The organism is Micromonospora sp. WMMD1082 (assembly GCF_029626175.1).
In the GTDB taxonomy this organism is placed as follows: domain Bacteria; phylum Actinomycetota; class Actinomycetes; order Mycobacteriales; family Micromonosporaceae; genus Micromonospora.
This window is the reverse complement of the sequence record NZ_JARUBM010000002.1, coordinates 1,604,415-1,660,989: the sequence shown is the minus strand read 5'-3', so window position 1 is coordinate 1,660,989 and position 56,575 is coordinate 1,604,415. Positions and strand designations below refer to the sequence as shown.

Genomic DNA, 56,575 nt, shown 5'->3' with positions numbered 1-56,575 from the left:
TATCGTCGGCCGGCGCAGCGTCGTGCCGCGCCGTGCTGTCGTCCGGGCCGCCGGCCGGTGCGGCGTGGTGCCGCGCGGCGCTGCCGTTCGGGGCGCCGGCCGGTGTGGCGTGGTGCTTGGTGGTGCTGCCGTCCGTGGCGCCGGTTGGCGGGCCGCCCGCGCGTGTGGCGTGGTGCCGCACGGTGCTGCCGTCCGGGCCGTTGGCCGGTGTGGCGTGGTGTTTGGTGGTGCTGCTGTCCGAGCCGCCCGCCGGGGTGGTGCGGCGGGTCGCGGTGGCGAGCACGGCGACCGCGTGGGCGGCGATCAGGGTGAGGGCGACCAGGTGGGTCAGCCCGAGGGCGGTGGTGGCCGCGGCGTAGCCCACCCAGCGGCGCCGGCCCGGGTGTCGTAGCGCGTCGACCAGCAGCAGTGTGCTCAGCACGGCGAGTGCGGTCGCCAGGGCGTACGGCCGGGCCTCCTGGCCGTATCGGGAGGTGCCGGGGAGCACCGCGAACAGCAGCCCGGCGAGGGTGCCGACGCGGGCGTCCCACAGTCGCCGGCCGAGTACGGCGGTCAGGCCGGCGGCTGCGGTCGTCGCCAGCGCGGACGGCAGGCGCAGCGCGGTCGCCGAGTCGCCGGCCACCGCCACCCAGGCGTGCATGAGCAGGTAGTAGGGGCCGGTGGCGGCGTCGATGGTGCCGGCCAGCCGGAGCAGGCCGCCCAGCCCTCGGGTGGCGGCGCTCCAGGTTGCCAGCTCGTCGCGCCACGGCTGGGCGCCGTCCAGCCCGACCAGCGTCACCACCAGGGTGAGCCCCGCCGGCACCAGCCACACCGGCAGCGAGCGCAGGCGCATTCCGCTCAGCCGGACTCCCGTGCCGGCGGCTGGAACCGACCTATCGGACAAACCTCCCATGCCGCGAGCCTGCCACACGGTTGCGGTCCGGGTGGCGGCAGCGACCGCCCGTGATGTGGGATCGGGCACGTGCTCATTGGCCGCCTCCTGCGAGGTGTGGCAACATGACGTTCATGACTGCCGCCGTTGTCCGCCGCTTCGTGGCCCGGCGCCACGTCGATTACGGCCGCGTGCGCAGCGCCATCTGTCCGGCTCACTGACGAAGCCCGACCATCCCTGCCTCGGGCACGTAGCGCCGGCCGTACAGAGACATCGCCGTCCACGGCCCCACCGGGAGCCGGCCGCCGCGTCCATGCAGCCCAACCGAGGCACAGCAGACAACGGAGGACGCCGCGATGGCAGTCAGTGAGACCCCGGCCCGCCCCCCACGGGCGCCGCGCCGCCCCCGGGGCGAGGGCCAGTGGGCGCTGGGGTACCGGGAGCCGCTCAACCCCAACGAGCGGAGCAAGAAGGACGACAACCCGCTCAACGTGCGGGAGCGGATCGAGAACATCTACGCGCACCGGGGCTTCGCCTCCATCGACCCGCAGGATCTGCGTGGCCGGTTCCGCTGGTGGGGCCTCTACACCCAGCGGAAGGCGGGCATCGACGGCGGGCGCACCGCCGTGCTGGAGCCGCACGAGCTGGAAGACGAGTTCTTCATGCTGCGGGTACGCGTCGACGGCGGCCAGCTCGACCTGGCGCAGCTGCGTACGATCGCCGAGATCTCCCGGGAGTTCGCCCGGGACACCGCCGACATCACCGATCGGCAGAACATCCAGTACCACTGGATCCGGGTCGAGGACATGCCGGAGATCTGGCGGCGGCTGGAGTCGGTCGGGTTGCAGACCACCGAGGCTTGCGGCGACTGCCCTCGCATCGTGCTGGGCAGCCCGGTGGCCGGGGTGGCCGAGTCGGAGCGGATCGACGCCACGCCCGCGATCGACGAGATCGTCCGGCGGTACGTCGGCGACAAGCAGTATTCGAACCTGCCCCGCAAGTTCAAGTCGTCGATCTCCTGGCTGGTGGACACCCCGTACCAGGCGAACGACATCGCCTTCCTCGGCGTCGACCACCCCGAGCACGGCCCGGGCTTCGACCTGTGGGTCGGCGGCGGGTTGTCCACCAACCCGATGCTGGCCCAGCGGCTCGGCGTCTGGGTGCCGCTGGGCGAGGTGCCGGACGTCTGGGCGGGCGTGGTCGGCATCTTCCGCGACTACGGTTACCGCCGGCTGCGCCACCGCGCCCGGTTGAAGTTCCTGGTCGCCGACTGGGGCGTGACCAAGTTCCGCGAGGTGCTGGAGAAGGAGTACCTCGGCCGGACGCTGCTCGACGGGCCCGCTCCGGAGCTGCCGGACAAGCCGATCGACCACATCGGGGTGCACGCCCAGCGCGACGGCCGCCACTACGTCGGCGCGGCCCCGGTGGTCGGCCGGGTCTCCGGCAGCCAGCTGGCGCAGCTCGCGGACGTGGTCGAGGCGCACGGCAGCGGGCGGGTCCGGCTCACCCCGTACCAGAAGCTGCTGGTGTTGGACGTGCCGCCGGAGCGGACGGAGCCGCTGGTCACGGCGCTGCGCGGGATCGGCCTGGAGGCCCGCCCGTCGGCCTGGCGGCGCGGCACCATGGCCTGCACCGGCCTGGAGTACTGCAAGCTCGCCATCGTGGAGACCAAGGCGCTCGGCGAGGACCTGGTGGCCCGGCTGGAGCAGCGCCTGCGGGACTTCGACGCGGACATCTCCATCCACATCAACGGCTGCCCGAACGCCTGCGCCCGCACCCAGGTCGCCGACATCGGGCTCAAGGGCCAGCTGGTGACCGGCCCGGACGGCCGCCAGGTGGAGGGCTTCCAGGTGCACCTCGGCGGCGGGCTCGGCATGGCCGAGGGGCGCACCGCCGGCTTCGGCCGCAAGTTGCGCGGCCTGAAGACGACCGCCGAGGAGCTTCCCGAGTACGTCGAGCGGCTGGCCCGGCGGTACCTTGCCGGCCGCACCGAGGGTGAGACGTTCGCCAACTGGGTGATCCGCGCCGACGAGGAGGAACTGCGATGAGCGAGACTCGGGCGGCGCCGCTGTACTGCCCGTACTGCGGCGAGGAGGATCTGCGGCCGAGTGAGACCGGGCACGGCGCGTGGGAGTGCCACGCCTGCGCCCGGGTGTTCACGGTCCGGTTCACCGGCCTGCTCTCCCGGGCGGTGAAACGATGAGCGCCCTGGTCTCCGCGGTCGGCCTCGGCCTGGTCGGCGCCGGGGGCCCCGCTCCCGTCGAGCCGACCCGGCGTGACCCGGACGAGCTGCGGGAACTGGCCGAGCGGGCCGGCCGGGAGCTGGAGGGCGCGCCCGCACCGGAGATCGCGCGGTGGGCGGCGGAGACCTTCGGCTCCCGGTTCTGCGTGACCAGCTCGATGGCCGACGGGGTGCTCGCCCACCTGGTCTCCCGGGTGGCGCCGGGGGTGGACGTGGTCTTCCTCGACACCGGCCTGCACTTCCCCGAGACGCTGGCGGTCCGCGACGAGGTGGCCCGCACCCTGCCGGTGAACGTCCGGTCCATCCGGCCGCGCCTCACCGTGGGCCAGCAGGACGGCGAGTACGGGCCCCGGCTGTTCAACAAGTCGCCGGACGAGTGCTGCCAGCTGCGCAAGGTGGAGCCGCTGGAGCGGGCGCTGACCGGCTACGACGCGTGGGCCGCCGGCCTGCGCCGGGACGAGTCGCCGACCCGCGCCAACACGCCGGTGGTGACGTTCGACGCGCGCCGCGGCAGGGTGAAGGTCAACCCGATCGCGGCCTGGACGCAGGCGGACGTGGACGCGTACATCTCCCGGTGGAACGTGCCGGTCAACGAGCTGTTCCGGCGCGGCTACGGCTCGATCGGCTGCTGGCCGTGTACCCGCCGGACCAGGGCGGGCGAGGATCCGCGAGCCGGTCGCTGGGCGATGTTCGAGAAGACCGAGTGCGGGCTGCATCTCTGACCGAACGGGCGGGACCGCCCGGTGGCCTGGTCCGACCCGAGGGGTCGGGGCCGGGCGGAGATCCGGTGCTCCTGGTCGCGCACGGCAGCCGTGACCCGCGAGCGGCCGACGCGACCAGGGCGCTGGCCCGGGCGGTGTCGGCGGCCCGCCCCGGTACGCGGGTGCTGGCGAGCTGGCTCGACCACACCGAGCCCGGCCCGACGGAGGCGCTGCGCGGGCTGGCCGCTGCGGGGCACCCCCGGGCGGTCCTGGTGCCGCTGCTGCTCACCGCCGCGTACCACCGGCGGGTGGACATTCCGGCGGCGGTTGCCGCCGCCCGGGATTCCGGGCCGGCGATGGCGGTACGGGTCACCGATGTGCTCGGCCCGGCCGACGCCGGCGTGGATCCGGCGCTGCTGGCCGGGTTGCGACGGCGGCTGGCCGAGGCGGAGCCGGGCCGGTTCGACGCGGTGGTGCTGGCCGCCGCGGGAACCCGGGACGCCGGGGCACGGGGGTCCGTCGGTCGGGTGGCCGAGGCGCTTGGTGTCGCCCTGCACACCCCGACCCGGATCGCGTACGCCTCGGCGGCCCCACCGGGCGTCGGCGCGGCGGTGGCCCGGCTGCGGGCGCGCGGCGCGCGGCGGGTGGCCGTGGCGGCGTACTTCCTGGCTCCCGGGTTGTTCCACGACGCGGTGGCGGCGGCGGCGCGGGATGCCGGTGCGGTGGCGGTGGCGGCGCCGCTGACGGACGCGCCGGAACTGGTCGACCTGGTACTGCGCCGTGTCGACGCCGATGCCCGCGCCGCCGGCGGGCAGCAGAACGCCCCGGCGGGTTGAGTGCCGGGGCGTGTCGCTTGGTGCGTGTGTGTGATGGGTCAGGCGGTGTGAGCGCGCAGCACCCGGAGGCCGCCGCGACGCTTGACGGCGCGTCGCTCCTCCTCGCTCATCCCGCCCCAGACGCCAGCGTCCTGACCGGACTCCAGTGCCCACTGCAGGCACTGGTCGGTCACGGAGCAGCGCCGGCAGACGGCCTTGGCCTGCTCGACCTGCAGGAGAGCCGGACCGGACGTCCCGATCGGGAAGAACAGCTCCGGGTCCTCGTCGCGGCAGACAGCATGGTGACGCCAGTCCATGGCGGCAACACTCCTCATTCTGGGTGGGTGGCAGATGTTGCTTGTTGGTGCTTTTCCTATATGCATCCGCAATGCCGGTGATGACGGTTCGCGTTCGTCAATTCGGCAGTGCGTGAGCAGGCTGTTGGCCCGGGGACCTGCTGGAACAGCTCAACCTGCCGAGCGCATCCAGGCAATGTCCCGGTAACTCAAGTTTGCTTGTGAATACTTTCACGAACTCACACGATGTCAAGGGTGGCGCTCGGAAAAACTCCGGACGGTGAGCAAGCCCACAACCCATTTGTCCGGGTTGCGGATCACTCCGGCCACCCGTCGTATCACAGTCGAGGATCAATATAGTACAGTCCGCGGAACATTGCTGGCATTTCCGGCATCGGTCCCGGGTGTCGCAGCCGTCGCGCGTGGGGGTCGCGCCGACCAACTCCGCCCGGTGGGTACCGGAGACCTAACAGATTACTCTGAGTGCGGCCGGAACGGAGGTGAATCTGACTTTTTCCCGCTCGCCAAGATAGTCGCCGTCGAGCTGGAATGCCTGCGGACGGCTCGCGACCAGCATGAACTCGGCCACGTCGTGCAGCCGGAGAACCTGACGGCCTCGTGGATCAGGCGTCGGCGAGAAGAACTGCGTGACGGTGCGTGTCGTGCTGGCGACGCCTAGCTGGCGCAGGACCAGCACATCCAGCCCGAGATCGAACGACGCCTCCGGATTCGGGTTGACCTCACGGTCCCCGACGTAGGTCCACGGCGCGGTGTTCTGCACGATGACCGTGGCCAACTCGTCCTCGGTCGCCTCGCCCGGCCGCTCCAACCGGATCGCCGGGTGCCGCCGCTCGTTGCCGAGGAGAAACTGTGCGCTGAAGGCGCGGAAGTAGAGCGAGGAGGAGGAGACCCGCCCGCGGCGGCGCGCCTCCTCGACGCGGCGGATCACCGCCGCGTCGAGCCCGAAGCCGGCGCAGAAGGTGAAGTAACGGTCGTCGGCCCGCCCGAGGCCGATCGTCCGGTGCCGGCCCAGCCGCAGACCTTCCAGGATCATGCTGGCCCCCTCCGGCCACTCCCGGGGCAGGCCCAACGCCCGGGCGAAGACGTTGGTCGAGCCGCCCGGCACGGTGGCCAGGGCCGGCAGCCGCTCGGCGGTCGGCTCGGCGCCGCCGGCGGTGGCCGCGGTCATCAGCCCGTTGACCACCTCGTTGATCGTGCCGTCGCCACCGAGGGTGACCACCGCGTCGACGCCCTCCTCGGCCGCCTCCCGGGCCAGCGTGGTGGCGTGACCGCGCTGGCGGGTGTAGCGCACGGAAAGGTCGACCTCGCTGCGCAGCGCGCGGACCAGCACGTCCCGCGCGCGCTCGCTGGTGGTGGTGGCCTTCGGATTGACCAGCAGGACGGCCCGCATGGGCGGCACTGTACCCCGGAGCGTCACGGGTATCGTGACCGCGTGACCATCGACTCCGACCCGACCCCCGTCACGCTCCGTTGGGCGGTCCGGCTGCTACGGGGCCAGGCGGTCGCCGTCGGGCTGGTCGCCGCCTGGCTGATCGTCGCCGACCTCACCGCCACCGCCACCGACCTGGCGTCGGCGCTGCTGGTCACGGCCTTCGCCGCCGGTGTCGCGGTCGCCCTCTGGTTGCTGGGCGGCGCGCTGGTGCGGCGCCGGGCGGGCGCCCGGGCGCCGGCCATCGTGCTCCAACTCATGCTGCTGCCGATCGGTTGGTTCATGATCCAGGGCGGGCTGGGCTGGCTCGGCGTACCGCTGATCGCGCTCGGCGTCGGCGTCACCTGGTTGCTGGTGAGCCCGCCCACGACCCGGGCCCTCGGCTTCGAGTGAGCTGACCCGCCGGGCCGGTCACCGGCCGAGCTGACCCGCCGGGCCGGTCACCGAGGACGCGCTGACCCTCGGGGGCCGGTCACCAGCCGGCGGCCCGCCGGGTGAGCAGGGAGATGGTCGCCCGGCCGTCGACCGCGACGGCATCCGCCGACGTGGTCAGTGCGGTGAGCACCTTCCACGCGAACGACGACTCCCCTGGAAGTTTGGCGCCCGGCACGGTCGGTACGGTCACCTCGACCGTCAGCGCGTCCTCGGTGACCGAGAAGCGACAGTCGAGTTCGGCCTCCCGCGCGGCGATGGCGAGCAGCATGGCACACGCCTCGTCGACCGCGATGCGCAGATCCTCGATCTCGTCCAGGGCGAACTGGAGGCGGGCCGCGAGGCCGGCGGTGGCGGTCCGGAGAACGCTGAGATATCCACCGTCCGCAGGCACGGTGAGGTGCACGACGTCGTCGTCGGTCGTCGGCTGGCCGCTCAGTTGAGTCACCACTCATCCCCCCGGTCGGGGACTCTACCCGCTGGCGCCGCCGGACGGTCGGCGGCGGTCAGCGCGGCGGTCGGACGGCGCCGGGTGGCCCGGGGCGGACGTGGCCCGACGGGGCGGGGCGGGTCGGCGGTCGACGCGTCCCGGTGAGGACGCGTCGACCGCCGACGCAGGTGCCATTCGCGGGCGATGTCACGCCTGCTTGGTCTCCCAGAAGATCTTCGAGATCTCGTCGATCTTCTGCAGCAGCTCGTCGGCCTTGGCCGGATCGGTGGCCCCCTTGGCGCCGGCGGCGCCGGCCAGCTTGGTGGCCTCGTTGAACAGCTGGTGCAGGTTCGGGTACTTCTCGAAGTGCGGCGGCTTGAAGTAGTCGGTCCAGAGCACCCAGAGGTGGTGCTTGACCAGCTCGGCCCGCTGCTCCTTGATCAGGATGGCCCGGGTGCGGAACTCGGGATCGGTGTTGGCCTGGTACTTCTCGCAGATCATTTTCACCGACTCGGCCTCGATCCGGGCCTGCGCGGGGTCGTAGACACCGCAGGGCAGGTCACAGTGGGCGCTCGCGGTCACGCGGGGCGCAAGGATGCGTGGAAGTCGCATCAGGATCCTCCATGGGAAGTTTGCGATGATCCAAGACGACATTACTCCTGGACGGTGGTCCCCGAGGCCGCTGGAGGTGAAACCCATGCCCGCGCACCGGCTGCGATGGCCGCTGTCGGCCGTACTGGTGACCGGCCCGTCCATGGTGCCGACGCTGCGGCACGGCGACGCGGTGCTGGTGCGCCGGGGTGGTCGCGCGATCCGGACCGGTGACGTGGTGATCGCGGTCTTCCGCAGCCGCCCGGATCTGCTGGTGGTCAAGCGCGCGGTCCGCCCGGTCGACGGCGGGTGGTGGCTGTCCGGGGACAACGGCCTGGTCACGGACGACTCCCGGGCGTACGGCGTGGCCGACGTGCTGGGTCGGGTGGTGGCTCGCTACTGGCCTCGACCCGGTCGGGTGCCGTCCCACCCGTTATGACCCTGCTCACATACTGGACCCACCGGCGTGACTATGCTCGGAAGTGCCCGGGTGACCCCCCGCACCGCGCGCCGCCGCTCGCTCGCCTCACCGTGCGCCCGACCGGCTGGTCCAGCTGCTCGACAGATCCTGGAGTCACCATGCCTGCGTCCACCGTGGATCCTGCTGATCCCGTCTTCCGGCTGCACCGGGGCGGCAAGATGGCCGTCGCCTCGACGGTCCCGCTGAACAATCGGGACGACCTCTCCCTCGCGTACACCCCGGGTGTGGCCCGGGTCTGCGAGGCGATCGCGGCCGACCCGGCCCTCGCCGACGACTACACCTGGGCCTCGCACGCCGTCGCGGTCGTCACCGACGGCTCGGCCGTGCTCGGTCTCGGCAACATCGGCCCGCGCGCCGCGCTGCCGGTGATGGAGGGCAAGGCCGTGCTGTTCAAGCAGTTCGGCGGGATCGACGCGGTGCCGGTCTGCCTCGACACGCAGGACGTCGACGAGATCGTCGCGGTGGTCACCGCACTCGCGCCGTCGTTCGGCGGCATCAACCTGGAGGACATCAGCGCCCCCCGCTGCTTCGAGGTGGAGCGGCGGCTCGACGAGGCGCTGGACATCCCGGTCTTCCACGACGACCAGCACGGCACCGCGATCGTCGTGCTGGCCGCGCTGCGCAACGCCGCGACGCTACTCAACCGCAAGCTCGGTGACCTGCGGGTGGTGGTCAGCGGCGCGGGCGCGGCCGGGGTGGCGGTGACCAGGATGCTGGTGGCCGGCGGAGTGGAACCGGCGCAGGTGGTGGTCTGCGATTCCCGGGGGATCATCTGCGTGCAACGCACCGGGCTGACCGACACCAAGGCCGAACTGGCCGAGTTGACCAATGCCGACGGCCGGCAGGGCGACATCACCGAAGCGCTGCGCGGCGCCGACGTGCTGATCGGGGTCTCCGGCGGGCAGATCCCCGAGTCGGCGGTGGCCGGGATGGCCCCGGGCGGGATCGTGTTCGCGCTGGCCAACCCCACGCCGGAGGTGCATCCGGAGGTGGCCGCCCGGCACGTCGCGGTGGTCGCCACCGGCCGCAGCGACTACCCGAACCAGATCAACAATGTGCTGGCCTTCCCGGGCGTGTTCCGGGGCGCGTTGCAGGCCCGGGCCACGCGGGTCACCGACGCCATGAAGGTCGCGGCGGCGGACGCCATCGCCTCCGTGGTCGCCGAGGCGCTGACCCCCGAGGCCATCGTGCCCTCGCCGCTGGACCCCCGGGTGGCCCCCGCCGTCGCCGAGGCGGTCGCCGAGGCCGCCCGCCGCGACGGCGTCGCCCGCGCCTGAGGGGTAAGGAGGGGCCCCTCCTTACCCCTCAGGTAGCGCAAGGGCCCCTTCTTAACCCGCGCTCAGCTTGTTACGGTGCGGATCATGCGTGCCGCCTTCGCCTCCCGCTTCGACGACGCCGACCCGCTTGCCGCGCTCACCGTCGGTAAGCAGCCCGAGCCGAGCCCGCCCGACGAGGACTGGGTGACCCTGCGCGTCACGGCCAGCTCGCTCAACCACCACGATCTCTGGTCGCTGCGCGGCGTCGGGCTGCGCGCCGCGCAGCTGCCGATGATCCTGGGTTGCGACGCGGTCGGCGTGGACCCGGACGGCAACGAGGTGGTCATCTACCCGGTGGTGGCCACCCCCGGTGATCCGCGCGGCGTGTCCATCCTCTCCGAGCACTTCCCCGGCACGCTGGCCGAGCGGGTGGCCGTACCCCGGTCGAGCCTGCTGCCGCTACCGGCGGGCCTGGCGGCGACCGACGCGGCGTGCCTGCCGACGGCCTGGCTGACCGCGTGGCGGATGCTCACCGCCAAGGGCCGGGTCGACGAGGCCGACGCCGTCCTGGTCCAGGGTGCCGGGGGCGGCGTGGCCACCGCGGCGGTGGTGCTGGCCGCCGCCATGGGCAAGCGGGTGTACGCGACCAGCCGCGACGCCGCCAAGCGGGCCCGGATCGCCGAGCTGGGGGCGACCGCCGTCGAGTCCGGCGCGCGGCTGCCCGAGCGGGTCGACGTGGTGATCGAGACGGTCGGCGCGGCCACCTTCGACCACTCGCTGAAGTCGGCCGCCCCGGGTGCGCGGATCGTGGTCTGCGGCGCGACGGCCGGGCACGAGCCGAAGGTCAACCTGCGTCGGGTCTTCGCCATGCAGCTGGAGATCCTGGGCACCTCGATGGGTACGCCGGACGAGCTGACCGACCTGCTGGCGTTCTGCGCCGAGCGGGGGGTGCGCCCGGTGGTGGACAGCGTGGTGCCGTTCAGCCGGGTCGCCGACGCCTTCGCCCGCCTGCACTCCGGGCAGGTCTTCGGCAAGGTCGTCGTCGACCACACCGCGTGAGCTGGTGTGTCACAAGGGGCGCTTCCGCTACCGGAGGCGTTAGGAAGGGGCCCTTCCTTCGGTCACAGGTGGTTGTCGAGGGTGGCGACGTCGTCGCGGGCGGCCGCGGTGGGGATGCGCTCCTTGGCGTCGGCGTCGCCGTAGAGGGTCCACCGCAGGAACTCGGTGGTGGTGTCGGCGACGACCCGCAGCGCGGCCCCCTCACCGCGCAGCAGGGCCCGGCCGTGGTCACCGTCGGGCAGGCTCAGCATCGCCTTCGGCCAGGGCACCTTGTCGTACACGGCCTTGCCGGCGGCGTACCGCACGACCTCGTCGGCCTCGCCGTGCACGAACAGTTGCGGTGCGGCGGCGCCGGCGAACGCGGTGCCCACCCCGAGGGCGGTGCCGGCGAAGACGATCCCGGCGGCCAGCCGCTCGTCACGACCGGCGGTGAACAGCCCGAGGGTGGTCACGCCGCCCGCCGAGTGCCCGGCGGCGGCCACCCGGTCGGTGGCCAGCCGGCCGCGCAGCGGATCGCCGTCGCGGGCGTCGAGGGCGAGCACCCTGGTCAACGCGTACGACACGTCGGCCGGCTGGTTGAGTACGTCGAGCACGTTGCGGTCGCCCGCGCCCCGTGAGGTGTTCGGAAAGGTCGGCGCGGCCACCACGAAACCGGCGGCGGCCCAGCTGACCAGTAGCGCGTCGTAGTCGTCGGGGCGGCCACCCAGGCCGTGGCTGAACATGACCACCGGGAATCGTCCGGCCGCGGCCGTGGCCTCACGCGCGGGCTTTCCGCCGGCCCGGCCGTCCGCCGGGTACCAGACGGTCACCGGCAGCGGCCGGTCGCCGTCGCGGTTCAGCCGCAGCTGCCGTACGCCGACCGCGAAGGTCTGCTCGGGCGCGCTGCCGGCGGGAATCGCCGGGGCCGACGGAGAGGCCGGTGGCGCGGCGGCGGTGGCCGGCGGATCGGCCCGCTCCGCCGCCTCGCGGTCGGCGGAACACCCCACCAGCCCCCCGCCGAAGAGCACGCTGACGACCACCACGGAAACGACGCGACGCAACATGCCCCCGATTCTGCCTCGCACCCCGGCGGCCCGGGTGCGGGGATCAGGCGGCGGGGCGGGTTTCGAAGGTGGTGACGGTGGGCAGGAGGGCTCGGGTGGGTAGTCGGCGGGCGGCCTCGCGGTCCCCGTAGAGGGTCCAGCGCAGGAAGTCGGTGGTGGCACCGAGCACCTGGGCGAAGCCCGGCCGACCGGGAATCAGGTAGTCGCCGTGTCCCTGCCCCAGCAGACCCAGGAACGCGACCGGCCCGAGCGTACGACGGTAGGCGGCGCGACCGACGCTCACCGGCACCACCGAATCGGCGGTCCCGTGCACGAAGAGCATGGGTGCCGGCCCGGCGAGGCTGCCCGCCATCCCGCCACCGGCGATCACGATGCCGGCCCGCAGCAGCTTCGGATGCCCGGCGGTGAACATGCCGGCCGTGGTGAAGCCGCCCGCCGAGTTGCCGGCCGCCGCCACCCGCTGCACGTCCAGATGGCCGGCGAGCGGGTCGCCGGAGCGGCCGTCGAGCCGGACCAGGTGCCGGATCACCCGCCACCCGTCGGCCGGCTGGTGGCGTACGTCGGCCCGGGAGAACCGGGCCGCGCCGCGCCGGGTGTGCGGGTACGTCGGCGCGGCCACCACGAAGCCGGCGGCGGCCCATCGCGCGGTCAGCCCGGAGTGCAGTTCGGGCAGGCTGGACAGGCCGTGGCTGTAGAGGACCACGGGGAACCGGCCGTCGGCCACCCGGCTGCCCTGCGCCGGGTACCACACGGTGACCGGGAGAGGGCGCTCCGAGGTGGGATCGACGGTGAACGTCCGGACACCCACCGCGTACGGCACCTGCGGCGCCGGCCGGGCCGGCGCCGGCTGTGCGGCCGTGCCGCCGGCCGCCGCGCAGCCGGCCAGCCACGCCATCAGCAACGCCGTGAGCAGCGCCGTCGTCGGCGCGGCGAGCCGCCATCTGATCCCCACGGCCTCACGGTAGGCCCCCCGGTCACCCGCCCGGGTGCGGTTGTCGTGTCGTACGCCACGGCGGGCGCCCGGCGCGTACGGGCGTACGGGGCGGTCCGGCTGGTCCGGTTTCGCTAAGGTTCCCGGCATGGCTGAGAACTACACCGACCCGAGCGGCAACACCGAGGCGTTCCGCGCCTTCGCCAACCCGGATGCCCCGCCGGAGGCGGCGTCGCGTACCGGTCTGATCGTCGCCGTGGCCGTGGCCGCGCTGGTGCTGGTCGCCCTGGCCACCTGGCTCGCCTTCAGCTGAGCAAACCGGGCCGGCTGAGCTGCCCGGTTTGGTGTCAGCTGTCCGCCGTGACCACCGCCCGGGCAGCCCGGGCGATCTCCCGCTCCTCGTCGGTGCCGATGACACAGACGGCTACCTCCGCGCCGTCCGGCGAGATGAGCCGGTCGCCACTGCCCGCGTTGCGGCCCGGGTCGACGGCGATGCCGAGCCGGCCCAGCCCGGCCAGCGCCGCCGCGCGTACCGGTGCGGCGTGCTCGCCGACACCGGCGGTGAAGGTGACCGCGTCCACGTGGCCGAGCAGGGCGTAGTACGCCCCCACGTAACCGGTGATCCGCCGGCAGTAGACGTCGAAGGCGAGCGTTGCCGACTCGTCTCCCGCCTCCCGGCGGGAGAGCAGTTCGCGTACGTCGTTGGCCCCGGTCAGCCCGAGCAGGCCGCTGCGGTGGTTGAGCAGGTCGTCGATCTCGTCGACGCCCAGCCCGCCCTCGCGGCGCAAATGAAACACGATGGTCGGGTCGAGGTCGCCGCTGCGGGTACCCATCACCAGGCCCTCCAGCGGGGACATCCCCATCGAGGTGGCGACGCTGCGCCCACCGGCGACCGCGCACGCGCTGGCCCCGTTGCCCAGGTGCAGGGTGATCGTGTTCACCTCGGCGTACGGTCGGCCCAGCAGCTCCGCCGTCCGCCGGGAGACGTACGCGTGCGAGGTCCCGTGGAAGCCGTACCGCCGGATGCCGTAGCGCTGCGCGACCTCCCGGTCGATCGCGTAGGTGGCGGCGGAATCGGGCAGCGTGTGGTGGAACGCCGTGTCGAAGACGGCGACCTGCGGCACCCCCGGCAGCGCCTCACGGGCCACCGTGATGCCGGCGAGGTTCGCCGGGTTGTGCAGCGGCGCCAGCGGCACCAGCTCGGTGATGGCGGCCAGCACCGCGTCGTCCACCAGCGTCGGCGCGGTGAACCGCCGGCCGCCGTGCACCACCCGGTGACCCACGGCGGCGAGGCCGGTCAGGTCCAGCCCGGCCAGGATCTGCCGGATCGCGCCGGCGTGGTCGGGTGGCCCGCCGCCCGGCTCGCCGATCCGTTCGACGGTGCCTTTGTCGAGGATGTGGTCGCCGTCGTACAGCCGGTACTTGACCGACGACGACCCGCTGTTGAGCACCAGCACCTTGCTCACGGCGCCACCTCACCGAGGGCGGCGGCCTGGATGGCGGTGATCGCCACGGTGTTGACGATGTCCGGCACGGTGGCTCCCCGGGAGAGATCGTTGACCGGCCGGCGCAGGCCCTGCATCACCGGCCCGACGGCCACCGCTCCGGCCGAGCGCTGCACCGCCTTGTACGTGTTGTTGCCGGTGTTCAGGTCGGGGAAGATGAAGACCGTCGCCCGGCCGGCGACCGCACTGCCGGGCAGCTTGGTGGCTGCCACGGCCGGATCGATGGCCGCGTCGTACTGGATCGGGCCCTCGACGGCCAGTTCGGGCCGGCGCTGGCGGACCAGCGCGGTGGCCGCCGCGACCTTCTCCACGTCCGCGCCCGCGCCCGAACTTCCGGTGGAGTACGACAGCATCGCCACCCGGGGCTCGATGCCGAACCGGGCCGCCGTGTCGGCCGAGGAGATCGCGATGTCGGCCAGCTGGGCGGCGTCCGGGTCGCGGTTGACCGCGCAGTCGCCGTAGACCAGCACCCGGTCGGCGAGCAGCATGAAGAAGACGCTGGAGGCGACGGAGACCTCCGGCAGGTTCTTGATGATCTCGAACGCGGGCCGGATGGTCGCCGCGGTGGTGTGGGTGGCGCCGGAGACCATGCCGTCGGCGTGGCCCGCCCACACCATCATGGTGCCGAAGTAGTTCGGCTGCGCCACGATGTCGTGCGCCAGCTCGACGGTGACCCCCCGGTGGGCCCGCATCTTCGCGTACGCCTCGGCGAACTCGTCGCGCCACTGGCTGGTCGCCGGGTCCACCACCCGGGCCGCGCCGATGTCGACGCCCAGTTCCCGGGCGCGCCGGGCGACCTCGTCGGGGCGGCCGAGCAGGGTCAGGTCGGCCACGCCCCGGCGCAGCAGGATCTCCGTGGCGCGCAGGATGCGCCCCTCCGTCCCCTCCGGCAGCACCAGCTGCCGGCGCTGGGCGCGGGCGCGGTCGATGAGGTCGTACTCGAACATCAGCGGGGTGACCCGTGCGGAGCGGCTGACCCGCAGCCGGCTGGCCAGCTCGACGGTGTCGACGTGCGCCTCGAACGCGCCGAGCGCGGCCTCCACCTTGCGCGGGTTGCCGGCGCTGGGCCGGCCCTCGATCCGGCTCGACGCGGCGACCGTGTGGTAGCTGTCGCTGGTCACCGAGAGGACCGCGAGGCGGGCGTTCAACGCCTCCACCAGCCGCATCGCCCTGGGGTCGGGCGGCACGCCGAGGGTGAGCACCAGCCCGGCCAGCGACACCTGCCCGGACACGTGCGCGGCGCTCGTGGCCACCAGCAGGTCGTCCCGGTCACCCGGCATGATCACCAGGGCGCCCTCGGTCAGGTGCTCCAGCAGGGTCGGCACGTGCGCCGCGCCGACCACGTAGTCGAGCACGTCCCGGCCGAGCGCGGTGTCGTCGCCGGTGAGCAGGGTGGCGCCGAGCGCCGCCGCCACCTCGGCCACCGTCGGCGCGGAAACCGTCGGCACCTCCGGGATGGCGTACGCGGGCACCGGCAGGCGGGGCAGCGTCATCGCGCCGGGCACCCGGTTGGCCAGCACGGTGAGCACGGTCGCGCCGAGGTCCGCCAGGTCGTGGTACGCGCCGCGGGCGGCGGCGGCGATCGCCGCTGGCTGCTGCCCGAAGCCGTCGACCACCGGTACCACCACGCTGCCGAACTCCGTGGCCAGCCGGGCGTTGAAGGCCAGTTCGCGTGGACCGGCGGTGTCACCGGCGGCGGCGAAGTCGCTGCCGACCACGACCATCGCCGCGAACCGCCGTTCGACGTCCCGGTAGCGCTCGACGATCCGGGAGATCAGCTCCTCCCGGCGGCCGTCCGCGACCAGGGCGGTCGCCTCGGCGTACGTGGTGCCGTGCAGGTCCGCCACGGGCAGCCCCACCCGGTACCGCTCGCTGAGCAGGGTGAGGATCGGGTCCGGCCGGTCCTGCGCGACCAGCGGACGGAACACGCCGATCCCGCCGACCTGCCGGGACAACAACTCGGCGAGGCCGAGGGCGATGGTCGACTTCCCTCCGCCCGAGCCGACGCTGGTCAGATACACGCTCCGGGCCACGGCACCCACGCTACAAGATCCAGGTTCGTCGCGCCCGGCCCCCGGACCCGCCCGTCCGGGCCGTTGGGCCCGGTACGGTGATCAGTCGTCGTCTTCGTCGTCGAGGCGGGCCAGCCAGGTGGCGAAGCGTTCGATCGGGGTCTCGAACTCGGGGTTCAGGTCGACGAAGTCCCGCAGCCGCTCGCCGAGCCACGCCAGGCCGACCTGCTCGTCGCCGCGCCGCTCGACCAGTTCCTCGATGCCCCGGTCGGTGAAGTACATGCGCCTACTCGCTTCCTCACCGGCGTCCCCGGTGCAGCCGGCCGGCCCCGCCCCACCGGTCGGTGGGACGGGACCGGGATGGATCTCGTCAGGGGCGGGGGAGCGCCGCCTCGATCAGCGCGCGCTGCTCGACCTCGTGCATCTTCGCCGAGCCGACGGCCGGGGCGGCGGCGGCCGGGCGGGAGATCCGGCGCAGCCGGACCCCGTCGAGGTGCTCCAGCAGGTTGAGCGCGACGAACGACCAGGCGCCCTGGTTGGCCGGCTCCTCCTGCACCCAGGCGAAGTCCTCCGCGTTCGGGTACTGCGCGAGCGCGGCGCGGATCTCCTCCACCGGCATCGGGTAGAGCTGCTCCAGCCGGATGATCGCGGTGTCGGTGACGCCGCGCTCCTGCCGGGCCTGGTACAGGTCGTAGTAGACCTTGCCCGAGCAGAGCAGCACCCGCTTGACCTGGTCGGCGGCCGGGGCAGCCTGGTCGGCCAGCACCGGGGCGAAGGTGCCGGTGGTGAAGTCCTCCACCGAGGAGACGCAGAGCTTGTGCCGCAGCAGCGACTTCGGCGTGAACACCACCAGCGGCTTGCGCTTCGGCGAGAGGGCCTGGCGACGCAGCAGGTGGAAGTAGTTCGCCGGGGTGGTCGGGACGGCCACCCGCATGTTGTCCTCCGCGCAGAGCTGGAGGAACCGCTCCGGGCGCCCGGAGGTGTGGTCCGGTCCCTGCCCCTCGTGGCCGTGCGGCAGCAGCAGGGTGATCGCGGAGCGCTGACCCCACTTCACCTCGCCGGAGGAGATGAACTCGTCGATCACCGACTGGGCGCCGTTGACGAAGTCACCGAACTGCGCCTCCCAGCAGACCAGCGCGTCGAGGTTCTCCACCGAGTAGCCGTACTCGAAGCCCATCGCCGCGTACTCCGACAGCAGCGAGTCGTGCACGAAGAACCGGGACCGCTCGCCGTCGCCGGTCAGCGACTGCAACGGCAGGTAGTCGTCGCCGGTCTCCGCGTCGACCACCGAGGCGTGCCGCTGCACGAAGGTGCCGCGCCGCGAGTCCTGCCCGGCGAGGCGGACGGTGACCCCGTCGTGCAGCAGCGCGCCGAAGGCGATGATCTCGCCGAAGCCCCAGTCGATGGTGCCCTCGACGGCCATCCGGGCCCGCCGGTCGAGCAGCTGCTGGATCCGCTTGTGCGGGGTGAAGCCCTCGGGCAGGTTGACGTGTGCCTCGCCGATGGCCTTGACGACCGAGGCCTCGGTCGCCGTCTCCACCTGCGGCTCCGGCTCGTCCTGGCGGGACGGCCGGCTCAGCTGGCGGGGCGTGCTGGCCGCGTCGCGGGTGGCCTTGAAGACCCGTTCCAGCTGGGCCTGGTAGTCGCGCAGCAGCTCCTCGGCGTCCTCCACGGTGATGTCGCCCCGCCCGATCAGCTCCTCGGTGTAGAGCTTGCGGACCGAGCGCTTCGAATCGATGATCCGGTACATCTGGGGGTTGGACATCGACGGGTCGTCGCCCTCGTTGTGCCCGCGCCGCCGGTAGCAGACCAGGTCGATCACGACGTCCTTGTTGAACGCCTGGCGGTACTCGAAGGCCAGCCGGGCGACCCGGACCACGGCCTCCGGGTCGTCGCCGTTGACGTGGAAGATCGGGGCCTGGATCATCCGGGCCACGTCGGTGCTGTAGAGGCTGGACCGGGAGTACTCCGGTGCGGTGGTGAAGCCGACCTGGTTGTTGACCACCACGTGCACCGTCCCGCCGGTGCGGTAGCCGCGCAGCTGGGAGAGGTTCAGCGTCTCGGCGACCACGCCCTGACCGGCGAAGGCCGCGTCGCCGTGCACCGCCAGCGGCAGCACGGTGTAGCCCTCCAGCTTGAGGTCGATGCGGTCCTGCTTGGCCCGCACGATGCCCTCCAGCACCGGGTCGACGGCCTCCAGGTGGGACGGGTTCGCCACCACCGAGACCTTGACCGCGTGGTCGCCGTCGGGGGTGGTGAACTTGCCGTTCTGGCCGAGGTGGTACTTCACGTCGCCCGAGCCCTGGGTGGAACGCGGGTCCAGGTGCCCCTCGAACTCCGAGAAGATCTTCTCGTACGGCTTGCCGACGATGTTGGCCAGCACGTTGAGCCGGCCCCGGTGGGCCATGCCGATGACGACCTCGTCCAGCCCGCCCTCGGCGGAGGCTTCCAGCACCTCACCGAGCAGCGGGATCAGCGACTCGCCGCCCTCCAGCGAGAAGCGCTTCTGGCCGACGTACTTGGTCTGCAGGAAGGTTTCGAACGCCTCGGCCGCGTTGAGCCGGTTGAGCACGTGCTTCTGCTCGCCGGCCGGCGGCTTCTCGTACTTGCGCTCGACCCGCTCCTGGATCCAGCGCCGCTCCTCCGGGTCCTGGATGTGCATGTACTCGATGCCGACCCGCCGGCAGTACGAGTCGCGTAGCACGCCGAGGATGTCGCGCAGCTTCATCCGCTGCCGGCCGGCGAAGCCGTTGACCGGGAAGGTGCGGTCCAGGTCCCACAGGGTCAGCCCGTGCTGGAGGACGTCCAGGTCCGGGTGTTTGCGGATCTTGAACTCCAGCGGGTCGGTGTCGGCCATCAGGTGGCCCCGGACCCGGTAGGCGTGGATCAGCTCGTGCACCCGCGCGGTCTTGTTGATCTGACCCTCGCTGTCGACCGCGACATCGCGCATCCAGCGCACCGGCTCGTACGGGATGCGCAGCGCGGTGAAGATCTGGTCGTAGAAGCCGTGCTCGCCGAGCATCAGCTCGTGCATGGCCTTGAGGAACTCACCGGACTGCGCGCCCTGGATGATCCGGTGGTCGTACGTGCTGGTCAGGGTGATGACCTTGCTGACCGCCAGTTCGGCCAGGGTGGCCTCGCTCATGCCCTGGTACGGCGCCGGATACTCCATGGCGCCGACCCCGATGATCGCGCTCTGGCCCTGCATGAGCCGCGGCATGGAGTGCACCGTGCCGATGCCGCCGGGGTTGGTCAGCGAGATCGTGGTGCCGGCGTAGTCCTCCATGGTCAGCTCGTTGCGGCGGGCCCGCCGGACGACGTCCTCGTACGCCTGCCAGAACTGCCGGAAGTCCATCTTCTCGCAGCCCTTGATGGAGGGGACCACCAGGTTGCGGCTGCCGTCGGGCTTGGTCAGGTCGATGGCGATGCCGAGGTTGACGTGCTCCGGGCGGACCATCGCCGGCTTGCCGTCGACCTCGGCGAAGGAGTTGTTCATCTCGGGGTGCGCGACCAGGGCCCGCACCAGGGCGTAGCCGACCAGGTGGGTGAAGCTGACCTTGCCACCGCGACCCCGGGCGAGGTGGTTGTTGATCACGATGCGGTTGTCGACCAGGAGCTTGGCCGGCACGGCGCGGACGCTGGTCGCGGTCGGCACGGCCAGCGAGGCGCCCATGTTCTGGACGATCCGGGCGGCGACCCCGCGCAGCGGCGTGGTCTGCGGCCCGGTGGCGGTCGGCGCGGTCTGGGTGGTCTGGCTCTTCGCCGGCTCGGCCTTGGCGGCGGCCGGCTCGCTCTTCGTGGCGGTGGGCTCGGCCTTGGCGGCAGGCTTGGCCTTGGCCTTGGCCGGTGCCGGGCGGCGTTCGCCCTTGCCTGCCGGCTCGCTCTTGCCTGCCGGCTCGGCCTTGGTGGCCGGTTCGCTCTGGGCGGCGGGCGCGCTCTTCGCCGCCGGCTCGGCCTTGGCCGGGGTGGCGTCCTTCGATTCGGTGTCGGCGGTGGTGGCCGGCCGGCCGTCACCGTTGCCGGCGCGGCCGGTGCTCTGGCCGGGTCGGTAGTCGGCGAAGAAGTCGTGCCAGGCCGGGTCGACGCTGGTGGGGTCGGCGAGGTAGCGCTGGTACATCTCCTCGACGATCCACTCGTTCGGGCCGAAACCCGCCAGTGGGTTCTCCTGCGAAGTCTGCTGGGTCGACACGGCCGGTAATCGCCTCTTTCACGCGGGTGTGGTGTGTCACGCGGCGCCCGGTGACGCCGGGACGGGCGCACAGGACGGTTCCCAGGCTACGCGGTACGGATCCTCGGGGCATTTCCGTACCCGACGCGTGGTCGGATTCACAGAAGATGACAGAAGTTCGGTAAGCGCTGCGTATCCCCTTGATCGCTGCTATGGCCGACCGGCCCGGATCGGCGCCGGGCCCGGCCGGCGACGGCGGCCCCGACGGGCCCGGCCCGCCGGTCGTCGACCGGTGAACCGGGCCCGTCAAGGCGTGGCGCCGACCTGTGGTCAGCCGACCTGCGGTCAGGAGATGTCGCGGCGCCGGGTGATCAGGATGCCGACCACGCCGCTGACCACGGCGTAGGCCACCAGCACCAGCGCGCCGACCCACCAGGCGGGCAGCATCTCGTTCTCCCCCGGAGTGATCATGATCTGGGACGCGGCGGCCGGCCAGATCACCTGCCACTTGATCACTGCCATGTTGTCCAGCACGTTCGCCAGCAGCAGGAAGAGCAGGCCCACCACCTGCGTACCGATCAGGTAGAGCACGGAGGCGGTGATCACCGCGCCCAGCTGGTTGGTGATCAACGTGCCGATGCCCACGCCGAGCACCGTCCAGATGGCGTACGCCATCAGGTTGAGCAGCAGCGCCCGCTGGACCTCCCACTCGCCGAGCTGGGTGCCGTAGTCGTTCAGCGCCAGGAACGTCGCACCGGCGGCGAGGTCGATCAGCGTGGTGACCAGCCAGAACGCGAAGCCCAGCAGGCTGGCCGCGATGAGCTTGCTGACGATCACCGAGGTGCGCCGCGGGGTGGCCAGGAACGTCGTGGTCGCCGTCTGGTGGAAGAACTCGTTGGTGACCATGAGGATGCCGATGAGCATCACGAACATCAGGCCGAGGTACTGCCCGGAGGTGTAGAGGTTGGCCGCCTGCGCCGGCGCGGAGGCAGCGTCGCCGGTGACGCCGAACTCCTCCCCGCCGCCGCTGAGCGTCTCGGTGGCCAGCCAGGCGTTGAAGGCGAAGGCCAGGGCGATCGACAGGAACGCACCGATGGCCAGCCACCACCAGGTGCTGGTCGTACGGATCTTCAGCAGTTCGGAGCGGACGAGGTTGCTCATCGGATGCCCGCCTTTCCGGCCGTCAGCTCCAGGAACACGCGTTCGAGGTCGGGTCGTTCAGTGGTCAGCTCGTGCAGTTCCACCCCGGCGGTCAGCGCCGCCCGGCCGACCGTCGGGGCGTCCACCCCGGCGATCAGGAGGGCGCCCTGCCCGTCGTCCTCCACCGTGGCCGGCCCGTCGGCCAGCGCGGCCGTCAGCGCGTCGGCCTGCGGGGTGCGGACCCGGACGCGTACGCCCTGCGCCATCGATCCGATCACCTGGTCGACCGGGCCCTGCCGGACCAGCTGCCCGGCCGCGATGATCACCACGTCGTCGGCCAGCAGCTGCATCTCCGAGAGCAGGTGGCTGGAGACCAGCACGGTGCGCCCCTCGGCGGCCAGTCCCTTGAGGAACCCGCGCATCCAGCGGATGCCCTCCGGGTCCAGCCCGTTGGCCGGCTCGTCGAGGATGAGCACCCGCGGGTCGCCGAGCATCGCGGCGGCGATACCGAGCCGCTGCTTCATGCCCAGCGAGTAGCCCTTGAACTTGCGCTTGGCCGCCGGGGTCAGCCCGACCAGGGCCAGTGCCTCGTCGGCCCGCTGCCGGGGCAGCCCGGCGGCCGCGCAGATCACCCGCAGGTGACTGATGCCGGTACGGCCCTTGTGTGCGCTGGACGCCTCCAGTACCGCGCCCACATGTCGCAGCGGGTCGGCCAGGTCGGGATACCGGTGGCCACCGATGGTCGCCGTTCCGGCGGTCGGGGTGACCAGGTTCAGCAGCATGCGCAGCGTGGTGGTCTTACCCGCGCCGTTCGGGCCGAGGAAGCCGGTGACCCGACCCGGTGCGATCGTGAACGACAGGTCACTCACCGCGAGCACGTTGCGGTACTGCTTGGTCAGGCCGGAAACCACGATCTGGGCGTCGCTGTTGGGGCTTGGCTGCCCGTCGGTCATCGTTCTCCTCCCGTGTTGGCGCCGGAATGCGCCGTGGCACAGCGTGACGTTACTGGTCAAACAATTCAATCGGGCTCGCTCTGTAGATCGTGATCCGTCTCAGGCAGGAGCCGTCTCCTCCCCAGGTACGAGCCGATCGACGCCCGTGCCTACACGGCGATCCAGGTGGCCCGGGCGTGGCCGAGCAGGTTGCCGTCCGGGGCGTACAGGCTGGTGCGCACGAGCGCCTTGCGGCCCTCGGTGCCGATCGCCGCCCCGGTGACCACGCACTCGTCGCCCGGGCGGGGCAGCGCCTCGACCCGGGCCGTGATCCGGCCGAGCACGTACGGCCGGCCGGCGCCGATCACCGCCCAGCCGCCCGGGCAGTCCAGGGCGGCCCAGACCGTGGCGGGGGTGACCCCCTGCGGCGTCCGCACCGGCGCGGCCGTCCGGCCGTCCGGCAGCGGCCCCGGGAAGATCCGCAGGCCGTCGGCGCGATCCGGGCCGCAGACATAGCAGCCGGGAAACGGGTGGTCGATCAGCCCGGGGTACGCCGCCGAGGCGGACCGGGCGGTCGCCAGGTCGACCGGCGGCACCACCTCGTTGTCCCACTCCTGCGCCGGGCGCAGCTGCGCGACCACCTCGCCGGCCGGATCGTGTACCTCCCCGGCCACCAGCGTCAGCGGGGTGTCCAGCGGCGGCGGTCGCCGCAGGGTCACCTCGACCGGAGCGTCCGCGCCGTACGCGGCGGCGAAGACACCGGCGCTCCACCCGCCGTTGCCCGAGCCGGACGGTCCGTTGAAGCGCGCCTCGATGATCATCCGGGTTCCCTCCGCCGCGCCCGCCGGCCTCGTCGCCGGGGACGCCGGCAGCCTCGCACGGTCGCCGCCCGCGCCTTTCCGGCGGGGGTCGGCCACGGGTCGCCGACCGGCGTTCACCGGATCGACACCGCTGGTCACCGGGGCTGGCAACCCACCGGGGGCTACACAGGGAGCATGGCCGTTCTGCCCGCCGCGGACGTAGCACTGACGACCAGCGGCTACACCCTCTCCATCGCCGACGACCCGCGTCAGGTCGAGGCTGCGCAGCGCCTGCGTCATCAGGTGTTCGCCGACGAACTGGGCGCCACCGTGTCCCCGGACGCGGCCGGCCTCGACCGTGACGCCTTCGACCCGTACTGCGACCACCTGGTGGTGCGCCAGGAGCGCACCGGCGAGGTGGTCGGGACGTACCGGCTGCTCCCGCCGGGGCGGACCAGCCGCCGCTACGCCGAGAGCGAGTTCGACCTGACCGCGCTCGATCCACTGCGTACGCAGCTGGTCGAGGCGGGTCGGTCCTGCGTACACCCCGACCACCGCACCGGTGCGGTGATCAACCTGATGTGGGCCGGTATCGCCCGCTACCTGCACCTGCGAGGGCTGCGCTGGCTCGGTGGATGCGCCTCCGTGCCGGTGGCCGACGGTGGCCTCGCCGCCGCCGAGGTCTGGGCCCAGGCACGGGCGAAGCACCTGTCGCCGCCGCCGCTGCGGGTGCGCCCACTGCGGCCCTGGTTCGCCGAGCCCGGCGTCCCCACCGAGACCGTCGCGGGGTCGGCGAAGCTGGTTCCGCCGCTGCTGCGCGGGTACCTCCGCCTCGGCGCCTGGGTCTGCGGCGAGCCGACGTACGACCCCGACTTCGGCGTGGCCGACTACTACGTGCTGCTCTCCATGGACCGGATCAACCCCCGCTACCTGCGACACTTCCTCGGCGGCCAGCCGTGACCACGCTGGCGCACCCGCTCTGGCGGCCGAGTTCCGGCTGCGGCCCCGGCTGCCTGCCCCGCCCCGGCGAGGCCCCGGTGGTGCCGGCGGTCCGGCAACTGGGCCGCGCCGCCGGCCTGCTCGGCATGCTCGGGCTCGGGATCGGGCTGGCGGCGCTGCTCCCGGTGCTGCCCGCCCGGGAGCGGCAGGTGGCGCTGCGCGGCTGGGCGCGGGCCACGGCGCGGGCCTGCGGCGTACGCCTGGAGGTGCGCGGTCGGCTGCCCCGGCGGCGCGCCCTGCTGGTCGCCAACCACGTCTCCTGGTGGGACATCCTGGCGGTGCTGGCGGTGGCACCGGCCCGGCTGGTGGCCAAGCACGAGGTGGGCCGGTGGCCGCTGGTCGGGCTGCTCGCCCGCGCGGCCGGCACCGTCTTCGTGGACCGTTCCCGCCCCCGCGAGCTGCCCGCGACGGTGGGCCGGGTCGCCGAGGCGCTGCGGGCCGGCCGGTCGGTCGCGGTGTTCCCGGAGGGGACCACCTGGTGCGGTGCGGGGGCCTCCTGCCGTCCGCCCACCGGGTTCCGGCCGGCGATGTTCCAGGCCGCGATCGACACCGGAGCCCCCGTTGTGCCGCTGCGGATCGGCTACCGGTGCGGGGTGACCGGCGACACCACCACCGCCCCGGCCTTCGTCGGCGACGAGACCCTGCTGCGCTCGGTACGGCGGATGCTCGCCGTCCCGGAGTTGACGGTCAGCATCGACATCGCCGCGCCGCTGCACCCGGGCCGCTCCGCCGACCGGCGGTCGCTGGCCCGGGTGGCCGAGTCGGCGGTCCATCTCGTACCGTCGTCGCCGGTGGAGAAGGCGGTGCCGGCGGTCGGGGAGGTGGCGCCGGAAGGGCCGGTGCGGGTGCCGGCGCGGGTCGGGGTCAGACCGGTCGTGCGTCCCGTCCCGTCCGGGCCGGGAGCCGGGCCGTCGCGGGCCGGTACGGGCGCCGACGCCCCGAGCACGCCCGCCGAGACGCCGGACCGGGGACTGCCGCTGGCGGCCTGATCCGCGCACCCGGGATGCACACAGGGTTTTTTCAGGACACGCCCAGCGTGGGCGCAGCGTCTGCGCGGATGATGGGCGGCATGGCCGCTACCCAGACCGAGGCGCGACTGCTCGTCGTCGAGGACGATCCGAACATCCTCGAACTGCTCTCCGCGAGTCTGCGCTTCGCGGGCTTCGACGTGGCCACCGCCACCAGCGGTAGCGCCGCGCTCAGCGCGGCCCGGGATCATCGCCCCGATCTCGTGGTGCTCGACGTGATGCTGCCGGATCTCGACGGGTTCGAGGTGATCCGGATGATGCGGGAGGGCGGCACGCGTACGCCGGTGGTGTTCCTCACCGCCCGGGACGCCACCGACGACAAGATCCGTGGGCTCACCCTCGGCGGCGACGACTACGTCACCAAGCCGTTCAGCCTGGAGGAGCTGACCGCCCGGATCCGGGCGGTGCTGCGCCGCACCAGCGCCGGCGAGCAGGCTCCCGCCCGGCTCACCTTCGCCGACCTGGAGCTGGACGAGGAGACCCACGAGGTGTATCGGGCCGGTCAGCGGGTGCAGCTCTCGCCGACCGAGTTCAAGCTGCTGCGCTACCTGATGCTCAACGCCAACCGGGTGCTGTCCAAGGCGCAGATCCTCGACCACGTGTGGAACTACGACTTCCGGGGCGACGACAACATCGTCGAGTCGTATATCTCGTACCTGCGGCGCAAGGTCGACACGACCGAGCCCCGGCTGATCCACACGCTGCGCGGCGTCGGCTACGTGCTGCGCAAGCCGGCGGCGTGAACGCGCTCCAGCAGGGCAAGCTCCGACTCCGCTCGGTCCCGCTGCGGGTCAAGCTCGTCGCGGCCGTCCTCGCCCTGGTCGCCGCCGCGCTGCTGGTGATCGCGTCGCTGACCACCTACTTCCTCCACAACTACCTGGTCGACCAGCTCGACACGGAGCTGAAGGGCTCGACGCTCAACATCGAGAGCGCCCTGATCACCGCCCAGCAGGGGCGGCTCGGCATTCCCACCGACTATCTCGTCGTGGTGACCAACCGCAGCACCGGCCTCGTCGAGGGGTACGGGTTCGACAGCCGGCGGTTCGCCGCCGCGGACCTGCCGCCCTGGCCCGACGACGCCGCGGGCTTCGAGGAGAAGGCCGGGGAACCGTTCACCACCCGGGCGCGGGGCAGCGAGGTGCGCTGGCGGATGCTCTACACCGAGCTGCCCAACGGGCAGTGGGCGGCGATCGGGCAGCACCTGACCGACGTGGACCGGGCCGTCAAGCGGCTGATCTGGATCGACCTGCTGGTCGGCGGGGCGGTGCTGATCCTGCTCGCCTCGATCGGCGCGGCGATCGTCCGGGCCAGCCTCAAGCCGCTGGTGGAGATCGAACGTACCGCCGCGGCCATCGCCGGTGGCGACCTCAGCCGACGGGTACCCGACCCGGAGGACGGCCAACCCTGTCCGACCTCGGAACTGGGCCGGCTCTCCCGGGCCCTCAACGCGATGCTCAGCCAGATCGAGATGGCTTTCACCGCCCGCGCGGCCTCGGAGTCGGCGGCCCGGTCCGCGGAGGCCGCCGCCCGGGAGGCCGCCGAGGGGGCCCGCGCCTCCGAGGCCCGCGCCCGCCGCTCCGAGGAGCGGATGCGGCAGTTCGTGGCGGACGCCTCGCACGAGCTGCGTACCCCGCTGACCACCATCCGGGGCTTCGCCGAGCTGTACCGCCAGGGCGCCGCCCGGGAGCCCGAGCGGACCTCCGACCTGCTGCGCCGGATCGAGGACGAGGCGGCCCGGATGGGGCTGCTGGTGGAGGACCTGCTCCTGCTGGCCCGGCTGGACCGCGAACGGCCGCTGTCACTCGCCCCGGTGGAGCTGCCGGTGCTGGCCGCGGACGCCGTGGCGGCGGCCCGGGCGACGGCACCGGACCGGCGCATCGAGCTGGAGATCGAGCCCGGTTCCGGCCCGTTGGTGGTACGCGGCGACGACGCCCGCCTGCGACAGGTGATCGGCAACCTGATGACCAACGCGGTGCGGCACACCCCGCCGGAGGCGGGGGTGACGTTGCGGCTGCGCGCCGAACCGGGCAACCTGGCGGTGATCGAGGTGGCCGACACCGGCCCGGGGCTCACCGGCGAGCAGGCGGAACGGGTCTTCGAACGCTTCTACCGGGCGGACGCCTCGCGTACCCGCCGGTCCGGCGGCACCACCGGCACCGGCCTCGGGCTGGCCATCGTCGCCGCGCTGGTGACGGTGCACCAGGGCACGGTCGAGGTGACCGGTACGCCGGGCGGGGGCGCCACCTTCCGGGTCCGCCTGCCGCTCGCCCCGGCCACCGACATCGAGCGTGAGTGATTTTCAGCCAATGCTCAGGCCAGCCCAAGCCGGAACGCAGAGCGATGGGAGAGGGTAGGAACATGACCGAGTACGAGTCCGACCCGCGCCGGCCGGCCCCCACCGACGCCGAGCCGTCGCCACCCGAGCTGTCCCGCGCCGAGTACCCGCGGTCCGACTCCCCGGCCGGCGCGCCCTCCGGCACCGACGCCACGGCCGAGTCGCCGACCGTCCCGGTCCGGGCCGTCGACCCGCCCTCCGGGGGCGCCAGCGGCCCGGACGAGCCGACCCTGCCCGCCCCGCCCGGCGTCGGCCCGCCCGCGACGGCGCAGCCGGTCTCCGGGCAGCCCGGCTGGGCGCCGGCCGGCGCTCACCAGCACCGGCCCCCGTACCAGCACCCGTACCAGCCCGGCCAGCCGAGCCATCCCGGCCACGCCGGCCCGGGCGTGCCCGGCGCGCGCTATCCCGGCGCGCCCTGGTATCCGAGCCAGCCCGGCTGGAGCGGCGCGCACCCCACCTCGCCCGGTGCCGGGCAGCCCGGCTACCCGGGGCAGGCCGGCGGAATGCCCGGCGGCTATCCGGGGCAGCCGGGGCCGTGGGCGCCCACCCCGTCCAGCGGGCCGCGTCCCGGCCGGATCGCCAAGCTGGCCGGCGCCGGCGTCGCGGTGTTCGCGCTGATGCTCGGCAGTGGTGTCGCCGGTGGGGCGCTCGCCCTCGCGCTGAGCGACGGCGGCGGGGTCACCCGCACCTACAACGCCGCCCCCGTGATCGACGGTGCCGACCTGCCGCGCATCGCCGCGTCGGTGCAGGACAGCGTCGTCTCCATCAGCACCGGCAGCGGTGAGGGCTCGGGTGTGGTGCTCAGCGCCGACGGCTACGTGCTGACCAACAACCACGTGGTCGCCGGGGGCGGTGACACCGTCCGGGTGATCTTCGCGAACGGCACCAGCGCCCAGGCCCAGGTCGTCGGCACCGACCCGAAGACCGACCTCGCGGTGCTGAAGGCGGACGGCGTGAGCGACCTCCAGCCGGCCACCTTCGGCGACAGCGACGCGATGCAGGTCGGCGACCAGGTGCTCGCGCTGGGCAGCCCGCTCGGCCTGCAGGGTTCGGTCACCGCGGGCATCCTCAGCGCCCGGGACCGCACCATCCAGGCCGGCGGCGGGCAGCAACTCCCCGGCCAGGCGGTCAGCTCGATCTCGGGGCTGTTGCAGACCGACGCCCCGATCAACCCCGGCAACTCCGGCGGGGCGCTGGTCAACACCCGGGGCGAGGTGATCGGCATCAACACCGCGATCGCCACCGCGGGGCAGGGCAACACCGGCAACATCGGGGTGGGCTTCGCCATCCCGAGCAACAAGGCGAAGGACGTCGCGGAGAAGCTCCAGCGCGGCGAGAAGATCAGCCACCCGTCGCTCGGGGTGAGCGTGAACGCCGCGCCCGACGGCGGTGCGCTGATCGGCGCGGTGACCCCGGGCAGCGCCGCCGAGCGGGCCGGGCTGCAACAGGGCGATGTGATCACCCGGTTCGGCGACAAGGTGATCAATGACTCCAGCGACCTGGTCGCCGCCGTGCAGGCGGGCAAGGTCGGCGATCAGGTCGAGGTGACGTACCAACGAAACGGGGCCGAGACGACGGCAACCGTGACGCTCGCCGAGGCGTCCTAACCGGCAAGAACCTGCTTCCTCCCTCCGGGGCGGCGGGCGGTACGGCCAAGGGGGTTGGCCGCGCCGTCCGCCGCCCCCTCCCGTCCCGGTCCGGGTTCACCCGGACCGGGTGAACCCGGCTCACCCCGCCGGCCGGCAGCCTCTCCGGTGAGACCTCGTGAGGCGTATGGGGGGTGCCATGACCACGGCTACCGCGGCCCGGACCGATGACCGGATCCAGCGCGACGTGCTCGACGAACTCGCCTGGGACGCGCAGGTGCGCGAGACCGACATCGGGGTGAGCGTGCACGACGGGGTGGTGACCCTCACCGGCAGCGTGGACGGCGCCGCCCACGGGTGGGCGGCGGTTCGCAGCGCCCAGCGGGTACGCGGGGTGCGGGCCGTCGCCGACGAGATCGAGGTACGTCCGCCTGGGCCGGTCGACATCACCGACGGCGACCTGGCGATCGCGGCCAGCCGGGCGCTGGAGTGGAACAGCTTCGTGCCGGCCGAGCGGCTGGATCTCACGGTCTCCGACGGCTGGTTGATGCTGCGCGGCGAGGTGGAGTTCGGCTGGCAGCGGCGTACCGCCGAGCGGGAGCTGCGCCGGCTGCGGGGCGTACGCGGCGTCACCAACCTGGTCGAGGTCCGGCCCGCCACCCGCCCGGACACCGACCGGATCCGCTGCGACGTGCAGCGTGCCCTGCTCCGGGGCATCGGCACCGAACGGGTGACCGTGCAGGTGCGGGACGACACGGTGACCCTGAGCGGGGTGGTGCGTTCCTGGTCGGAACGGGAGGAGGCGGAACGGGTCGCCTGGTCGGCCGAGGGCGTGTGCACGGTACGGGACGAGCTGGTGGTGGGCGACGGCTGAGCCGGCGGCCACTGTCCGGTTTGCCGGCGCGGGGACCGGGAAGGCACGTCGATCCCCGCCACATCGCAGCACGGATCGGGGCCGACGCCACCGGAGAGCGACGGGGGAGGGCACGTGGCCGACAACGTTGCGGGGGAGCAGCGGTTGCGGATCGCCATGTTGGTGCCGCCCTGGCTGTCGGTGCCGCCGCCGGGTTACGGCGGTCTGGAGCAGGTGGTGGCCGGCCTGGTCGACGCCCTGGTCGCCCGAGGTCACGCGGTGACGCTGATGGGTGCCGGCACGGACCACGGCACCGCCGCCGACTACCTCGCCACGCTCGACGAACTCCAGTACGACCGCCTCGGCGAGGCGCTGCCCGAACTGGCCCACCTGGCGCGGGTGAATCACCTGATCAGCCCGGCCGACTTCGACATCGTGCACGACCACACCACGATCGGTCCGCTGGTGGCGGGGCGGCGGACGGTGCCCACGGTGGCGACGGTGCACGGCAACCCGGTGGGCGAGTACGGCACGGTGCTCAGCAACACCGACCGGGGTGTCGGCCTGGTGGCGATCTCGCGTACCCAACGGGCGCTGAACCCCCACCTGCCCTGGGTCGGCACGGTGCACAACGCGATGGGACTCGACGACTTCCCGCGCAAGGACGTCCCCGGTCACGGGCCGGTGCTGTGGCTCGCCCGGTTCAGCCCCGACAAGGGGCCGGAGCTGGCCATCCGTGCCTGCCGGGCGGCCGGACTGCCGCTGGTGCTGGCCGGCAAGTGCAACGAGCCCGCCGAGCGGCGCTACTACGACGAGGTGATCCGGCCGATGCTCGGACCGGACGTCACGGTGGTGCTCGACGCCGACCGGGACGCCGTGCTGCGGCTGCTGGTCGAGGCGAGCTGCCTGATCATGCCGATCCAGTGGGAGGAACCGTTCGGCATCGTGATGCTGGAGGCGATGGCGACGGGGACCCCCGTGGTGGCGCTGAATCGGGGAGCGGTGCCGGAACTGGTCCGGCCCGGGGTGACCGGGCTGATCTGCGAGCGGCCGGAGGAGCTGCCGGCGGCGCTGCGTGCGGCGCCCGGCCTCGACCCGGCGGACTGCGTGGAGCACGTGGCGCGGACCTTCTCCACCGAGCGGATGGCCGCCGGCTACGAGGAGGTGTACCGCCGGTTCGTCGTCGCCGCGACCCCGCGGACGGCGGTGCGCGAACCGGCCCGGGTCACGCCGGCCTGACCGGGGCGCGGGTCAGACCTGTGCGGCACCGAGCGCGGAGATCGCCGCGTCCAGCTGTTGGGCGTACGCCGGGCTCAATCCGCCCTCGCGCAGCCGGACGGAGACCTTCTCGCGCAGCCGGGCGACGCCCGGTCCCAACTCGCTCTCGCCACCGGTCACCGCCCGGGTGAGGTTGCGCAGCTCGTTGCGCAGGTCGGTGCCGACGTCGTCGCGGATGCCGCCGTCGGTGAGCCCGGCGCCGATCACCGCTTCCAGCCGGTTCGCCGCCGCGACCAGGCTGTCCCCACCGGCAGGCGGGGTCGGTACGGCCGTCGCCGGCGGCGGCGTGGGTGACGCGCTCGGCGGCGGGACGGGTGGCCGCTCACTCGCGGTGCTTCCCGGGCGGGCCGGCCCGGGTGTCGCGGTCGGCCCGCCGGTGGGTAGCACGGCGGGCGGCTCGGTCGCGTCCGGCCAGAGGGCCGGTACCACGAGCGCGGCCGCGATCAGTACGGCCACGGTCGTGATGACGAGCACCGGGCGCGGCAGCCGCCGGCGCCGGCCACCGTCGGGACCGGGCGTCAGCACGGCGTCCCCACGTGCGGCGCCTCCCAGCCCACCCACGCCGCCGCCGGTCCCGCCCATGGCGCCGCCGGCTCCGGCCGTGGCGCCGTCGGTTCCGGCCGTGGCGCCGCCGGCTCCGTCTACGGTGCTGTCGGTCCCGGCCGTGGTGCCGCCGGCAGCAGCCGGGCCGAGGGCGGCGGCGAGGGTGGGTGCCAGTGCGGGGAGGGTGACGGTGGGGGCGAGCATCGTGCTCGCCTGCGGGTCGGCGGGCAGCATCTGGTCACGCAGCACGGTGGCCACCTGGCGGGCGGTGGGGCGGTCGGCCGGGTCACGCGACAGGCAGCGCAGGCAGATCTGGGCCACCGGCGACGGCAACCCCGGCACACCCGCGAGGGTGGGCGATGCGCCGTCGGCCAGTGCGGCGCTGAGTTCGTCCCAGGTGTCCGCCGGGTACGGCACCCGGCCGGTCAGCGTCTCGTGCAGCAGCACACCGAGCGAGTAGACGTCGGTGGCCGGCTGGGCCGGCGCGCCGTCGAGCCGCTCCGGTGCCACGTACGCGGGGGTGCCGAAGGTGGCGCCGTCCTCGTCCTCGTCGGGCGCGCCGATCCGGGTGGCGATGCCGAAGTCGAGCAGCTTCGCGCCGACCTGGGTCATCATCACGTTGGCCGTGGTGATGTCCCGATGCACGATGCCTAGCCGGTGCGCGGCGGCGAGCGCGTCGGCGACCTGGGCGCCGATCTCCACCGCCTGCGGCCACGGCAGCGGCCCCTCGGTGAGCCGGAACTCCAGTTCCTCACCGGAGAGCAGCTCCATCACCACGAAGGAGGTGATGGCGCCGTCCGGCGACACCGTCTCACCGTAGTCGTGCACCGAGGTGACGTTCGGGTGGACGAGCTGCGCGGCCGCCCGGGCCTCCTCGCGGACCATGTCGCGGAACCGGGCGTCGGCGGCAAGCGACGGGGCCAGCACCTTCAGCGCGACCATCCGGTCGAGCACCTCGTCGTGGGCCCGCCAGATGACCGACATGCCGCCCGCGCCGATCTGGTCGATCAGCCGGTACCGGGTGGCCAGCAACCGGCCGGGCTGCAGTGCTGGCTTCACGGATCGCACCTGCCTCATAGCTGGGAGCGGTATCAGGTTGCGTGAATGTTGCCGCCCTGTCAACGAGCTTCCGGAAGGCCGGAGGCCGGGCCGGGCGCTGCGCGTACCCGGCGGTCGGCGCGGGCGGTTGCCGCACGGCCCGCCGTGCGAGGAGTTCGTTGCGGCGCGGGCGTGCCAGGATGAACGGCATGGCACGGGGACCGGTGGCTTTCGTACTCGGGGGCGGCGGTGTCCTGGGCGCGGTCGAGGTGGGCATGTTGCGGGCCCTGTTCCGGGCCGGCATCCGGCCGGACATCGTGCTCGGCACGTCGATCGGCGCGGTCAACGGCGCCCTGGTCGCCGCCGACCCGTCCGAGGCGGTCACCAACCGGCTGGTGCGGCTCTGGGCCTCCCCGGAGGCCAGCGAGGTGTACGGCGACTCGGTGGCCCGGCAACTGCGCCGCTTCGCCGCCCGTACCCACCTGCACTCGCCCCGGCCGCTGCGCAAGCTGCTGGAGAGTGAGCTGGGCACGGAGACCACCTTCGCCGACCTGAAGATCCCGTTCCGCTGCTGCGCGGCGAACATCGAGCGGGCCGCCGAGCACTGGTTCGTCAGCGGGCCGGTGGTGCCGGCCGTGCTCGCGTCCGCCTCCGTGCCGGGGCTGTTGCCGCCGGCCCGGATCGGCGACCAGCACTACGTCGACGGCGGGATCGTCAACTCCATCCCGATCGGCGAGGCGGTCGCCGCCGGTGCCGGCCGGATCTTCGTACTCCAGGTGGGCCGGATCGAACGTGCCCTGGCCCCGCCCCGGCGGCCCTGGGAGATCGCCCAGGTCGCGTTCGAGATCGCCCGCCGGCACCGGTTCGCCCGGGAGATGGCCGCCCTGCCCGACGGGGTGGAGGTGCACGTGCTGCCGACCGGCGGGCTGGAGCCGCGCGACGACACCCCGTGGGCGTACCGGGACATGGCGGCGGTGGGCCGACGGATCAGCCGCGCGTACTCGGCCTCCCGGCACTACCTGGCGAACCTGGAGCGCTGATGCCCCTACCGCCGCGGTGGCTCCGCCGACTGGTGCTGGCGCCCGGCGTGGTGCTGCTGGCCACGCTGCTGGTGACCACCGTGCCGCTGTGGGCGTTGCTGGCCCTGGCGGTGTCCCCGTTCGTGCCGGGTCGGTTGCGCCCGCTGCGGCTGCTCTGGCTCGGCTGCTTCTACCTGGTCTGGGACGCGGCGGCGCTGCTCTGCCTCTTCGGGCTCTGGATCGCCTCCGGGTTCGGCTGGCGGGTCGGCTCGCCGACCTTCCAACGTGCCCACTACGTGCTGGCGGGCTGGTTCCTGCGGGTGCTGTTCTGGCAGGCGCGGTGGACGCTGCACCTGAGCATCGACGTGGTCGGTACCGACCCGGACACCGCCCTGCCCGGTCGGCCCGAGCTGGTGCTGTGCCGGCACGCCGGGCCGGGCGACTCGTTCATCCTGATCCACGCCCTGGTGAACTGGTTCCGGCGGGAGCCGCGGATCGTCCTCAAGGACACCCTCCAGTGGGATCCGGCGATCGACGTGCTGCTCAACCGGCTGCCGAGCCGGTTCATCGCGCCGGGCCGGGACGGTCGGGGCCCGCTCACCGACCAGGTCGGGCACCTCGCCACCGGCCTGGACGACGACGACGCCTTCGTGATCTTTCCCGAGGGCGGCAACTTCACCCCGAAGCGGCGGCTGCGGGCGATCGCCCGGCTGTGGGACCGTGGCCACGAGCGGATGGCGCTGAAGGCGGAGGCGATGCGGCACGTGCTCGCCCCGCAGCCCGGCGGGGTGTTGGCGGCGCTGGACGCGGCGCCGGACGCCGGGGTGATCTTCGTGGCCCACACCGGCCTGGACCGGATGCTCACCGTCGCCGACGTGTGGCGGGAACTGCCGATGGACAAGCGCCTCGTGATGCGTTTCTGGTCTGTGCCGCCGGAGGAGATCCCGGCCGACCGGCAGCAGCGCGTCGACTGGCTCTACGACTGGTGGAGTCGGATAGACGGGTGGATCGCGACCAATCACGACGACGCCACGTAGGGTGCGCACGTGGAGCAGATCAGCGTGGTGACGACGGTGGTCGACGCGCGTTCGGTCGCCGATCTGCTGGCCGCCGCCGCGGTGGCCGGGCGGCTCGCGGCCTGCGCTCAGGTGGGCGGCCAGGTGGAGAGCACGTACTGGTGGCGGTCGGGGGTGGAGACCAGCACCGAGTGGTCGGTGCAGTTCAAGACCGCGCCGGACCGGGTCGACGCGCTGCTGGATCAGCTGCGTGCCAGCCATCCGTACGAGGTGCCGGAGATCCTGGTCAGCCGGGTGGACTGCGGCCATCCCGGGTACGCCGCCTGGGTCTTCGAGCACACCCGACCCTGAGTACGCGCACTCTGGTGCCGGCGGTGCGCGACCGTCGAGGATGATCGCGTGGACAACGCCTACCCCTGCCCGGCCTGCGGTGCGCCGGCGAATCTCGGCTCCGGCTGCACCGGCTGCGGGCGCCCGCCGCATCCGGGCGCGGCGGAGGTGATCCGGCTCGACCGGGAGATCGTCACGCTGGGCGGCGAGGTGGAGCGGGCCCGAGCGGCGTACGAGGGGTTGGCCGGGCGGCTGGCGGTGCTCCGTCGGCGGCGGGGCGAGCTGGCCGCGTCCGTCCGGGCGGAGTTCCCGGCACCGGCCGTCGCCGGAGGGCCGGGGGCACCGGCCCTCGCTGCGGCCGGGCAGTCGGTTGCACCGGTGGCTGGGCAATCGGCCGCACCGGTGGCCGGGCCGTTGGCCGCACCGGTGGCCGTTTCCGGATGGCAACCGGTCGAGCCGGTGCCGGCCGCTCCGGGCGGGGCGGAGACCTCGACCCGTACCGTGCAGGGTCTGCTCTTCGTCCTCGGCGGGCTGCTGCTGGGCACGGCGGCCACGGTCTTCACGGCGGTGGCCTGGGCGTCGGTCGGGGTGGCCGGCCGGGCGCTGATCCTGCTCGCGTTCACCGCGCTGCTGCTGGCCGTGCCGCTCGTCGCGCGGTGGCGTGGGCTGCGCGGCACCGCCGAGACCTTCGCCGCCGTCGGGCTGCTGCTGGTGCTGCTCGACGGGTACGCGGCCTGGGCCGTGGACCTGTTCGGGGTGACCGCCTGGCCGGGCAGCCGGTACGCCGGGCTGGTCGCGGCGGTCGGCGCGGCGGTCGCGGTCGGTTACGCCCGGCTCAGCCGGCTGGCCGTGCCGTGGTTCGCCGCGCTGCTCGCCGGGCAGCCGGTGCTGCCGCTGCTCGCCGCCGAGGCCCGGCCGGAGCCGGCCGGTTGGGCGGTCGTCTTCGTCGGTGTGGCGCTGGTCGACCTGGCGGTGGTGGCCGCGCTGCGGCGCGGTCGCGGGGATGTCGCGGGCGAGGGGGCCGCGACGACTCCGGCGGTGCGGCTCGCCGGCCAGGCGGTGGCCTGGGTCGGCTTCGCCGGTGCGCTGCTGCTCGCCGCGGGCTGCGCGCTGGTGCCGCTGCTGGTCGGTCGGGCGGGCGGCGTGCCGCTGCTGGCCGGTGCGCCGATGCTGCTGGTGGCGCTGACCGTGCTCGGCGCGGCGCTGCTGGCCGGCGGGGGGCCGGCGCGGGCGGTGGCGGCCGGAGCGGTGGTACCGGTGCTGGCCGCTGCGGTGATCCGGCCGGCGGTGGAGCTGCGCGCCTCGGTGTGGCTGCTGGTGGCGGCGCTGGTGGCGGTGGCGCTGGCCGGTGCGGTGCGGTTGCTTCCGCCCGATTGGCGGGGCGGGCCGCGAGTCGGGGCGTTGCTGGTGGCCGGCGGCGGGGGGTCGCTGACGGCGCTGGCGGGGCTGCTGCTGGCCGGTGCCGCCGTGGGCCGGTCGTTGCCGCCGTGGCGCGGTGCCGACGCGGGGCCGGTGTTCGCCTGGGGGTGGCAACTGCCGGTGGCGGCGGCGCTGACCGCTGCGGCGGTGGCCTGGCTGCTGCCTCGGGCCACCCGGCCGGCGGTCGCGGCGGCCGGCCTGGCCGCCACCGCGCTCGCCGTGCCGGCGGCCTGGGCCGCGCCGTGGCCGGCCGTGGTCGCCGTCGACCTGGCGGTGGGGTCGGTGCTGCTGGCCGCAGCAGTGGCCCGCCCGGCGGTACGGGGGTCGACGGCGCTGATCGCGGCGCTGTCCGGTGCCGCGCTGCTCGGGCACGGGCTGCTGGTCGGGCTGGCCGGCCCGGCCGGCGCCGGCGCGGGCTGCGCGGTGATCCTGGCCGCCGGCCTCACGGTGGCGGTGGCCGGCCGGCATGGCGGGCCGGTGCAGCGCGGGGTGGCCGGCGGCGGACTGGTCGCGGCGGTGCTCGTGGTGCCGGCGGGGGCGGCGATCGCGCTGATCGGCGCCGGTGCACCGCCGTGGTGGCAGGCCCGCGCCGCGCTGGCCGCCGTCGCACTACCGGCCGTCGCGCTGCTCGCGCTGCGTCGACACTGGCCCGACCTGACCGGGTACGCCTCGACCGGGCTCGCCGTGGCCGCCGTGGTGACCGGTCTGGCGCCGCTGGCCGTACCGGCCGCCGAGCCGGTGACCGTCTACGCGGCGGTGGCGGCGCTGCTGACCGCGCTGGCCGGGTTCCGGGCCCGACCGTCGGCGGCGTTGCCGGTGGCCGGGCTGGGCCTGGCCGGCGTGGCGGTGCTGGCGGCCGTCCCGGTGGTCGTGACGGCCCTGATGACGCCGTACGGTCCGCCGGCCGCCCCGTGGTCCGGTGCCCCGGCGGCACCACCACTACCGGGCGCGCTGCCGGTCGGCGTGGCACTGGCGACGTTGGCGCTGGCGGCGGCGCTGGCCGCCTGGCCCGTCGCCCGGTCCGCGGGCACCGCGCCGAGCCCACTCGGCGACTCCGCCGGCCGGGATCGCTGGTGGCGGGCCGGCGGGTGGCGGGTGGTGGCGGCGGTGCTGCCGTTCGTGGGAGCCGCCGGTCCGGTGCTGCTGGTCGCCGCGGCCGCGCCCTGGCCGGTGGTGCCGGCGTCGGCGCTGCTCGGCGGCGTGGCCCTGCTGCTGGCCGGCGCACTGTTGACCTCGGGTACGGCGTTCGTCGGTGCCGCCGTGCCGGTCGGGTCGGTGTTGGCCGTTGCCGGGCTGCTCAACCTCCAGGCCACCCGGGCCGGCACCCTGGCCGGGCTGGGCCTGCTGGTGGTGGCCGCGACCGTCGCCGGGGTGGCCGCACGCCATCGGTTCGTACGCCTGGCCGGTTGGCTGGTCGCGGTCGTGGCGGCGACCGGGTTCGCGGTCGCCGCCCCGCTGGCCGGCGGGCTGCCGTTGCGGATGGCGGCGTTCGCCGTGCTCGGCGTGGCGGCCGTCGCCCTCACGCTCGCCGCGACACTGCCGGCCTCGGCGGTGCGTCGGGCGCTGGATGCTGCCGCGCAGGCGGTGGCGCTGCTCGCGCTGCTGCTCACCGTCGGTGCACCCCGGCACGCCGCGACGGTCTGCGTGCTCTGGGGCGCAGCGGTCGGGATGCGGCTGCTGCGTCGCGGCGAGTCGACCGGTCGGCGGTGGGTCTTCGCCGGCATCGCCGGTGGCAGTGAACTGCTTGCGGTCTGGCTGCTGCTGGTCTCCGGTGGGGTGGCGGTGCTGGAGGCGTACACCCTGCCGCTGGCGGCGGTGGCGCTCGCGGCGGGGTTGGTGGCGTTGCGTACCCGGCCGGGGTTGACCAGCTGGCTGGCGCTCGGCCCCGGCCTGGCGGCCGTGCTGCTGCCCAGCCTGGCCGCCGTGCTGTTCGGCCCCGACCCGCAGCCGTGGCGGCGGTTGCTGCTCGGCGCGGCCGCGCTCGCCGCGACGCTGCTCGGTGCGGTCCGGCGCTGGCAGGCGCCGGTGGTGCTCGGCGGGGTCACCCTGACCCTGCTCGCCCTGCACGAGCTGGTGCGGAGCTGGGATCTGCTGCCCCGGTGGGCCTACCTGGCCGCCGCCGGGTTGACCCTGATCGGCCTGGCGGCCACCTACGAACGCCGCCGCCGCGACCTCCACCGCCTCCGCTCCACCGTAAGCCGCATGACCTGAAGACCGATCCTGCTGGATCTTGGTACGAAACCGCCCCGTGCAGGGTGGTTCCGTACCAAGATCGCCCAGCGGTGGCCGGCGGGGGGACAGGTTAGGGTCTGGGCATGGCAGACGTGCTCACCGCCGGGGCGGTGCGAGAGGAGTTGGGTGGGCTGGCGGGCTGGTCGGGAGACCCCGCCGGGATCACCCGCACCGTGGAGCTGGCGAGTTTTCCGGACGCCATCGCGGTGGTCGACCGGGTCGCCGTGACGGCCGAGGAGCTGGACCATCACCCCGACATCGACATCCGGTGGCGGACGGTGACCTTCTGCTGCGTGACCCACTCGGCCGGCGGTGTCACGGTGCGTGATGTGGAGCTGGCCCGGCGGATCGACGAGATCGTGGAGAGTGCGCGATGAGGTTCGAGATCAGCAAGGTGCTGGACGCCATCGAGGGGCGCGTCTGCACCGACCCGCAGCTGGCCCGTGCGGTGCTCGACCTGGCCGAGGTCATCCGCTACCAGGATCTCGACGGCGGGCGTCCGGCCAGCTCGCTGCGCCTCGGCATGGTCATCGACGCGCTGGCCCGCAGCCTGGAGGAGGACAGCGTCCCGGTCTACGCGGTGGTGCACCGGGGGATGCTCTCCGACGCCGACCTCACCTCCAACGAGCGGATGGTGGTCCGCCGCTGGGCCGACGACGGCCTGGTCGAGGTGCTCGACAACCCGGGTGACCGGATGCTGGAGGTGGCCGACCTGCTCGGCCTGCCGGTGCTCAGCCGGGTCCGCTTCGACGGCCTGCGCGGGCGGTTCCCCTGGCTGGTGGAGCAGCCGGGCCGGGTCCTCGCCCCGGTGCCGGGTGCCGGCGGTCCCGTCTTCATCGCCCACGTCGGCGGTGGCCACACCCCGGTGGCCGGGCCGCCGTCGCCGGCCGGCGCCAAGCTGCTCGCCCGGGAGTGGCGGTGCCCGGAGTCGGGCTGCACCCTCTTCGGCGGTGCCGGGGGCGGCGGCGCCTTCGCCGACCTGGCCCGGGTGGACCGCGAGCCGACGGGTCAGCCGCCACCGGCGCTGCGCAAGGGCGTGCCGACCTGCCCCCGGCACGGCGCCCGACTGCGCGACGCCGGGCCCCGGCCCCGCAGCGAGGTCCTCGCGGTACGCGTCGGTGGCCTGATCCGCCGTCGCTTCGTCCTCACCGAGGAGCAGCCGGCGATGATCGGTCGGGCACCGGACGGCTCCGGTGGGATCATGCTCGGCCAGTGGCTCAACGACGAGGCCCGGCGGTGGATCAGCCGCAGCCACCTGCGGTTGGAGCTGCGGGGCGGCGATGTCGTCGCCACCGACGTCAGCACCAACGGCTCGGGCGTGCGTCCGGGCGGCTCGATGGCGGAGTCCGACCGCATCTCGTTGGCCCCGCAGCAGTCCCGGGTGCTCGGTACCGGTGACATGGTGGAGCTGTACCCGGGGGTCCAGGTCGGCCGCCCGAGCGAGTTCCCGGCGGGCGCGCCGTACAACCCGGACTCGGTGATGGCCGAGGCGCCGACCATGGCGATGCGCCTGCCGCGCTGAGGTCCCCCGCACGACGGCGGGCGCCGGGGCCGTGGTCCCGACGCCCGCCGAGGCGGTACGACTGCTCAGCCGGCCAGCACGGCGGCCACCTGCGCCACCGCGTGGTCGATCTCCGCTTCGGTGATCACCAGCGGCGGGGCGAGGCGGATGGTCGAGCCGTGCGTGTCCTTGGCCAGCACACCCCGCTCCATCAGCCGTTCGCAGGCCTCCCGGCCGCTCATCAGTGCCGGGTCGATGTCCAGGCCGACCCAGAGCCCTCGGCCGCGTACGGCGACCAGGCCCTTGCCGAGCAGCGCGCGGAGGCCGGCGTGCAGCCGCTCGCCCAGCTCGGCCGAGCGGCGCTGGAACTCGCCGGTCGCCAGCAGCCGGACCACCTCGGTCGCCACCGCGCAGGCGAGGGGGTTGCCGCCGAAGGTGGAGCCGTGCTGGCCCGGCTTGAGCACGCCGAGCACATCGGCGTCGGCGGCCACCGCGGAGACCGGCACGATGCCACCGCCGAGCGCCTTGCCCAGCAGGTACATGTCCGGCACGACGCCGTCCAGCTCGCAGGCGAAGGTGGTGCCGGTACGGCCCAGGCCGGACTGGATCTCGTCGGCGATGAAGAGCACGTTGCGCTCGGTGCAGAGCTGCCGTACGCCGGGCAGGTAGCCCTCCGGCGGCACCACCACGCCCTGCTCGCCCTGGATCGGCTCCAGCAGCACCGCGACGGTGTGCTCGTCGATCGCGGCGGTCAGCGCGGCCAGGTCGCCGTACGGGACGATCCGGAAGCCCGGCGTGTACGGCCCGAAGTCGGCCCGCGCGTCCTCGTCGGTGGAGAAGCTGACGATGGTGGTCGTACGCCCGTGGAAGTTGCCCTCCGCGACCACGATGTTGGCCTGCCCGGCCGGCACCCCCTTGACCTGGTAGCCCCACTTGCGGGCCACCTTGATGCCGGTCTCCACGGCCTCGGCGCCGGTGTTCATCGGCAGCACCAGGTCCTTGCCGCAGAGCGCCGCCAGTTCCCGGCAGAAGTCGGCGAACTGGTCGTGGATGAACGCCCGGCTGGTCAACGTCAACCTGTCCAGCTGGGCGTGCGCGGCGGCGATCAGCGTCGGGTGCCGGTGGCCGAAGTTCAGCGCCGAGTAGCCCGCGAGACAGTCGAGGTAGCGCCGGCCGTCCACGTCGGTCACCCAGGCGCCCTCGGCGGAGGAGATCACCACCGGCAGCGGGTGGTAGTTGTGCGCGGTGTGGCGCTCCGCGTCCTGCACCGCAGCGGGAGTCCGCAGCATGTCCTCGATCACTGGCTTGCCTTTCCCTGACGGAGTCGCAACGTGCAGCACTTCGGGCCACCGCCGGCCTTGCGCAGCTCGGACAGGTCGACACCGATGGTCTCGTAGCCCCGGTCGCGCAGCGTGGCGGCCAGGCCGGTGGCCTGCGCGGGCAGCACCACGTGCCGCCCGTCGCTGACCGCGTTGAGGCCGAGCACCTCGGCGTCGGCCATGGTGGCGTGCACCGCGTCGGGGAAGAGCCGGCGCAGCACGGCCTGGCTGCCGGGCGAGAACGCCTCCGGCAGGTACGCCACGGTCCGCTCGTCGAGCACGGTCAGCGCGGTGTCCAGGTGGTAGAAGCGCGGATCGACCAGCTGCATGGTGATCACCGGGTAGCCGAAGACCTCCTGGAGCTGGGCGTGCGAGGCATGTGCGGTGCGGAAGCCGGTCCCGGCGAGCAGGTGGTCACCGGCGAGCAGGATGTCGCCCTCGCCCTCGTTGACGTGCTTCGGGTCGTACATCTCGAAGCCGGCCGTCTCGAACCAGGCGCGGTAGGCGGGCGCCTCGTCGGCGCGCTGCGGATCCCGGAACTGCACGGCCATCGCCCGGCCGTCGATCACGGTGCCGCCGTTCGCGGCGAAGACCATGTCGGGCAGGCCCGGCAGCGGGGCGATCTCCTCGACGGTGTGGCCCAGGTCCAGGTAGACCTGGCGCAGCCCCTCCCACTGCCGGACGGCGAGGTCGGCGTCGACCGGAGCGGTCGGGTCCATCCACGGATTGATCGCGTAGTCGACGGCGAAGTACGTCGGCCGGCACATCAGGAAGCGCTGGCGGGTGGCGTCCATCGTCATTGTCCTGCTCCCAGGTTCGGGCGCGCCCGGCCACCGACGGCCCACGGGCTGGCGCCGTAGCCCAACGTTATGCGGGCCGAAGGAGCAGGATCCACCGCGAAGCCTTGCATATACCGGCTGATCGTTGCGTCTAGCGCCGTGCTGACGATGATTCGTTGCATCTCGCCCTGGGTCTTGCGGCTGAGACGTGCCCAGGGAGGCCCAGTCACTGGAGTGGCTGAGCCTCCTCGGCTCCTACCATCTCGCCCAACTGCAATCGCAATCGGTGATTCAGCCGCTCAAGGCCCTGAATCACGCGAGCGTCATACGATTCGATGCCGGCCAACTCACCGAAAGCGTCGAACGCCTCAGCCAAGTGACGCACTGGCTGAGCGTTGAGGCGGCCGAGCATCACCTCGGCCTGAGCCGACATCACGACTCGGAGAAGGGCAAAAAGCTCGCCCTTGGTCAGTCTGTCCATGACGCCACGTTCCCTTCGGCACCGACGAGCGCTTCCCGGTCATTGTGGCCAGGTCGGCTGTCGGGCAGGGTCGATGGGTGGCGGGTAGTGGGACATGCGTCAGGGGCGGCGGACCGCCGCCCCTGACGAAATGCGCCCGGCTGGTGAACCACCAGAACTGGTCGGGCTACGGCCGGTCGCTCACCGGCCGGGCGCCGATGCACCACCGGCGGGCCGGACAGTGCCCGCTACAGGCGATCGACAAACTGTGAGTCGAGCCACTCGCGGAAGCGGGCCACCAGGTCGCCGTCGGTGCTCGGCCAGTCGTACTGCCCGGTCATCGCCAGTACGCCGAGGACCACCGCGCCGAGACCGAAGGCGATGCCCAGCAGCGCGTCGGACTTGCCGGCGATGTGCCGGCGCCGGGTGGCGATCAGTCCGAGTACGGCGAGCACCGCCCCGGCCGCGCCCACCCCGATGCCGTACCCGGCGAGGATCCCTGTGAGCACAAACAGCACGCCGGCGACGCCGACGATCAGGCCGAGGGTGGCCAACATGCTGGCCCGGGGCCGCGGCCCGACCGGCGCGCGGGTCTCGTCCGGAGCCGGCACCCGGTCCCGGTCGAGGGTGGCGTCCCGGTCAGTGCGGTCCGGATCCGTGTGGTCCCGATCCGTGCGGTCCCGGTCGGTGTGGTCCCGATCCGTGCGGTGCCGGTCGGTGACGGTTGTGTCCCGGTCAACGTCCGGGTCGCGGTCGGCTTCCGGGTCGCGGTCGGTGATGCGGTCGCGGTCGCGCGTCGGGCGCGGGCCGGGCGCGACGGCAGCCCGAGCGGCGGCGCGCTCGGCGGCGGCCTGGTCGGTGGCGGCGCGCTCTGTGGTGGTCCGGTCGGTGGCACGCTCGGTGGCAGCCCGCTCGGCGGCGGCACGCTCGATATCGGTGCGCTCGGTCTCAGCCTGCTCGGCTGCCGGGCGCTCGTTGGCGGGGCGCTCGGTGGCCACTCGGCCGCTGGCGGTCCGCTCGTTGGCGGGGCGTCGGGTGGCCGTGGCGCCGGTCGTCGCCGCCCCGCCGCGCTGCGTGGCGGCGTCGTCGTCGGCACGTTCCTCTACTGTGGACCCCTCGGGGATACGGGTGTCGGTGGCGACCGTGCCGTCCCGGTCGGTGTCGTCGGCCGTCGACGCGGGCTGTTCCCGGCGCGACAGCGAAGGAAATCTCATAGCGTCACCTCCTGGTCGTGCGTGGATGCTTGACCACTCCCGTGCCGGCCCCACGCCTCAGTACCGGCGAGGTACCCACCCCCCACTCGTCTGACACCCCACCCCCGCCCGCCCTCCTCCGCGATCTTGCACTTTCTGTCGCCGCAAAGCGGAAGAAGAGAACCTTTCGCCGACCCAAACTGCAAGATCGGCGTGAGGGCGTGAGGGCGTGAGGGCGTGAGGGCGTGAGGGCGTGAGGGCGTGGCGGGATCCGCGTACCCGCCGACGCGGAGATCCGCACAACTTCCCTGTTGTTGCTGCCTCAACCTCGTGCTGAGGCAGCAACAACAGGGAAGTTGCGGGGATCATGAACGCGCGCCCGAGGGGGTCAGCACGGTCGGGGCGTGTGGCCGAGGGGTCAGCGCGGCCGGAGTGGGCAAGGGATCGGGGTGTGCGGCCGAGAGGGGCAGCCGGGCTGAGGGGCCAGCCCGGGCGGGGGCGGGCGTGTGGCTGAGGGGCCAGTCCGGGCGGGGGTGGGTGAGGGGCCGGGTGCGTGGCTGGGGGGCCAGCCTGGGCAGGGGTGGGTGAGGGGTCGGGGTGTGCGGCTGAGGGGTCAGCCCGGCCGGGCGTCGGGGAGGGGCCAGGGCGTGCGGCCGAGGGAGTCAGCGCGGTCGGGGTGTGGGTGAGGGAGCCCGGGGTGTGGGGGAGGGGTAGCCGGCGTGTGTCGGCCGTGCCGGTGGTTCGGGCGGGCTGTCGGGCCATCACCTCGTTCTCGTCCATCCGACGGACCTTCAACCGCCAGTCGGCGCCTTACCGCTGGGCGGGGCCTTACCGCTGGATGGCGCCTTGCCGCTGGGTGGCGCCTTGCCGTCGGGTGGGGGTGAGTTGTGGTGGGCGGTAGGGAAGGGGGCGGGGTGCGGCGCGTACCAGCGTGATGCCTGCGCGCTGGACGAACAGTGACCGGCGGGCGACCGCTTGGCCCTGGCTGTCGAGTTGGTATCCGTCGAGCCAGACCCAGCCGTCGTAGGTGGTCCAGTCCAGCTCGCGGATCAACCGGAACAGGATCGGCCGGCGGAACTGCACGCTGGCGGCCTGGCCCAGGCGCAGCAGGTCGCCGGCGCCGAGTTGGCTCACCGCAGCCAGCCCAGGAATCGGCGGTGCAGGGTGCCGGCGGTGGACCAGCCCAGGTCCTGGCTGGCGGAGACGAGGCAGGATCCCATGTAGAGCGCCAGGGACACGGGTGCCTGGTCGTACTCGGCGCGCAGCTCGATCCGGCGTCGGGCGCAGGGCCAGGGCCGGCCACATCCGGCACAGTTCCAGGTGGGCAGCACCGGCCCGTGCGCGGTCACCGCCCCGCCCCGGTTCGGCGACGCCTCGGGTGACCGGCCTGCCGGCGCAGAGGACGATGGTGCCGCTTCGGGGCCTCGCTCCATCGACTGGCCTGCCGGGGGAGAGGGCGATGGCGTCGCTCGGGTGACCGGCCTGCCGGCGGGGAGGACGATGGTGCGGCTTCGGGGCCTCGTTCCATTGCCTGCATGGGAATCCTCTTTCACGGAACGGAACCATCCGGTCGGAATTCCGGCGGCCACAGGGACGCCATTTCCGACCCATTCCGCCCGGGGAAGACAGTTCACAGCATGCGGTGGTCCGGACACCTTGCGCAATGCAGCCGCACCTCAATACCCTTATCCCGAAATAGCGCGCGATGAATGCACGAGGAATCTGCGCGGGAGGAGTTGCCCGATGTTGCAGGAGGAGTGCGGTGATGTTGCATGACGGATGAAACAAGCGGTTCGACCGTGCCGCGACGTCAGCTCGGGCGGCTGCTCACGCAGCTACGTGAGGACGCCTCGGTCACGCTCGACGCGGCGGCGGAGGCGCTGGACTGCTCGCGGCAGAAGGTCTGGCGTATCGAGAAGGGGCTGGTGCCGGTCCGGGTGGTCGACGCCCGCGTCATGTGCGATCTTTACCGGGTTCCGGGGGACATGAAGGAGATCGTCGCCGGGCTCGCGAAAGAGACTCGGGCAAAGGGCTGGTGGCACTCGTACGGTGATGTGGTTCCTTCGTGGTTCTCGCTCTATGTCGGCCTGGAATCGTCTGCCTCCCTGATTCGTCGATACGACTCCGAGTTGATCCCGGGCCTGCTCCAGACCCGCGAGTACGCCACCGAGCTGTTCTGCCGCAAGAACCCGACCATGACCGGTGAGGAGCGGGAGAAGCTGGTGGCGGTGCGCCTGCAACGGCAGAACATCCTCGTCCGCCGGCTGCCCAGCGCACCCACCCTCAGGGTGGTGCTCAGCGAGGCCGTGCTGCGCCGCACCATTCCCGACCGGCGGGCGATGGCCGAGCAGTTGCGGCACCTGCTCGACGTGGCCGCGCTGCCGAACGTCTCCCTGCGGGTGCTGCCGCTGGCCGCCGGCCCGCCGCTGGCCAGCGAGACCGGCACCTTCGTGCTGCTGGGCTTCCCGCAGGCGTTCGGCCGGGCGTCGACCGAGCCGACCACCGTCTACCTGGAGAACATCACCGGCGCGCTCTACCTCGACCGACCGGCCGAGGTCGCCGCCTACGAGCACGTCTGGAACGACCTGGAAGCGCTCGCCCTGAGTGAGGCAGAATCGGAGAAACTGATCCAGACGATCATCGAGGAGCATCATGTCTGATCTTGCCGGTGCCGTCTGGCGCAAGAGCACCCGCAGCGGCGGGAGCGGCGGCGACTGCGTCGAGGTGGCCGCCAATCTGCCCGGCGTGGTGGCCGTCCGCGACAGCAAGGACCCGCGCGGCCCGGTGCTCACCGTCACCCCGGCCGGCTGGGCGGCGTTCGTGGGCGAGGTGCGGCGCGGCCTGCGCTGAGTGAGCCGGGCACCGGTCGGCGTCGGGGCCCCCTCCTTCCCGCCGCACCCGATGGCTACCCTTGGTGCCCGTGCCAGAGGGACACACCATCCACCGCCTGGCGGCCCGGCACGCGGAGCTGTTCGCCGGGGGCAAGGTGCTCGCCGCCAGCCCGCAGGGCCGCTTCACCGAAGGCGCCGCCCGCCTCTCCGGCACCGTGCTGGAAACCACCGAGGCGTACGGCAAGCACCTGCTGCACCATTACTCGGGTGAGCTGATCCTGCATGTCCACCTCGGCCTGTACGGGAAGTTCGCCGACGGCCACGGCGAGCCCCCGGAGCCGGTGGGGCAGATCCGGCTGCGGCTGACCAGCGACGGTCCCACGTCGGAGCATGGCGGCAGACCCACCGAGCCGTCGGACGACCGGCGCTGGCTCGACCTGCGCGGGCCGACCGCCTGCGAACTGCTCACCCCGCCCGAGGTGGCGGCGTTGCGCGCCCGCCTCGGCCCCGACCCGCTGCGCGCCGACGCCGACCCGGAGCGGGCGTACGCCCGGATCTCCCGCAGCTCGACGGCGCTGGCGGCGTTGCTGCTCGACCAGTCGGTGGTGGCCGGCACGGGTTTGATCTTCGTGACCGAAGCCCTGTTCCGCGCCGGGCTGTCGCCGATCCTGCCCGGCCGGGCGCTGACCCGGGCCGGCTGGGAGGTGCTCTGGGCCGACCTGGTCGAGCTGATGACGCTCGCCGTGGCCACCGGCCGGATCGACACCGTCCGCGCCGCGCACCTGCCGGCGGCGATGGGCCGTCCGGCCCGCGTCGACCGGCATGGGGGCGAGGTGTACGTCTACCGCCGCCCCGGCCAGCCGTGCCACGTCTGCGCCACCCCGATCGCCCGAGGCACCATCACCGCCCGCAACCTCTACTGGTGCCCCACCTGCCAGGTGTAAGCAGGGGCCTGGATAGCAGGGGACTTCGGCTAACACCTCAATCGAGCAGCCAGCGGACTACGTCGAGGTGGCTGGTGTAGACGTGGTCAGGGGCGATGCTCCAGGCCATCGTCTGACCGATCGTCCAGCCGCGTACCCGGTCGCGGTCCAGTCCCAGCTCGCCGCTGAGGCGATCCAGCCGGCGGCGGACCGCCGCCGGAGAGTGGCCCAGCTCGGTGCCGCGCACCATCGGCACCACCGAGAACTCCCGCTCGCCGACCAGCGGCTTAGGGTCGATCACCAGCCACGGCTCGCGTTCGGCGCGCAGCACGTTGGCGGCGTGCAGGTCCTGGTTGACCAGCACCTGCTCGCCCTGGCTGCCGGCCAGCCCGGTGAGCAGGTCGAGTGCCGCGTCGACCAGTCGCCGCTCGAACGGACGGCCGGCCCGCTCCCACGCGACCGGCAGCCGGACCGTCCAGCCCGCCACCTCCTCGGCCAACGACGTGAACGGCCACCCGATCGCCCGCTCCACCCCGCCAGCGGCCGGGCCGGGAGGTGTCCAGAGGCGGGGGAGCAGTGCCACCACCACGTCGAGCGCGTCGTCCAGGGGTAGCGTGCGCAGCGGCGTACCGGGGTCGCAGCGTTCCACCAGCAGCGCCCGGAGGTCGGGGTCGTGGGCGAGCAGCCGGACGGCGCCGTCGCCGTCCCAGCACCGCAGGGCGGTCGCCTCGTGCTCGCTCTCCGGGTCGGGGAACTGCACCTTGAGCACCGCCCGGGTGCCGTCCAGCAGGTCGGCCGGCACCACCAGTGAGGTCATGCCGTACCCGAAGGGTGGCCCGACGCACAGCGACCAGCGTTGGGCGCACGTCGCCACGCGATCCGGTAGCTCGGCCAACCACTGCGGGCCGCCCGCCATGCCACGCAGCCAGGTCAGTTCCTCGGGGATCCGCAGCTCGCCGGTCACCGGCTCATGGTGGCCGAGCCCGACCCGCCGCCACAACGGAGATCCGGCGCCGCCACCGGCCTGCTGGCGGTCGACCCCGATCGGACGGCACGGGGATCAGCGCAGCCGGCGGATGTCGCCGTACGCGCGGTAGAAGCCGCCTCGGCCGGACTCGCGGATCTCGGTGACCAGGTAGCGTGCCCCGGGCTCGCGGATGCCCTTGGGGAACTGCACGGACCAGTCCCGGTGGTAGCCGGTGGAGAGCACGTGCACCCGCAGCCGGCCGCCGTGCTCGACGCACTCCACGACCACGCCGCCGCCCGCGTCGCTCACCACCTCGACCTGGGTGACGGCCGCGGGCTCCGGCAGCCGGGCCGGGGCCTTGACGTCGACCACCTCGGGCACGCTGCCCGCCTCGGCCGCCCGGATCGCCGGCTCGCTGGCGTCGATGCAGGCCAGGTGGCCGCTGGTGGTCACCACGTAGAGGCGCTGGTCGTGATACTGCATGGAGTACGCCGAGCCGCAGCCGGTGCCGAGCTTCCACAGCCGGGTGCCGTCGGCGGCGAAGCAGTAGATCGAGGACTGGCTGTCACCGGCGAAGACGTACCGGCCGTCGGAGGCGGTGGCGCAGGAGAAGACCGGCGCGTCGGCGCGGTACGTCCGGGAGGCGGTGCGGCCGTCCTTGCCGAGGCGCACCACCTCGCGGGTCGCGGTGCCGGCGAACACGGCGTCGCGTTCCTGCCAACCGAAGAGCACCGAACCGGTCCGCGTGTGCCACAGCTCCCGCCCGGTGCGCCAGTCGTAGCCGCTCACCCCGGTCGAGTCGCCGTGGTAGACCGCGTCGGTGTCGCAGCGCACCATCCAGGCCGACCGGCCGCGCCCGGCCCGGCGCCAGAGGAACTCGTCCTCGTGGTCGATGGCGGCGATCCCGCCGTCGGCGTCGGAGACGCCCAGCACGCCGTCGTGGATGTCCAGCCAGTAGATGTCGATGTCGGGGGCGATCGCGTACGCCACCCGGGGGATCTTGCCGGAGAGGTCGTAGACGTTGCCGTCGTCGCAGCCGGCGTAGACCCAGGCGTCGTCGGCCACGATGCACTTCACCCCGTCGGGCAGGCGGACCTGATCCAGCACCCGGGCGTCGTGGTCGAGCGTGGTGATCACGCCGTGCTCGTTGCCCACCGTGCAGGTGCGGCCGTCGACGAAGATGCCGAACGCGGGAGCGCCGGAGTCGTACCGCCAGAGCACCGGGGCGGTGCGGGCGGTCGAGCGGGTGCTGACGATCTGCCGCCGGGAGACCGCGCGCTTCGGGCGGGCGCCGGGCACCGCCGGAGCGTACCCCTTGCGGATCTTCTCGCCGATCTTCCTCGCGGCGGCGGCCCGCGCCCGCGTGTTGTCGGTGAAGCCGGAGGTCTTCACCTGGCCCCGGTCGCCGATCCGGCCGTAGCGCACGGTCATCGTGGTGTCGTCGACCACCACCTCGTAGAACTTGTGCGCTGCACCGTCCACTTCGGACAGTTCGAGGTAGGTCGTCTCCGGCGACATGGGTTCCTCCGAGGGGTGGGTGGCCGGCCCTGACCGGGCGGCGTGCACACGCTAACCCCCGCCCCCGACAGAAACCGGCCCGGAAGTGTCAGCGGGCCAGGGCGTCGACGGCCTTGCGGGCCGCGACCAGCACCGGATCCCAGACCGGGGCATACGGCGGGGCGTAGGCGAGGTCGAGCGCGGTCATGTCGTCCACCGTCATCTTGTTCCACAGCGCCACGGCCAGCGTGTCGATCCGCTTCGCCGCCTCGGACCAGCCGACGATCTGGGCGCCGAGCAGCCGCCCGCTGGGGCGCTCGGCGATCAGCTTGACCGTCATCGGCCGGGCGCCGGGGTAGTAGCCGGCGCGGTTGGTCGACTCGGCGATCACCGAGACGAACTCGAAGCCGGCCGCCTGGGCCTCGCGCTCGCGCAGCCCGGTCCGCCCCACCTCCAGGTCGCAGACCTTGGTCACGGCGGTGCCGATCACCCCGGCGAAGGTGGCGTACCCGCCGCCGATGTTGATCCCGGCGACGCGACCCTGCTTGTTGGCGTGGGTGCCGAGTGGCACGTGCACGGGCAGCCCGCTGACCCGGTGCAGGGTCTCCACGCAGTCTCCGCCGGCCCACACCCCGGGCACCCCGGTGACCCGCATCCGGCGGTCCACCCGGATGCCGCCGGTCGGTCCGAGCGGCAGGCCGGCCGCCTCGGCGAGCCCGGTGTTGGGGCGTACGCCGAGGCCGAGGACCACCACGTCGGCCTGGATCGGCCCGTCGTCGGTGACCACCTCGGACACCCGGCCGTCGCGCTGGGACACGCCGGTGACCCGCACGCCGGTGCGGATGGTGACGCCCAGCGCGCGCATCGCCTCGGTGACCAACCGGGCCATGTCCGGATCGACGGTGGACATCGGCTGCTCACCGCGCTCGACCAGGGTGACCGACAGCCCGCGACGGACCAGCGCCTCGGCCATCTCGACGCCGATGTAGCCACCACCGACCACGACCGCGCAGCGGGGCTGTGGGTCGGCGTCCAGCCACGCGCGCAGCGCCGAGCCGTCGTCGAGGGTCTGCACCCCGAACACCCCGGCGGCGTCGGCGCCGGCCCAGTCCGGCTTCTTCGGCACCGCTCCGGCGGCGTACATCAGGGTGTCGAACGGCTCGCGGACCTCGCCGCCGCCGTCCAGGTCCCGGGCGACCACCTCGCGGTGGACCAGGTCGATCGCGACCACGTCGTGCCGCAGCCGCACCTCGATGCCGAACTCCTCCCGGTGCGTCTTCGGCGACCGGGCCACCAACTGCTCCCGGTCGGTCACCAGCCCGCTGATCCAGTACGGGATCCCGCAGGCCGAGTACGAGGTGAAGTGCCCCCGCTCGAACGCGATGATCTCCAGGTCGTCGCGGCTACGGCGACGGCGAGCCTGCGAGGCGGCCGCCATTCCGGCGGCGTCCCCGCCGACGACGATCAACCGTTCCGCCACGGCACCACCCCTTCGTCATGCCGGGTTCCCGCCCCGGGTCTGTCGGGCCACGTCCATCACCACATCCTCCAGCCGACCGGTGCGCGCGTACACGGAACGCTGGCGCGCCGCGCCGCTGCCGCTCCGGCGCAGCCCGTCGAGCAGGCCGGTCACCTCGGCGAGGTCGCCGTGCGCGTCCAGGGCCGGCCCGAGCCGCCCGACGAGCTGGTCCAGCAGGTCCCAGGCCGGCCGCAGCTCGCCGCTGGTCAGGTCGACCGCCGCGCCCTCCAACCCGTCGTGGGCGGCCCGCCAGTGCGCGCCGACCAGCAGGTGGTGGTCGACGGGCAGCGGCGGCCGGCCGGCGGCGACGTCGTCCAGGGCGGTCGCCACCAGCCCGCGGACCAGGGCGGCCACCAGGACGGCGTCGTCCACGGTCGGGCAGACGTCACCGATGCGCAGCTCCACCGTCGGGTACTTGGCCGACAGTCGGGCGTACCAGTAGAGCATCCCCTCGTCGAGCATCACTCCGCTGGCGATCAGCTGGCGAATCAGCTTCCGATAGTGGTGGTGGGAGGTCAGGAACGGCGTCGGCGCCACCGACGGCCAGTGTTCCCACTCGATCGAGCGCCAGCTGGCGTAGCCGGTGTCCTGGCCCCGGGCGAACGGCGAGTTGGCGGTGATCGCGTGCAGGATCGGCAGCCAGGGCCGGACGTGGTTGAGCACCTGCACGCCGATGTCCTCGTTCGGCACCCCGACGTGCACGTGCATGCCGTTGTTGCCCGGTCCGGGCACCAGCAGCCGGAACCGCTCGACCATCCGGTCGAAGCGGGGCTTGTCGACCACCGGGGGCACCGGTCCGTCGACCGGGCCGGTGCCGATCGCGAGCAGCCGTACGCCGGCCCGCTCGGCGGCCTCGGCGAGCGCGGTGCGCAGCAGGCCGAGGGAGTGCCGGATCGAGGAGAGTTCCAACCCGGGCGGGCTGCCGATCTCGATCTGGCTGGTCTGGAACTCCCGCTCCACCTGGCCCCGCAGCTCGGCGGGCACCTGCTCGATCACCGCGTCGACGGCCGGCACCGCGGCCCCGGTGTGCGGATCGACGAGCAGGAACTCCTCCTCGACACCCACGGTGAGCAGGTCGGTTCCCTCGACCGGAGGTTCGGGCGCCGTCACCATCTGCCTGACCATCGCCACCACCGTCCGCTCCCGCCGGTGCGGTCGGTCCGCGCCGGTGTTGGCCGGCAATTACCCGCAGTGGTGGGCGCCGGAAACGCCGGCCGGGCGCGACCCGGCGTGTCGGCCGGGCGACGGGCCGGATCGATCGACATTGACAACTGTCCGTGCCGGACGTACAACTCCTCAGAGAGCGCTCTCTCACCCCGTCCCACGCAGAGAGGCACGTCCCATGACACCTGCCCCGGCGGCCGCCGCCGCCCCGCCCACGAGACGCCGGCTGGCGCTGGCGTTGGCCCTGCTCACCGCCACCGCCACCACCCTTGCCGGGCTCACCACGACCGCCGACGCGGCCGTGCCGCCACCACCGGCCGGCTGGAGCCTGGTGTGGAGCGACGACTTCACCGGCGCCGCCGGCACCCTGCCGTCGGCCAGCAACTGGATCATCGACACCGGCACCAGCTACCCGGGCGGCCCGCCCAACTGGGGCACCGGCGAGATCCAGACGTACACCAACAGCACCGCCAACATCAGCCACGACGGCGCCGGCAACCTGCGGATCACCCCGTTGCGCGACAGCGCCGGCCGCTGGACCTCGGCCCGCATCGAGACCGTCCGGAGCAACTTCAAGGCCCCGGCCGGCGGGGTGCTGGCCATCGAGGGCCGGCTCCAGGTGCCCAACGTCACCGGTGCCGCCGCCCTGGGCTACTGGCCGGCGTTCTGGGCGCTCGGCTCGCCGTACCGGGGCAACTACCACAACTGGCCGAGCATCGGCGAGTTCGACGTGATGGAGAACGTCAACGGGCTCAACACGGTGTGGGGCGTGCTGCACTGCGGCGTCGCCCCCGGCGGCCCGTGCGACGAGCACAACGGCATCGGCGCCTCGCGGTCCTGCCCCGGCAGCACCTGCCAGTCGGCGTTCCACACCTACCGCTTCGAGTGGGACGCCTCGGTCAGCCCGCAGCAACTGCGCTGGTACGTGGACGGGCAGCTCTACCACACGGTGAGCCAGTCCCGGGTCGGTGAGCCGTACTGGTCGCAGATGACCAGCCACGCCGGCTACTTCCTGCTGCTCAACGTGGCGATGGGTGGGGCCTTCCCGAACGGGGTGGCCGGCAGCGCCACCCCGACCTCGGCGACCGTGCCCGGCCGGCCGATGCTGGTCGACTACGTGGCCGTCTACAGCCGGGGTGGCGGCAGCACCCCGCCGCCGACCACTCCGCCACCGACCACGCCGCCGCCGGGCGGGGTGCGGGACGCGTACGCGACCATCCAGGCCGAGTCGTTCAACGCGCAGAACGGCGTGATCGTCGAGGCGTGCTCCGAGGGCGGGCAGAACATCGGCGCGCTGCGCAACGGCGACTGGGTCCGCTTCGACAACGTCGAGTTCGGCTCCAGCGGGCCGCGTGACTTCGTGGCGCGGGTCGCCTCCGGCGCGGCGGCCGGGGTGAGCGGCCTGGTCGAGGTGCGGGTGGGCAGCCCGACCGGCACGGTGCTCGGCAGCTTCGCCATCGCCAACACCGGCGGCTGGCAGAGCTGGCGATCGGTGCCGGGCAACGTCTCGTCGGTGACCGGCCGGCAGACCGTCTACCTCACCTTCAACAGCGGCCAGCCCAACGACTTCGTCAACGTCAACTGGTTCCAGTTCCGCCGCTGAAGTGCAAGGAGGGGCCCCCTGTCAACGCCTCCGGTGGCGCAGGGGGCCCTGTCGACAACCCTCGCCCAGCTCTGGACAGAAACAGTTAACAGTCTTAATAATAGGCGCCAGGTTGACGTCCATGGATTTTTGTCCGGTCTGGAGGATCCCATGAAACGGTCCAGAACCCTGGTGCTGTCGGTGGTCGGCACGCTGGCCGCCGCGCTCGGCGCGGTCTGGCTGGCTCCGGCCGCGTACGCCGCCGGGGTCACCGCCAGCTTCGTCAAGACGTCCGACTGGGGCTCGGGCTGGGAGGGGAAGTACACGATCACCAACGAGGGTGGCGCCACGGTCGACGGCTGGAGTCTCGCCTTCGACCTGCCCGCCGGCACCACGATCGGCACCTACTGGGACGCGCTGCTGACCACCAGCGGCCAGCGGTACACCTTCACCAACCGCGCCTGGAACGGCACCCTCGGCCCGGGCGCCGCCGTCTCCTTCGGCTTCGTGGGCAGTGGTGCCGGCGTACCGGCGAACTGCCAGATCAACGGCGCGGCCTGCGGTGGCGGCACCACCCCGCCCCCGACCACGCCGCCGCCCACGACCCCGCCCCCGACGACCCCACCTCCGACGACGCCGCCCCCGACGACCCCGCCGCCGGTCACCGGGTTGCCGAAGCACATCCTGACCGGGTACTGGCACAACTTCGACAACCCGGCCGTCGAACTGCGGCTGCGCGACGTGCCCACCGAGTACGACCTGGTCGCGGTCGCCTTCGCCGACGCCACCAGCACCCCCGGCGCGGTCGCCTTCGCCGTCGACCCCGGACTGGCCGCCTCCCTCGGCGGCTACACCGACGCCGACTTCTCCGCCGACGTGCGGACGCTGCAGAGCCGGGGCAAGAAGGTGATCATCTCGGTGGGCGGTGAGACCGGCCGGGTCGCGGTGAACGACGCCGCCTCCGCGGTGGCCTTCGCCGACAGCGTGTACGCGCTGATCCAGCGCTACGGCTTCGACGGGGTGGACGTCGACCTGGAGAACGGGCTGAACCCGACCTACATGGCGCAGGCGCTGCGGTCGCTGCGGTCGAGGGTGGGCAGCGGCCTGATCGTCGCGATGGCGCCGCAGACCATCGACATGCAGAACCCGGCCGGCAGCTACTTCAAGCTGGCGCTGGACATCAAGGACATCCTGACCGTGGTGAACACCCAGTTCTACAACTCCGGGGCGATGCTCGGCTGCGACAACAACGCGGCGTACGCCCAGGGGACGGTCAACTTCATCGTCGCGCTGGCCTGCATCCAGTTGGAGGCCGGCCTGCGGCCCGACCAGGTCGGCCTCGGCCTACCGGCCGGTCCCGGCGCGGCCGGCGGCGGCATCGTCGCGCCCAGCGTGGTCAACGCCGCGCTGGACTGCCTCACCCGGGGCACCAACTGCGGCAGCTTCCGCCCCCCGCGCACCTACCCCGGCCTGCGTGGCGCAATGACCTGGTCGATCAACTGGGACGTCACCCACAACAACGCCTTCGCCCGCACCGTCTCCCCCCACCTCCGCACCCTCCCGTAACCCACGTCGTCCGCGTTGATCATGAAGTTGTTGTCGACCGGCCCGGCGTGTCGCGACAACAACTTCATGATCAGCGGGCGATCAGGGGTGGGCGCGGGGGCGGGGCTGGGAGCGGGAGCGGCGGCGGCGGTGTTTCTTGATGGCCCAGGAGGCGATCATGAGGGCCAGGAGGGTGAGGATGGCGTAGTCGAACCAGGAGCTGTAGCGGTCGATCCGGTCCCACCGTGAACCGAGGGCGTAGCCGAGGCCGATGAAGAGCCCGTTCCAGATGCCGCTGCCCAGCGTGGTGAGCGTGACGAACTCGACCAGCGGCATCCGGTTCGCCCCCGCCGGCACCGACACCAGGCTGCGCACCACCGGCACCATCCGGCCGAAGAACACCGCCCAGCGGCCGTACCGCTCGAACCACCGGTCGGCCTTCTCCAGGTCGTCGAGGTCGACCA

The 56,575-nt window shown here is 73.2% G+C and carries 52 protein-coding genes and 1 pseudogene (2 of these 53 only partly in view); 27 read left to right on the top strand and 26 right to left on the bottom strand.

The features are described 5' to 3' along the window. A pseudogene (locus tag O7615_RS07835) lies at positions 1-832 on the bottom strand (glycosyltransferase family 39 protein) (its annotated part extends 809 nt beyond the left edge of the window); the annotation flags it as partial. Positions 833-1,227: 395 nt separating this feature from the next. Between O7615_RS07835 and O7615_RS07830 the strand changes: the two are divergent. The 4 genes from O7615_RS07830 to O7615_RS07815 are packed head-to-tail and all read left to right on the top strand — an operon-like array spanning position 1,228 to position 4,650. Further along, positions 1,228-2,919, top strand: coding sequence for a nitrite/sulfite reductase (locus O7615_RS07830; protein WP_278176689.1), 1,692 nt, complete (start codon positions 1,228-1,230; stop codon positions 2,917-2,919). After that, entirely contained in the window at positions 2,916-3,074 is a 159-nt protein-coding gene (locus tag O7615_RS07825; RefSeq protein ID WP_278176688.1) for a hypothetical protein, read from the top strand. Before O7615_RS07830 ends, O7615_RS07825 begins: the two co-directional genes overlap by 4 nt. Further along, entirely contained in the window at positions 3,071-3,835 is a 765-nt protein-coding gene (locus tag O7615_RS07820; RefSeq protein WP_278176687.1) for a phosphoadenylyl-sulfate reductase, read from the top strand. Before O7615_RS07825 ends, O7615_RS07820 begins: the two co-directional genes overlap by 4 nt. A 26-nt stretch (positions 3,836-3,861) precedes the next feature. Beyond that, the gene (locus O7615_RS07815) at positions 3,862-4,650 is read left to right on the top strand and encodes a CbiX/SirB N-terminal domain-containing protein (RefSeq protein ID WP_278182010.1); all 789 of its coding nucleotides are present in this window, start codon (positions 3,862-3,864) and stop codon (positions 4,648-4,650) included. A gap of 38 nt (positions 4,651-4,688) precedes the next feature. On the opposite strand, the gene O7615_RS07810 is transcribed toward O7615_RS07815, so the two are convergent. Both O7615_RS07810 and O7615_RS07805 read right to left on the bottom strand, forming a co-directional pair. Then, positions 4,689-4,946 carry a WhiB family transcriptional regulator gene (locus O7615_RS07810; protein WP_130404257.1) on the bottom strand — a complete coding sequence of 86 codons (258 nt, stop codon included), beginning with the start codon at positions 4,944-4,946 and terminating at the stop codon, positions 4,689-4,691. Positions 4,947-5,391: 445 nt separating this feature from the next. After that, a complete protein-coding gene (locus O7615_RS07805; RefSeq protein WP_278176686.1) occupies positions 5,392-6,336 on the bottom strand; it encodes a diacylglycerol kinase family protein in 945 nt (314 codons plus the stop codon). Positions 6,337-6,378: 42 nt separating this feature from the next. Here O7615_RS07805 and O7615_RS07800 point away from each other — a divergent pair, with 42 nt between their 5' ends. Then, on the top strand, positions 6,379-6,768 hold the full coding sequence (locus tag O7615_RS07800; protein WP_278176685.1) for a hypothetical protein: 390 nt from the start codon (positions 6,379-6,381) through the stop codon (positions 6,766-6,768). Positions 6,769-6,847: 79 nt separating this feature from the next. Here O7615_RS07800 and O7615_RS07795 read toward each other — a convergent pair whose 3' ends face one another. Beyond that, positions 6,848-7,255, bottom strand: coding sequence for an ATP-binding protein (locus tag O7615_RS07795; RefSeq protein ID WP_278176684.1), 408 nt, complete (start codon positions 7,253-7,255; stop codon positions 6,848-6,850). Between the two features lie 189 nt (positions 7,256-7,444). Further along, positions 7,445-7,849 carry a superoxide dismutase, Ni gene (gene sodN / locus O7615_RS07790; RefSeq protein WP_278176683.1) on the bottom strand — a complete coding sequence of 135 codons (405 nt, stop codon included), beginning with the start codon at positions 7,847-7,849 and terminating at the stop codon, positions 7,445-7,447. An 85-nt stretch (positions 7,850-7,934) separates the two neighbouring features. Between sodN and O7615_RS07785 the strand changes: the two genes are divergently transcribed. The 3 genes from O7615_RS07785 to O7615_RS07775 all read left to right on the top strand — a co-directional run bounded on the left by O7615_RS07785 (position 7,935) and on the right by O7615_RS07775 (position 10,624). Beyond that, positions 7,935-8,267: a S24/S26 family peptidase gene (locus tag O7615_RS07785; RefSeq protein WP_278176682.1), complete on the top strand. Its 333-nt coding sequence runs from the start codon at positions 7,935-7,937 to the stop codon at positions 8,265-8,267. Between the two features lie 140 nt (positions 8,268-8,407). After that, positions 8,408-9,586 (top strand): NADP-dependent malic enzyme, encoded by a 1,179-nt coding sequence (locus O7615_RS07780; protein WP_278176681.1) that lies wholly within the window; start codon positions 8,408-8,410, stop codon positions 9,584-9,586. A gap of 75 nt (positions 9,587-9,661) precedes the next feature. Next, positions 9,662-10,624, top strand: a complete 963-nt coding sequence (locus O7615_RS07775) for a zinc-binding dehydrogenase (protein ID WP_278176680.1) — start codon at positions 9,662-9,664, stop codon at positions 10,622-10,624. Between the two features lie 62 nt (positions 10,625-10,686). Here the strand turns inward: O7615_RS07775 and O7615_RS07770 are convergent, their stop codons facing one another. Beyond that, positions 10,687-11,667, bottom strand: a complete 981-nt coding sequence (locus tag O7615_RS07770; RefSeq protein WP_278176679.1) for a chlorophyllase — start codon at positions 11,665-11,667, stop codon at positions 10,687-10,689. A gap of 43 nt (positions 11,668-11,710) precedes the next feature. Then, the gene (locus tag O7615_RS07765; protein ID WP_347405077.1) at positions 11,711-12,619 is read right to left on the bottom strand and encodes an alpha/beta hydrolase; all 909 of its coding nucleotides are present in this window, start codon (positions 12,617-12,619) and stop codon (positions 11,711-11,713) included. Positions 12,620-12,746: 127 nt separating this feature from the next. Here O7615_RS07765 and O7615_RS07760 point away from each other — a divergent pair, with 127 nt between their 5' ends. Beyond that, positions 12,747-12,911 (top strand): hypothetical protein, encoded by a 165-nt coding sequence (locus tag O7615_RS07760; RefSeq protein ID WP_278176678.1) that lies wholly within the window; start codon positions 12,747-12,749, stop codon positions 12,909-12,911. Positions 12,912-12,945: 34 nt separating this feature from the next. Here the strand turns inward: O7615_RS07760 and O7615_RS07755 are convergent, their stop codons facing one another. The 7 genes from O7615_RS07755 to O7615_RS07725 all read right to left on the bottom strand — a co-directional run bounded on the left by O7615_RS07755 (position 12,946) and on the right by O7615_RS07725 (position 23,176). Next, positions 12,946-14,064 (bottom strand): acetate kinase, encoded by a 1,119-nt coding sequence (locus tag O7615_RS07755; protein WP_278176676.1) that lies wholly within the window; start codon positions 14,062-14,064, stop codon positions 12,946-12,948. Then, on the bottom strand, positions 14,061-16,145 hold the full coding sequence (gene pta, locus O7615_RS07750) for a phosphate acetyltransferase (protein WP_278176675.1): 2,085 nt from the start codon (positions 16,143-16,145) through the stop codon (positions 14,061-14,063). Before pta ends, O7615_RS07755 begins: the two co-directional genes overlap by 4 nt. A gap of 72 nt (positions 16,146-16,217) precedes the next feature. Beyond that, entirely contained in the window at positions 16,218-16,397 is a 180-nt protein-coding gene (locus O7615_RS07745) for a DUF6104 family protein (RefSeq protein ID WP_278176674.1), read from the bottom strand. An 88-nt stretch (positions 16,398-16,485) separates the two neighbouring features. Next, the gene (locus O7615_RS07740; RefSeq protein ID WP_278176673.1) at positions 16,486-20,304 is read right to left on the bottom strand and encodes a multifunctional oxoglutarate decarboxylase/oxoglutarate dehydrogenase thiamine pyrophosphate-binding subunit/dihydrolipoyllysine-residue succinyltransferase subunit; all 3,819 of its coding nucleotides are present in this window, start codon (positions 20,302-20,304) and stop codon (positions 16,486-16,488) included. Between the two features lie 324 nt (positions 20,305-20,628). Next, positions 20,629-21,444: an ABC transporter permease gene (locus O7615_RS07735; RefSeq protein ID WP_278176672.1), complete on the bottom strand. Its 816-nt coding sequence runs from the start codon at positions 21,442-21,444 to the stop codon at positions 20,629-20,631. After that, a complete protein-coding gene (locus O7615_RS07730; RefSeq protein ID WP_278176671.1) occupies positions 21,441-22,376 on the bottom strand; it encodes an ATP-binding cassette domain-containing protein in 936 nt (311 codons plus the stop codon). Before O7615_RS07730 ends, O7615_RS07735 begins: the two co-directional genes overlap by 4 nt. A 149-nt stretch (positions 22,377-22,525) precedes the next feature. Continuing rightward, on the bottom strand, positions 22,526-23,176 hold the full coding sequence (locus tag O7615_RS07725) for a hypothetical protein (RefSeq protein WP_278176670.1): 651 nt from the start codon (positions 23,174-23,176) through the stop codon (positions 22,526-22,528). A 174-nt stretch (positions 23,177-23,350) separates the two neighbouring features. Here O7615_RS07725 and O7615_RS07720 point away from each other — a divergent pair, with 174 nt between their 5' ends. From O7615_RS07720 to O7615_RS07690, 7 genes are all read left to right on the top strand, one after another. Next, positions 23,351-24,115, top strand: coding sequence for a GNAT family N-acyltransferase (locus O7615_RS07720; RefSeq protein ID WP_278176669.1), 765 nt, complete (start codon positions 23,351-23,353; stop codon positions 24,113-24,115). Continuing rightward, entirely contained in the window at positions 24,112-25,143 is a 1,032-nt protein-coding gene (locus tag O7615_RS07715) for a lysophospholipid acyltransferase family protein (protein ID WP_278176668.1), read from the top strand. The genes O7615_RS07720 and O7615_RS07715 overlap by 4 nt, the downstream gene beginning before the upstream one ends. A gap of 80 nt (positions 25,144-25,223) precedes the next feature. Continuing rightward, positions 25,224-25,925 (top strand): response regulator transcription factor, encoded by a 702-nt coding sequence (locus O7615_RS07710; protein WP_278176667.1) that lies wholly within the window; start codon positions 25,224-25,226, stop codon positions 25,923-25,925. Continuing rightward, on the top strand, positions 25,922-27,478 hold the full coding sequence (locus O7615_RS07705; RefSeq protein WP_278176666.1) for a HAMP domain-containing sensor histidine kinase: 1,557 nt from the start codon (positions 25,922-25,924) through the stop codon (positions 27,476-27,478). The genes O7615_RS07710 and O7615_RS07705 overlap by 4 nt, the downstream gene beginning before the upstream one ends. 62 nt (positions 27,479-27,540) lie before the next feature. After that, positions 27,541-29,124 carry a trypsin-like peptidase domain-containing protein gene (locus O7615_RS07700; protein ID WP_278176665.1) on the top strand — a complete coding sequence of 528 codons (1,584 nt, stop codon included), beginning with the start codon at positions 27,541-27,543 and terminating at the stop codon, positions 29,122-29,124. A 178-nt stretch (positions 29,125-29,302) separates the two neighbouring features. Further along, the gene (locus O7615_RS07695; RefSeq protein WP_278176664.1) at positions 29,303-29,977 is read left to right on the top strand and encodes a BON domain-containing protein; all 675 of its coding nucleotides are present in this window, start codon (positions 29,303-29,305) and stop codon (positions 29,975-29,977) included. Positions 29,978-30,133: 156 nt separating this feature from the next. Next, positions 30,134-31,195 (top strand): glycosyltransferase family 4 protein, encoded by a 1,062-nt coding sequence (locus tag O7615_RS07690; RefSeq protein WP_278182008.1) that lies wholly within the window; start codon positions 30,134-30,136, stop codon positions 31,193-31,195. A gap of 12 nt (positions 31,196-31,207) precedes the next feature. Here O7615_RS07690 and O7615_RS07685 read toward each other — a convergent pair whose 3' ends face one another. Beyond that, entirely contained in the window at positions 31,208-32,836 is a 1,629-nt protein-coding gene (locus O7615_RS07685; protein ID WP_278176663.1) for a serine/threonine-protein kinase, read from the bottom strand. Between the two features lie 188 nt (positions 32,837-33,024). Here O7615_RS07685 and O7615_RS07680 point away from each other — a divergent pair, with 188 nt between their 5' ends. The 6 genes from O7615_RS07680 (at position 33,025) to O7615_RS07655 (ending at position 40,353) form a co-directional block, all read left to right on the top strand. Next, a complete protein-coding gene (locus tag O7615_RS07680; RefSeq protein ID WP_278176661.1) occupies positions 33,025-33,855 on the top strand; it encodes a patatin-like phospholipase family protein in 831 nt (276 codons plus the stop codon). Next, the gene (locus tag O7615_RS07675; RefSeq protein ID WP_278176660.1) at positions 33,855-34,871 is read left to right on the top strand and encodes a 1-acyl-sn-glycerol-3-phosphate acyltransferase; all 1,017 of its coding nucleotides are present in this window, start codon (positions 33,855-33,857) and stop codon (positions 34,869-34,871) included. The genes O7615_RS07680 and O7615_RS07675 overlap by 1 nt, the downstream gene beginning before the upstream one ends. A gap of 9 nt (positions 34,872-34,880) precedes the next feature. After that, positions 34,881-35,201, top strand: coding sequence for a divalent-cation tolerance protein CutA (gene cutA, locus O7615_RS07670; protein WP_278176659.1), 321 nt, complete (start codon positions 34,881-34,883; stop codon positions 35,199-35,201). Between the two features lie 48 nt (positions 35,202-35,249). After that, positions 35,250-38,810, top strand: coding sequence for a hypothetical protein (locus O7615_RS07665; protein WP_278176658.1), 3,561 nt, complete (start codon positions 35,250-35,252; stop codon positions 38,808-38,810). Between the two features lie 104 nt (positions 38,811-38,914). Continuing rightward, positions 38,915-39,208, top strand: coding sequence for a 4a-hydroxytetrahydrobiopterin dehydratase (locus O7615_RS07660; protein ID WP_278176657.1), 294 nt, complete (start codon positions 38,915-38,917; stop codon positions 39,206-39,208). Then, a complete protein-coding gene (locus tag O7615_RS07655; RefSeq protein ID WP_278176655.1) occupies positions 39,205-40,353 on the top strand; it encodes an FHA domain-containing protein in 1,149 nt (382 codons plus the stop codon). Before O7615_RS07660 ends, O7615_RS07655 begins: the two co-directional genes overlap by 4 nt. Positions 40,354-40,418: 65 nt before the next feature. Here the strand turns inward: O7615_RS07655 and rocD are convergent, their stop codons facing one another. The 6 genes from rocD to O7615_RS07625 all read right to left on the bottom strand — a co-directional run bounded on the left by rocD (position 40,419) and on the right by O7615_RS07625 (position 45,432). Continuing rightward, a complete protein-coding gene (rocD, locus tag O7615_RS07650; RefSeq protein WP_278176654.1) occupies positions 40,419-41,633 on the bottom strand; it encodes an ornithine--oxo-acid transaminase in 1,215 nt (404 codons plus the stop codon). Beyond that, positions 41,630-42,445 carry a dimethylargininase gene (ddaH, locus tag O7615_RS07645; protein WP_278182007.1) on the bottom strand — a complete coding sequence of 272 codons (816 nt, stop codon included), beginning with the start codon at positions 42,443-42,445 and terminating at the stop codon, positions 41,630-41,632. The genes rocD and ddaH overlap by 4 nt, the downstream gene beginning before the upstream one ends. A 211-nt stretch (positions 42,446-42,656) precedes the next feature. Continuing rightward, a complete protein-coding gene (locus O7615_RS07640; RefSeq protein WP_278176652.1) occupies positions 42,657-42,911 on the bottom strand; it encodes a hypothetical protein in 255 nt (84 codons plus the stop codon). 227 nt (positions 42,912-43,138) lie between these two features. Further along, positions 43,139-44,104, bottom strand: a complete 966-nt coding sequence (locus O7615_RS07635) for a thrombospondin (RefSeq protein WP_278176651.1) — start codon at positions 44,102-44,104, stop codon at positions 43,139-43,141. Between the two features lie 807 nt (positions 44,105-44,911). Continuing rightward, positions 44,912-45,217 (bottom strand): hypothetical protein, encoded by a 306-nt coding sequence (locus tag O7615_RS07630; RefSeq protein WP_278176650.1) that lies wholly within the window; start codon positions 45,215-45,217, stop codon positions 44,912-44,914. After that, positions 45,214-45,432 (bottom strand): hypothetical protein, encoded by a 219-nt coding sequence (locus O7615_RS07625; protein WP_278176649.1) that lies wholly within the window; start codon positions 45,430-45,432, stop codon positions 45,214-45,216. The genes O7615_RS07630 and O7615_RS07625 overlap by 4 nt, the downstream gene beginning before the upstream one ends. A gap of 423 nt (positions 45,433-45,855) precedes the next feature. Here O7615_RS07625 and O7615_RS07620 point away from each other — a divergent pair, with 423 nt between their 5' ends. The 3 genes from O7615_RS07620 to O7615_RS07610 all read left to right on the top strand — a co-directional run bounded on the left by O7615_RS07620 (position 45,856) and on the right by O7615_RS07610 (position 47,858). Beyond that, positions 45,856-46,743 carry a helix-turn-helix transcriptional regulator gene (locus O7615_RS07620; RefSeq protein WP_278176648.1) on the top strand — a complete coding sequence of 296 codons (888 nt, stop codon included), beginning with the start codon at positions 45,856-45,858 and terminating at the stop codon, positions 46,741-46,743. Then, a complete protein-coding gene (locus O7615_RS07615; RefSeq protein WP_278176647.1) occupies positions 46,736-46,933 on the top strand; it encodes a DUF397 domain-containing protein in 198 nt (65 codons plus the stop codon). The genes O7615_RS07620 and O7615_RS07615 overlap by 8 nt, the downstream gene beginning before the upstream one ends. Before the next feature lie 70 nt (positions 46,934-47,003). Next, positions 47,004-47,858, top strand: coding sequence for a DNA-formamidopyrimidine glycosylase family protein (locus O7615_RS07610; protein ID WP_278176646.1), 855 nt, complete (start codon positions 47,004-47,006; stop codon positions 47,856-47,858). Between the two features lie 37 nt (positions 47,859-47,895). Here the strand turns inward: O7615_RS07610 and O7615_RS07605 are convergent, their stop codons facing one another. From O7615_RS07605 to O7615_RS07590, 4 genes are all read right to left on the bottom strand, one after another. Continuing rightward, on the bottom strand, positions 47,896-48,801 hold the full coding sequence (locus O7615_RS07605; RefSeq protein ID WP_278176645.1) for an aminoglycoside phosphotransferase family protein: 906 nt from the start codon (positions 48,799-48,801) through the stop codon (positions 47,896-47,898). 96 nt (positions 48,802-48,897) lie between these two features. Continuing rightward, a complete protein-coding gene (locus O7615_RS07600; RefSeq protein WP_278176644.1) occupies positions 48,898-50,322 on the bottom strand; it encodes a WGR domain-containing protein in 1,425 nt (474 codons plus the stop codon). An 88-nt stretch (positions 50,323-50,410) separates the two neighbouring features. After that, complete coding sequence (locus tag O7615_RS07595; protein ID WP_278176643.1) at positions 50,411-51,781, bottom strand: FAD-dependent oxidoreductase; 1,371 nt, start codon at positions 51,779-51,781, stop codon at positions 50,411-50,413. A 15-nt stretch (positions 51,782-51,796) separates the two neighbouring features. Next, positions 51,797-52,945 carry a glutamate--cysteine ligase gene (locus tag O7615_RS07590; protein ID WP_278176642.1) on the bottom strand — a complete coding sequence of 383 codons (1,149 nt, stop codon included), beginning with the start codon at positions 52,943-52,945 and terminating at the stop codon, positions 51,797-51,799. Between the two features lie 217 nt (positions 52,946-53,162). On the opposite strand from O7615_RS07590, the gene O7615_RS07585 reads away from it, so the two are divergent. Both O7615_RS07585 and O7615_RS07580 read left to right on the top strand, forming a co-directional pair. Continuing rightward, complete coding sequence (locus tag O7615_RS07585) at positions 53,163-54,587, top strand: carbohydrate-binding protein (RefSeq protein WP_278176641.1); 1,425 nt, start codon at positions 53,163-53,165, stop codon at positions 54,585-54,587. 150 nt (positions 54,588-54,737) lie between these two features. After that, positions 54,738-56,132 (top strand): cellulose binding domain-containing protein, encoded by a 1,395-nt coding sequence (locus tag O7615_RS07580; RefSeq protein ID WP_278176640.1) that lies wholly within the window; start codon positions 54,738-54,740, stop codon positions 56,130-56,132. Positions 56,133-56,213: 81 nt separating this feature from the next. Here O7615_RS07580 and O7615_RS07575 read toward each other — a convergent pair whose 3' ends face one another. After that, a protein-coding gene (locus O7615_RS07575) for a DedA family protein (RefSeq protein ID WP_278176639.1) crosses the window boundary here: on the bottom strand, positions 56,214-56,575 show its 3' portion. Its footprint extends 307 nt past the window's final position; the window shows 362 of its 669 coding nt (coding positions 308-669); its start codon lies beyond the right edge, outside the window; the stop codon is at positions 56,214-56,216.

What these genes read in the sequence shown, in the direction of transcription:
- O7615_RS07830 (WP_278176689.1), top strand. Translation starts at nt 1,228, where the DNA reads ATGGCAGTCAGTGAGACCCCGGCCCGCCCCCCACGGGCGCCGCGCCGC.
- O7615_RS07825 (WP_278176688.1), top strand. Translation starts at nt 2,916, where the DNA reads ATGAGCGAGACTCGGGCGGCGCCGCTGTACTGCCCGTACTGCGGCGAG.
- O7615_RS07820 (WP_278176687.1), top strand. Translation starts at nt 3,071, where the DNA reads ATGAGCGCCCTGGTCTCCGCGGTCGGCCTCGGCCTGGTCGGCGCCGGG.
- O7615_RS07810 (WP_130404257.1), bottom strand. Translation starts at nt 4,946, where the DNA reads ATGGACTGGCGTCACCATGCTGTCTGCCGCGACGAGGACCCGGAGCTG.
- O7615_RS07805 (WP_278176686.1), bottom strand. Translation starts at nt 6,336, where the DNA reads ATGCGGGCCGTCCTGCTGGTCAATCCGAAGGCCACCACCACCAGCGAG.
- sodN (WP_278176683.1), bottom strand. Translation starts at nt 7,849, where the DNA reads ATGCGACTTCCACGCATCCTTGCGCCCCGCGTGACCGCGAGCGCCCAC.
- O7615_RS07785 (WP_278176682.1), top strand. Translation starts at nt 7,935, where the DNA reads ATGCCCGCGCACCGGCTGCGATGGCCGCTGTCGGCCGTACTGGTGACC.
- O7615_RS07780 (WP_278176681.1), top strand. Translation starts at nt 8,408, where the DNA reads ATGCCTGCGTCCACCGTGGATCCTGCTGATCCCGTCTTCCGGCTGCAC.
- O7615_RS07770 (WP_278176679.1), bottom strand. Translation starts at nt 11,667, where the DNA reads ATGTTGCGTCGCGTCGTTTCCGTGGTGGTCGTCAGCGTGCTCTTCGGC.
- O7615_RS07760 (WP_278176678.1), top strand. Translation starts at nt 12,747, where the DNA reads ATGGCTGAGAACTACACCGACCCGAGCGGCAACACCGAGGCGTTCCGC.
- O7615_RS07745 (WP_278176674.1), bottom strand. Translation starts at nt 16,397, where the DNA reads ATGTACTTCACCGACCGGGGCATCGAGGAACTGGTCGAGCGGCGCGGC.
- O7615_RS07735 (WP_278176672.1), bottom strand. Translation starts at nt 21,444, where the DNA reads ATGAGCAACCTCGTCCGCTCCGAACTGCTGAAGATCCGTACGACCAGC.
- O7615_RS07730 (WP_278176671.1), bottom strand. Translation starts at nt 22,376, where the DNA reads ATGACCGACGGGCAGCCAAGCCCCAACAGCGACGCCCAGATCGTGGTT.
- O7615_RS07725 (WP_278176670.1), bottom strand. Translation starts at nt 23,176, where the DNA reads ATGATCATCGAGGCGCGCTTCAACGGACCGTCCGGCTCGGGCAACGGC.
- O7615_RS07720 (WP_278176669.1), top strand. Translation starts at nt 23,351, where the DNA reads ATGGCCGTTCTGCCCGCCGCGGACGTAGCACTGACGACCAGCGGCTAC.
- O7615_RS07710 (WP_278176667.1), top strand. Translation starts at nt 25,224, where the DNA reads ATGGCCGCTACCCAGACCGAGGCGCGACTGCTCGTCGTCGAGGACGAT.
- O7615_RS07700 (WP_278176665.1), top strand. Translation starts at nt 27,541, where the DNA reads ATGACCGAGTACGAGTCCGACCCGCGCCGGCCGGCCCCCACCGACGCC.
- O7615_RS07695 (WP_278176664.1), top strand. Translation starts at nt 29,303, where the DNA reads ATGACCACGGCTACCGCGGCCCGGACCGATGACCGGATCCAGCGCGAC.
- O7615_RS07690 (WP_278182008.1), top strand. Translation starts at nt 30,134, where the DNA reads ATGTTGGTGCCGCCCTGGCTGTCGGTGCCGCCGCCGGGTTACGGCGGT.
- O7615_RS07680 (WP_278176661.1), top strand. Translation starts at nt 33,025, where the DNA reads ATGGCACGGGGACCGGTGGCTTTCGTACTCGGGGGCGGCGGTGTCCTG.
- O7615_RS07675 (WP_278176660.1), top strand. Translation starts at nt 33,855, where the DNA reads ATGCCCCTACCGCCGCGGTGGCTCCGCCGACTGGTGCTGGCGCCCGGC.
- O7615_RS07660 (WP_278176657.1), top strand. Translation starts at nt 38,915, where the DNA reads ATGGCAGACGTGCTCACCGCCGGGGCGGTGCGAGAGGAGTTGGGTGGG.
- O7615_RS07655 (WP_278176655.1), top strand. Translation starts at nt 39,205, where the DNA reads ATGAGGTTCGAGATCAGCAAGGTGCTGGACGCCATCGAGGGGCGCGTC.
- ddaH (WP_278182007.1), bottom strand. Translation starts at nt 42,445, where the DNA reads ATGGACGCCACCCGCCAGCGCTTCCTGATGTGCCGGCCGACGTACTTC.
- O7615_RS07640 (WP_278176652.1), bottom strand. Translation starts at nt 42,911, where the DNA reads ATGGACAGACTGACCAAGGGCGAGCTTTTTGCCCTTCTCCGAGTCGTG.
- O7615_RS07635 (WP_278176651.1), bottom strand. Translation starts at nt 44,104, where the DNA reads ATGAGATTTCCTTCGCTGTCGCGCCGGGAACAGCCCGCGTCGACGGCC.
- O7615_RS07620 (WP_278176648.1), top strand. Translation starts at nt 45,856, where the DNA reads ATGACGGATGAAACAAGCGGTTCGACCGTGCCGCGACGTCAGCTCGGG.
- O7615_RS07615 (WP_278176647.1), top strand. Translation starts at nt 46,736, where the DNA reads ATGTCTGATCTTGCCGGTGCCGTCTGGCGCAAGAGCACCCGCAGCGGC.
- O7615_RS07600 (WP_278176644.1), bottom strand. Translation starts at nt 50,322, where the DNA reads ATGTCGCCGGAGACGACCTACCTCGAACTGTCCGAAGTGGACGGTGCA.
- O7615_RS07590 (WP_278176642.1), bottom strand. Translation starts at nt 52,945, where the DNA reads ATGGTCAGGCAGATGGTGACGGCGCCCGAACCTCCGGTCGAGGGAACC.
- O7615_RS07585 (WP_278176641.1), top strand. Translation starts at nt 53,163, where the DNA reads ATGACACCTGCCCCGGCGGCCGCCGCCGCCCCGCCCACGAGACGCCGG.
- O7615_RS07580 (WP_278176640.1), top strand. Translation starts at nt 54,738, where the DNA reads ATGAAACGGTCCAGAACCCTGGTGCTGTCGGTGGTCGGCACGCTGGCC.